59 protein-coding genes (1 of these 59 running past the window's edge) are annotated in these 57,227 nt (G+C 68.6%); 42 read left to right on the top strand and 17 right to left on the bottom strand.

The genetic code is table 11. From position 1 onward, the window contains the following. Window positions 1-277: 277 nt before the first annotated feature. Entirely contained in the window at window positions 278-652 is a 375-nt protein-coding gene (locus tag ACQR3U_RS15100) for a hypothetical protein (protein ID WP_033097089.1), read from the top strand. On the opposite strand, the gene ACQR3U_RS15105 is transcribed toward ACQR3U_RS15100, so the two are convergent. After that, the gene (locus ACQR3U_RS15105; RefSeq protein ID WP_230810831.1) at window positions 630-1,340 is read right to left on the bottom strand and encodes a TIGR03089 family protein; all 711 of its coding nucleotides are present in this window, start codon (window positions 1,338-1,340) and stop codon (window positions 630-632) included. The genes ACQR3U_RS15100 and ACQR3U_RS15105 overlap by 23 nt on opposite strands. A gap of 51 nt (window positions 1,341-1,391) precedes the next feature. Further along, window positions 1,392-2,885, bottom strand: a complete 1,494-nt coding sequence (locus ACQR3U_RS15110; protein ID WP_006550196.1) for an LCP family protein — start codon at window positions 2,883-2,885, stop codon at window positions 1,392-1,394. 296 nt (window positions 2,886-3,181) lie between these two features. Here ACQR3U_RS15110 and rfbD point away from each other — a divergent pair, with 296 nt between their 5' ends. From rfbD to ACQR3U_RS15130, 4 genes are read left to right on the top strand one after another with little or no spacing between them, the layout of a single operon-like run. Then, window positions 3,182-4,051, top strand: a complete 870-nt coding sequence (gene rfbD / locus ACQR3U_RS15115) for a dTDP-4-dehydrorhamnose reductase (protein WP_006550197.1) — start codon at window positions 3,182-3,184, stop codon at window positions 4,049-4,051. Between the two features lie 59 nt (window positions 4,052-4,110). Continuing rightward, window positions 4,111-5,037, top strand: a complete 927-nt coding sequence (locus tag ACQR3U_RS15120; protein WP_051121505.1) for a glycosyltransferase family 2 protein — start codon at window positions 4,111-4,113, stop codon at window positions 5,035-5,037. Beyond that, a complete protein-coding gene (locus tag ACQR3U_RS15125) occupies window positions 5,027-6,112 on the top strand; it encodes a sugar phosphate nucleotidyltransferase (RefSeq protein WP_006550199.1) in 1,086 nt (361 codons plus the stop codon). The genes ACQR3U_RS15120 and ACQR3U_RS15125 overlap by 11 nt, the downstream gene beginning before the upstream one ends. Window positions 6,113-6,126: 14 nt before the next feature. Continuing rightward, window positions 6,127-6,891, top strand: a complete 765-nt coding sequence (locus ACQR3U_RS15130) for an SGNH/GDSL hydrolase family protein (protein WP_230810830.1) — start codon at window positions 6,127-6,129, stop codon at window positions 6,889-6,891. Between the two features lie 87 nt (window positions 6,892-6,978). Here ACQR3U_RS15130 and ACQR3U_RS15135 read toward each other — a convergent pair whose 3' ends face one another. From ACQR3U_RS15135 to cofD, 3 genes are read right to left on the bottom strand one after another with little or no spacing between them, the layout of a single operon-like run. Beyond that, on the bottom strand, window positions 6,979-7,533 hold the full coding sequence (locus ACQR3U_RS15135; RefSeq protein ID WP_039584813.1) for an NUDIX hydrolase: 555 nt from the start codon (window positions 7,531-7,533) through the stop codon (window positions 6,979-6,981). A gap of 2 nt (window positions 7,534-7,535) precedes the next feature. Beyond that, on the bottom strand, window positions 7,536-8,903 hold the full coding sequence (locus ACQR3U_RS15140) for a coenzyme F420-0:L-glutamate ligase (protein ID WP_064060266.1): 1,368 nt from the start codon (window positions 8,901-8,903) through the stop codon (window positions 7,536-7,538). Next, window positions 8,903-9,892, bottom strand: a complete 990-nt coding sequence (gene cofD, locus ACQR3U_RS15145) for a 2-phospho-L-lactate transferase (RefSeq protein ID WP_230810829.1) — start codon at window positions 9,890-9,892, stop codon at window positions 8,903-8,905. The genes ACQR3U_RS15140 and cofD overlap by 1 nt, the downstream gene beginning before the upstream one ends. Before the next feature lie 334 nt (window positions 9,893-10,226). Between cofD and ACQR3U_RS15150 the strand changes: the two genes are divergently transcribed. Then, complete coding sequence (locus ACQR3U_RS15150) at window positions 10,227-10,493, top strand: WhiB family transcriptional regulator (RefSeq protein WP_167414258.1); 267 nt, start codon at window positions 10,227-10,229, stop codon at window positions 10,491-10,493. Between the two features lie 123 nt (window positions 10,494-10,616). Here ACQR3U_RS15150 and ACQR3U_RS15155 read toward each other — a convergent pair whose 3' ends face one another. Continuing rightward, window positions 10,617-11,111, bottom strand: a complete 495-nt coding sequence (locus ACQR3U_RS15155) for a metallopeptidase family protein (protein WP_033097091.1) — start codon at window positions 11,109-11,111, stop codon at window positions 10,617-10,619. An 87-nt stretch (window positions 11,112-11,198) separates the two neighbouring features. Between ACQR3U_RS15155 and ACQR3U_RS15160 the strand changes: the two genes are divergently transcribed. From ACQR3U_RS15160 to secA, 16 genes are all read left to right on the top strand, one after another. Further along, on the top strand, window positions 11,199-11,594 hold the full coding sequence (locus tag ACQR3U_RS15160; protein ID WP_170318468.1) for a DUF3499 domain-containing protein: 396 nt from the start codon (window positions 11,199-11,201) through the stop codon (window positions 11,592-11,594). A 76-nt stretch (window positions 11,595-11,670) separates the two neighbouring features. Further along, a complete protein-coding gene (locus ACQR3U_RS15165; RefSeq protein ID WP_019288507.1) occupies window positions 11,671-13,041 on the top strand; it encodes a phosphomannomutase/phosphoglucomutase in 1,371 nt (456 codons plus the stop codon). Window positions 13,042-13,188: 147 nt separating this feature from the next. After that, window positions 13,189-14,274: a hypothetical protein gene (locus ACQR3U_RS15170; protein ID WP_033097092.1), complete on the top strand. Its 1,086-nt coding sequence runs from the start codon at window positions 13,189-13,191 to the stop codon at window positions 14,272-14,274. Then, window positions 14,274-15,551, top strand: a complete 1,278-nt coding sequence (manA, locus tag ACQR3U_RS15175) for a mannose-6-phosphate isomerase, class I (protein ID WP_217579629.1) — start codon at window positions 14,274-14,276, stop codon at window positions 15,549-15,551. Before ACQR3U_RS15170 ends, manA begins: the two co-directional genes overlap by 1 nt. A 210-nt stretch (window positions 15,552-15,761) precedes the next feature. Next, window positions 15,762-17,006: an alkane 1-monooxygenase gene (locus tag ACQR3U_RS15180; RefSeq protein ID WP_230810828.1), complete on the top strand. Its 1,245-nt coding sequence runs from the start codon at window positions 15,762-15,764 to the stop codon at window positions 17,004-17,006. A gap of 2 nt (window positions 17,007-17,008) precedes the next feature. After that, on the top strand, window positions 17,009-17,176 hold the full coding sequence (locus ACQR3U_RS15185; RefSeq protein ID WP_006550211.1) for a rubredoxin: 168 nt from the start codon (window positions 17,009-17,011) through the stop codon (window positions 17,174-17,176). Continuing rightward, window positions 17,173-17,358 (top strand): rubredoxin, encoded by a 186-nt coding sequence (locus ACQR3U_RS15190; RefSeq protein WP_006550212.1) that lies wholly within the window; start codon window positions 17,173-17,175, stop codon window positions 17,356-17,358. The genes ACQR3U_RS15185 and ACQR3U_RS15190 overlap by 4 nt, the downstream gene beginning before the upstream one ends. Before the next feature lie 69 nt (window positions 17,359-17,427). After that, window positions 17,428-18,033, top strand: a complete 606-nt coding sequence (locus ACQR3U_RS15195; protein WP_039584805.1) for a TetR/AcrR family transcriptional regulator — start codon at window positions 17,428-17,430, stop codon at window positions 18,031-18,033. A 128-nt stretch (window positions 18,034-18,161) separates the two neighbouring features. Next, the gene (gene ahcY, locus ACQR3U_RS15200; protein ID WP_006550214.1) at window positions 18,162-19,631 is read left to right on the top strand and encodes an adenosylhomocysteinase; all 1,470 of its coding nucleotides are present in this window, start codon (window positions 18,162-18,164) and stop codon (window positions 19,629-19,631) included. Window positions 19,632-19,687: 56 nt separating this feature from the next. Then, complete coding sequence (locus ACQR3U_RS15205) at window positions 19,688-20,353, top strand: dTMP kinase (protein WP_230810827.1); 666 nt, start codon at window positions 19,688-19,690, stop codon at window positions 20,351-20,353. Between the two features lie 5 nt (window positions 20,354-20,358). Further along, entirely contained in the window at window positions 20,359-21,039 is a 681-nt protein-coding gene (gene mtrA / locus ACQR3U_RS15210; protein WP_269065772.1) for an MtrAB system response regulator MtrA, read from the top strand. Window positions 21,040-21,107: 68 nt separating this feature from the next. Further along, the gene (mtrB, locus tag ACQR3U_RS15215; RefSeq protein ID WP_019288499.1) at window positions 21,108-22,757 is read left to right on the top strand and encodes an MtrAB system histidine kinase MtrB; all 1,650 of its coding nucleotides are present in this window, start codon (window positions 21,108-21,110) and stop codon (window positions 22,755-22,757) included. Next, on the top strand, window positions 22,754-24,538 hold the full coding sequence (gene lpqB / locus ACQR3U_RS15220; protein ID WP_230810826.1) for an MtrAB system accessory lipoprotein LpqB: 1,785 nt from the start codon (window positions 22,754-22,756) through the stop codon (window positions 24,536-24,538). Before mtrB ends, lpqB begins: the two co-directional genes overlap by 4 nt. Before the next feature lie 52 nt (window positions 24,539-24,590). Next, window positions 24,591-25,235, top strand: coding sequence for a ComF family protein (locus tag ACQR3U_RS15225; protein WP_230810825.1), 645 nt, complete (start codon window positions 24,591-24,593; stop codon window positions 25,233-25,235). Between the two features lie 235 nt (window positions 25,236-25,470). Next, the gene (gene hpf, locus ACQR3U_RS15230) at window positions 25,471-26,139 is read left to right on the top strand and encodes a ribosome hibernation-promoting factor, HPF/YfiA family (protein WP_230810824.1); all 669 of its coding nucleotides are present in this window, start codon (window positions 25,471-25,473) and stop codon (window positions 26,137-26,139) included. Between the two features lie 184 nt (window positions 26,140-26,323). Beyond that, window positions 26,324-29,164, top strand: coding sequence for a preprotein translocase subunit SecA (gene secA, locus ACQR3U_RS15235; protein WP_230810836.1), 2,841 nt, complete (start codon window positions 26,324-26,326; stop codon window positions 29,162-29,164). Window positions 29,165-29,328: 164 nt separating this feature from the next. Here secA and ACQR3U_RS15240 read toward each other — a convergent pair whose 3' ends face one another. After that, complete coding sequence (locus ACQR3U_RS15240) at window positions 29,329-29,880, bottom strand: Rv3235 family protein (protein WP_230810823.1); 552 nt, start codon at window positions 29,878-29,880, stop codon at window positions 29,329-29,331. Window positions 29,881-30,054: 174 nt separating this feature from the next. Here ACQR3U_RS15240 and ACQR3U_RS15245 point away from each other — a divergent pair, with 174 nt between their 5' ends. The 6 genes from ACQR3U_RS15245 (at window position 30,055) to ACQR3U_RS15270 (ending at window position 36,319) form a co-directional block, all read left to right on the top strand. Continuing rightward, entirely contained in the window at window positions 30,055-30,543 is a 489-nt protein-coding gene (locus ACQR3U_RS15245; RefSeq protein ID WP_024101497.1) for an HAD-IA family hydrolase, read from the top strand. After that, window positions 30,540-31,949: a WS/DGAT/MGAT family O-acyltransferase gene (locus ACQR3U_RS15250; RefSeq protein ID WP_026061398.1), complete on the top strand. Its 1,410-nt coding sequence runs from the start codon at window positions 30,540-30,542 to the stop codon at window positions 31,947-31,949. The genes ACQR3U_RS15245 and ACQR3U_RS15250 overlap by 4 nt, the downstream gene beginning before the upstream one ends. Window positions 31,950-31,952: 3 nt before the next feature. Beyond that, the gene (locus tag ACQR3U_RS15255; RefSeq protein ID WP_230810822.1) at window positions 31,953-32,462 is read left to right on the top strand and encodes a DUF6912 family protein; all 510 of its coding nucleotides are present in this window, start codon (window positions 31,953-31,955) and stop codon (window positions 32,460-32,462) included. 110 nt (window positions 32,463-32,572) lie between these two features. Then, window positions 32,573-33,703 carry a ferredoxin reductase gene (locus tag ACQR3U_RS15260; protein WP_019288492.1) on the top strand — a complete coding sequence of 377 codons (1,131 nt, stop codon included), beginning with the start codon at window positions 32,573-32,575 and terminating at the stop codon, window positions 33,701-33,703. Between the two features lie 31 nt (window positions 33,704-33,734). Further along, window positions 33,735-35,048, top strand: coding sequence for a fatty acid desaturase family protein (locus ACQR3U_RS15265; protein WP_230810821.1), 1,314 nt, complete (start codon window positions 33,735-33,737; stop codon window positions 35,046-35,048). Window positions 35,049-35,083: 35 nt separating this feature from the next. Continuing rightward, window positions 35,084-36,319, top strand: a complete 1,236-nt coding sequence (locus ACQR3U_RS15270) for a fatty acid desaturase family protein (RefSeq protein WP_230810820.1) — start codon at window positions 35,084-35,086, stop codon at window positions 36,317-36,319. 74 nt (window positions 36,320-36,393) lie between these two features. Here the strand turns inward: ACQR3U_RS15270 and rsgA are convergent, their stop codons facing one another. Beyond that, a complete protein-coding gene (gene rsgA / locus ACQR3U_RS15275; RefSeq protein ID WP_219129282.1) occupies window positions 36,394-37,413 on the bottom strand; it encodes a ribosome small subunit-dependent GTPase A in 1,020 nt (339 codons plus the stop codon). Then, a complete protein-coding gene (gene aroA, locus ACQR3U_RS15280) occupies window positions 37,380-38,666 on the bottom strand; it encodes a 3-phosphoshikimate 1-carboxyvinyltransferase (RefSeq protein ID WP_033097204.1) in 1,287 nt (428 codons plus the stop codon). The genes rsgA and aroA overlap by 34 nt, the downstream gene beginning before the upstream one ends. Before the next feature lie 80 nt (window positions 38,667-38,746). Between aroA and ACQR3U_RS15285 the strand changes: the two genes are divergently transcribed. Continuing rightward, window positions 38,747-39,505, top strand: a complete 759-nt coding sequence (locus tag ACQR3U_RS15285; protein ID WP_230810819.1) for an SOS response-associated peptidase — start codon at window positions 38,747-38,749, stop codon at window positions 39,503-39,505. A 22-nt stretch (window positions 39,506-39,527) separates the two neighbouring features. Here ACQR3U_RS15285 and ybaK read toward each other — a convergent pair whose 3' ends face one another. Continuing rightward, window positions 39,528-40,025 (bottom strand): Cys-tRNA(Pro) deacylase, encoded by a 498-nt coding sequence (gene ybaK, locus ACQR3U_RS15290; protein ID WP_019288488.1) that lies wholly within the window; start codon window positions 40,023-40,025, stop codon window positions 39,528-39,530. A 206-nt stretch (window positions 40,026-40,231) separates the two neighbouring features. On the opposite strand from ybaK, the gene ACQR3U_RS15295 reads away from it, so the two are divergent. Then, on the top strand, window positions 40,232-40,876 hold the full coding sequence (locus ACQR3U_RS15295; RefSeq protein ID WP_371683125.1) for a sigma-70 family RNA polymerase sigma factor: 645 nt from the start codon (window positions 40,232-40,234) through the stop codon (window positions 40,874-40,876). Next, entirely contained in the window at window positions 40,873-41,154 is a 282-nt protein-coding gene (rsrA, locus tag ACQR3U_RS15300; RefSeq protein WP_006550233.1) for a mycothiol system anti-sigma-R factor, read from the top strand. The genes ACQR3U_RS15295 and rsrA overlap by 4 nt, the downstream gene beginning before the upstream one ends. 113 nt (window positions 41,155-41,267) lie before the next feature. On the opposite strand, the gene ACQR3U_RS15305 is transcribed toward rsrA, so the two are convergent. Continuing rightward, the gene (locus tag ACQR3U_RS15305) at window positions 41,268-41,342 is read right to left on the bottom strand and encodes a 50S ribosomal protein bL37 (RefSeq protein WP_022597109.1); all 75 of its coding nucleotides are present in this window, start codon (window positions 41,340-41,342) and stop codon (window positions 41,268-41,270) included. Window positions 41,343-41,437: 95 nt separating this feature from the next. Between ACQR3U_RS15305 and ACQR3U_RS15310 the strand changes: the two genes are divergently transcribed. Continuing rightward, on the top strand, window positions 41,438-41,653 hold the full coding sequence (locus ACQR3U_RS15310; RefSeq protein ID WP_006550234.1) for a biotin/lipoyl-binding carrier protein: 216 nt from the start codon (window positions 41,438-41,440) through the stop codon (window positions 41,651-41,653). A 34-nt stretch (window positions 41,654-41,687) separates the two neighbouring features. Then, the gene (locus ACQR3U_RS15315) at window positions 41,688-43,163 is read left to right on the top strand and encodes a sensor histidine kinase (RefSeq protein ID WP_006550235.1); all 1,476 of its coding nucleotides are present in this window, start codon (window positions 41,688-41,690) and stop codon (window positions 43,161-43,163) included. Between the two features lie 80 nt (window positions 43,164-43,243). Here ACQR3U_RS15315 and ACQR3U_RS15320 read toward each other — a convergent pair whose 3' ends face one another. Next, window positions 43,244-43,498: a WhiB family transcriptional regulator gene (locus ACQR3U_RS15320; protein ID WP_006550236.1), complete on the bottom strand. Its 255-nt coding sequence runs from the start codon at window positions 43,496-43,498 to the stop codon at window positions 43,244-43,246. A 270-nt stretch (window positions 43,499-43,768) separates the two neighbouring features. Further along, window positions 43,769-44,707 (bottom strand): diacylglycerol/lipid kinase family protein, encoded by a 939-nt coding sequence (locus tag ACQR3U_RS15325; protein ID WP_006550237.1) that lies wholly within the window; start codon window positions 44,705-44,707, stop codon window positions 43,769-43,771. Between the two features lie 47 nt (window positions 44,708-44,754). Here ACQR3U_RS15325 and ACQR3U_RS15330 point away from each other — a divergent pair, with 47 nt between their 5' ends. Further along, the gene (locus ACQR3U_RS15330) at window positions 44,755-45,177 is read left to right on the top strand and encodes a hypothetical protein (protein WP_024101488.1); all 423 of its coding nucleotides are present in this window, start codon (window positions 44,755-44,757) and stop codon (window positions 45,175-45,177) included. A 6-nt stretch (window positions 45,178-45,183) separates the two neighbouring features. On the opposite strand, the gene ACQR3U_RS15335 is transcribed toward ACQR3U_RS15330, so the two are convergent. Further along, a complete protein-coding gene (locus ACQR3U_RS15335; RefSeq protein WP_019288485.1) occupies window positions 45,184-45,669 on the bottom strand; it encodes a GNAT family N-acetyltransferase in 486 nt (161 codons plus the stop codon). 74 nt (window positions 45,670-45,743) lie between these two features. Here ACQR3U_RS15335 and ACQR3U_RS15340 point away from each other — a divergent pair, with 74 nt between their 5' ends. After that, the gene (locus tag ACQR3U_RS15340; protein WP_024101487.1) at window positions 45,744-46,544 is read left to right on the top strand and encodes a ParA family protein; all 801 of its coding nucleotides are present in this window, start codon (window positions 45,744-45,746) and stop codon (window positions 46,542-46,544) included. Window positions 46,545-46,600: 56 nt separating this feature from the next. Here the strand turns inward: ACQR3U_RS15340 and ACQR3U_RS15345 are convergent, their stop codons facing one another. Both ACQR3U_RS15345 and ACQR3U_RS15350 read right to left on the bottom strand, forming a co-directional pair. Continuing rightward, window positions 46,601-47,806, bottom strand: coding sequence for an Rv3212 family protein (locus ACQR3U_RS15345; RefSeq protein ID WP_006550241.1), 1,206 nt, complete (start codon window positions 47,804-47,806; stop codon window positions 46,601-46,603). 4 nt (window positions 47,807-47,810) lie between these two features. After that, window positions 47,811-49,475, bottom strand: a complete 1,665-nt coding sequence (locus ACQR3U_RS15350; RefSeq protein WP_019288483.1) for a DEAD/DEAH box helicase — start codon at window positions 49,473-49,475, stop codon at window positions 47,811-47,813. A 206-nt stretch (window positions 49,476-49,681) separates the two neighbouring features. Between ACQR3U_RS15350 and ACQR3U_RS15355 the strand changes: the two genes are divergently transcribed. Continuing rightward, window positions 49,682-50,386: a ferritin-like fold-containing protein gene (locus ACQR3U_RS15355; protein ID WP_006550243.1), complete on the top strand. Its 705-nt coding sequence runs from the start codon at window positions 49,682-49,684 to the stop codon at window positions 50,384-50,386. Between the two features lie 57 nt (window positions 50,387-50,443). Continuing rightward, entirely contained in the window at window positions 50,444-50,674 is a 231-nt protein-coding gene (locus ACQR3U_RS15360; RefSeq protein WP_230810818.1) for a DUF3107 domain-containing protein, read from the top strand. Window positions 50,675-50,753: 79 nt separating this feature from the next. Here ACQR3U_RS15360 and ACQR3U_RS15365 read toward each other — a convergent pair whose 3' ends face one another. Continuing rightward, window positions 50,754-51,410: a TetR/AcrR family transcriptional regulator gene (locus ACQR3U_RS15365; protein ID WP_006550245.1), complete on the bottom strand. Its 657-nt coding sequence runs from the start codon at window positions 51,408-51,410 to the stop codon at window positions 50,754-50,756. Between the two features lie 194 nt (window positions 51,411-51,604). Between ACQR3U_RS15365 and ACQR3U_RS15370 the strand changes: the two genes are divergently transcribed. From ACQR3U_RS15370 to nirB, 5 genes are all read left to right on the top strand, one after another. Continuing rightward, window positions 51,605-52,663 (top strand): DUF3152 domain-containing protein, encoded by a 1,059-nt coding sequence (locus ACQR3U_RS15370; protein ID WP_372477640.1) that lies wholly within the window; start codon window positions 51,605-51,607, stop codon window positions 52,661-52,663. Between the two features lie 89 nt (window positions 52,664-52,752). Further along, entirely contained in the window at window positions 52,753-53,985 is a 1,233-nt protein-coding gene (gene moeZ / locus ACQR3U_RS15375; protein ID WP_269065767.1) for an adenylyltransferase/sulfurtransferase MoeZ, read from the top strand. Between the two features lie 75 nt (window positions 53,986-54,060). Further along, entirely contained in the window at window positions 54,061-54,915 is an 855-nt protein-coding gene (locus ACQR3U_RS15380) for a TIGR02569 family protein (protein ID WP_006550248.1), read from the top strand. Window positions 54,916-55,037: 122 nt separating this feature from the next. Continuing rightward, the gene (locus ACQR3U_RS15385; RefSeq protein WP_064061971.1) at window positions 55,038-56,492 is read left to right on the top strand and encodes a nitrate/nitrite transporter; all 1,455 of its coding nucleotides are present in this window, start codon (window positions 55,038-55,040) and stop codon (window positions 56,490-56,492) included. A gap of 29 nt (window positions 56,493-56,521) precedes the next feature. Continuing rightward, window positions 56,522-57,227 carry the 5' portion of a nitrite reductase large subunit NirB gene (gene nirB / locus ACQR3U_RS15390; protein ID WP_230810817.1) on the top strand. It continues 1,811 nt past the right edge of the window, so 706 of the gene's 2,517 nt are visible here — the first part of the coding sequence; the start codon lies at window positions 56,522-56,524; its stop codon lies off the right edge, out of view.

Here is a 57,227-nt window from a genome sequence, read left to right on the forward strand (position 1 = left end):
GGCCAGGGCCAATCGGCCACGTGGGGTCAGATAGGCGTTAGCGTGTGTCATGAGGGCCCTCCGGTAGTCGGGGTGTGTGTGGTAACCACACCGATACCGGAGGTCCTCACCTATCTCGTGGCGGCACGCCGTTCACAACCTGCCTGGGAACTACAACTAGGCCGACGAAGTCGGCAGAGAATCAGGCCGACGAAGTCGGCAGAGGATCGGACCGATCGAGTCGGCGTAGGCTCGAGCCGTGTCGGGACGGGGCCGGAAGCGTGCCAGGGCGATACGGGTGTCGCGCGGGGTCCCGTCGGTGCGGTTCGTCACCGCGCTCGCGACGGTGTGGGGCAGGGCCTGGGGCGGCTCGGTGTCCTTCGACGACGAGTTCGGCTTGTTCGTCTGCAGCGGTATGCGCGGTGGCTTCGCGCGCGGCGGCACCACCGTCGGCGGTGTCTTCCTCACCCGTAGGCCACCGACGCGGGCGCTGCTGCGCCACGAATCCGTACACGCGGACCAGTGGGCCCGTTACGGCATCGGCTTCGCGGTGCGTTATCTGTGGGAGGAACTCCGCAACCCGGGGTCCCGCAACAGGTTCGAGATCGAGGCGGGACTCGCCGATGGCGGCTACCGCGCGGAGCGCGGGATCACCCGTCCAGACGAACCGTGACCTTCTCGCTCGCGACGCGGCGTTCGGTGGCCTCCGGGTCGGGATTGCTCACCTGTACAAGCGACGCCCGGGCCGCGAGCACCGCGAGCAGTCCGGCGACGAGAGCGTCGGGCTGCGACCAGGACCGGGACGACAACACGCGGTCGCCGCTGCCGATACCCGCCGCCGACGCCGACTCCGTGGCGGCAGCGAGCACGTCCGACTGCGAACGTCCGGCGAGCACCGCGTCGCCCGCACCGGAGGATCGGAACTGGTCGCCGTGCATCCGCACGTCCGTCGCATAGTCCGTGATCCCTGGCGGCAGGTCGCGCACGGGGGCACCGAAGGCGTCGAGCGACAACGCCGCGACCTCGGCAACCGTGTCGACCTCGTCCAACCGGTCGGGGGTGACGAGAGCGAGATCGGCATCCGGGTCGGCGTCGAGGACGACCTCGGCCCCTGCCCACCACACGCCCAGCAGGACCGCGGCGCTCTGCCAGTGGGCGGGAAGCAGCACCGCCACCCGACCTCCCGGAAGGACTCCGAACTGGTCGCGAATCATATTGGCCGTCTTGGCAGCCCAGTTGGCGAGGGTGAGCGCCGACAGTTCGATCCGCGCGCCGGTCGCGTCGTCGTACCAGGTGATCCGCGGACCCGCCGGATCTTCGGCGAGGATCGGGTCGAGCAGTGCGTCGGTCAGGGTGGTCACGATGTCCTTCTTCTCGGATTCTGTTCGCGCGACTGTCGGTTCACACAGGTGTCAGTTCACGCAGCGCGGGCCGTCGGAGCCCGCATCGATGGGCGGTGCGGCGGGAGCCGGGGTGGCGGTGCCACCGGCCGGGCTCACGCCGATGTCGGAGGCGGATGCGGCGGTGGACGAACCGGAGTACGACGACGAGCCGGGGCCGGTGTAGTCGCCGGCGAGCACGACCCGCACGGTGCCGGCCGGGAGCGAGGGATCGGACTCGGTGGCGAGACCACCGAGCGCCGCGGCCACCGCGCGGGTCTCGTCGGAGTCCTCATCGGCACCGAAGACCGTCGACGTGCCCACACCGGAACCGGTGTAGTTGCCCACCTCGCCCTCGACGTAGCCCTCCTCGGACAGAGCCGTGGAGACCTGGGAGGCCAGGCCGGACACGGATCCGGCGTTCGCGACGTCGACCGTAACGGTCGACGCGTCGATGTCGGGAGCGGGCACCGGGGTCGAGGTGGTCTCGCTGCCGTCCGGTTCGCGGCCGATCAACTCGGCGACGAAGGAGCGCACCTCGTCCGGATCGACCTGCACGACCGACTCGCCGTAGTCGGTCATCGCGTTGATGTCCTGCACCGGGATCGTCGAGAAGGTCACGTCGCCACCGGCGAGGCCCTGCAACTGCGTCGCGAGCGCCATGATGTCCCAATCGGAGTCGAGCACCACCGAGCGCTGCACTGCGGCGGTCAGCTGACTCACCTTCGACGGGTTGGACAACGTCTTGGCGCTGAGCACCTTCTGTGCCAGCGACGCCATGAACACCTGCTGCCGCACGATCCGGTCGAGATCGCCGCGCGGCAGGTCGTGACGCTGGCGGACGAAGCTCAGTGCGTCCGAACCCTGCAGGGTCTGCTCACCGGCATCGAAACGGGCACCCGACAGCGGCTCGTCGACCGGTGCGTTCAGGCACACCTCGACACCGCCGACGGCGTCGGTGAGCAGCACGAAGCCGAGGAGTCCGACCTCGGCGTAGTGGTCCACCGTCACACCCGTCAGGTCGGCGACCGACTCGATGAGCGCCTCCCGGCCTGCCTGGGTCGATTCCTTCTCGAGTTCGGCCTCGGTCGCGTCGGCGTCCGCTTCGACGAGCTCGGCGCGCCGGTTCGCCTTCGTGGCGCCGTAGGCCGCGTTGATCTTCGACATCCCGATCTCGGGCACCTCGACGTAGGTGTCGCGGGGGATCGACATCGCAGTGGCCGACCGGCCGTCGTTCGGCACGCGGATCAGGATGATCGTGTCGGTGTTGTTCGCTACTTCTTCGCCGGCGCGCAACGCGTCGAGCTCGCGCTGGGAGAGAGGATTGCCGTGCGCGTCGGTGCGGCTGTCCGTGCCCACCAGCAGGATGTCGACGGCGCCGTCCTCGCCGTCGCCGAGGGCCAGGCCGCGGACCGAGGCCAGCGACGACTGCAGCGCGTCGACGCTGCGCCACGCCGCACCGGTGACGACCAGCACGAGGCACGCCGCGATCGCGACGGCGATCTGCCACGGCCTTCCGCTGTACACCCGTGCCTCCGCCGGTGCTCCGGGGCTGCGTGAGGGGGGCTCGCGACGCGCGGAACGCCGGGACTGCCGGGGACCGGGATCCGACCCGTACCTGCCGTCGGCAGCTGTCGGATCGCCCGCGCGGGTGCGACGTCCCGTGGGGGCGGGACGTCGGCCGGTGCGGCGACGCGGCTCTGGCGGCACCTGGTACTCCTCCTGTGGGTGGTACGGGGTCTGTGGATGTACCTCTCGGTTGAAGGCTACTGGTGGGGACGCTCGCCCGGCGCGCACCACTCCGGCGTGCCAGACTTCTCCGAGTGCGTAGCGTTCTCGTCACCGGAGCCCGTGGCCAGCTCGGCCGTCATCTCGTGAACCGCGGCACCGCGGCGGGGATACCGATCCGCGGTGTCGGATCGTCCGAGGTGGACATCACCGATCCACAGGCCGTGGCCGCCGCGGTCGAACCGGGATCCGTGGTGATCAACGCCGCCGCGTACACCGCCGTCGACGCGGCCGAGACCGACGAGGACCGGGCCGCTGTGGTGAACGGCACGGGCCCGGGCGTGTTGGCCGCCGTCTGTGCCGACAAAGGTGCCCGTCTCGTCCATGTCTCCACCGACTACGTCTTCGCCGGCGACGCGACCGAGCCCTACTGCGTGGACGCGCCGACCGGCCCGCGCACGGCCTACGGCCGCACCAAACTCGCCGGTGAACGGGCGGTGCTGGAGGTGCTTCCCACCGCGCACGTCGTGCGCACCGCCTGGGTGTACACCGGCGACGGCAACGACTTCGTCGCGACCATGCGGCGGCTCGAAGGCGAGCGGGAGACCCTGCGCGTCGTCGACGACCAACGCGGTTGCCCCACCTACGCGCGCGACCTGGCCGACGGACTGATCGAACTCGCCGAGCACGGTGACCGGATCCCCGGTGGGATTCTGCATGCCACGAACGCCGGAGAAGCGACGTGGTTCGACCTCGCCCGGGCGGTCTTCGAGGAGATCGGCGCCGACCCGGAGCGGGTGCAACCCTGTGGCAGCGACGAGTTCGTCCGCCCCGCGCCGCGGCCGGCCTATTCGGTGCTCGACGACAGTGCCTGGATCGGTGCCGGCCTGACGCGCTTCCGTCCGTGGCGGGAGGCACTGCACGAGGCGATCGCCGGTAGCGGAACCGTGCCGCCCGCGCGATGACGTGGGAGGAAACGGCCCGTGAGGTGTCGCACACCGTCGAGGTCGCTAAGGTGACCGGCGTGGATTCGACGCTGGCCGTGGTGACGGTGACCTATTCGCCCGGTGAGCACCTCGAGAACTTTCTCACCTCGCTCACCTCCGCGACCGTTCTGCCGACGCAGGTGATCCTGGCCGACAACGGTTCGATCGACGGTGCTCCCGAGGCCGCCGAGGCGGCACACGAGAACGTGCGACTGCTCCGGACCGGGGGAAACATCGGATACGGCGGGGCGATCAATCGCGCGGTCGCCGAGATCGACCCGTCCGCGGAGTTCGTGATCGTCGCGAACCCGGACGTCCGGTGGCACCCCGGTTCGATCGACGAACTGCTCGAGGCGGCGCGTCGCTGGCCGCGAGCCGGCTCGCTCGGGCCGCTGATCCACGAACCCGACGGAAGCGTCTACCCCTCGGCACGCACCGTCCCCACCCTCGCCTCCGGTGCCGGTCACGCGCTGCTCGGCACCGTCTGGCCGGCCAATCCGTGGACGCGTCGCTACCGGCAGGAGAACGAGGAGATCAGCGAACGCCCCGTGGGCTGGCTGTCCGGATCGTGCCTGCTGCTACGGCGAGCGGCCTTCGATTCGATCGACGGCTTCGATTCGCGGTACTTCATGTACATGGAGGACGTGGACCTGGGCGACCGGCTCGGACGAGCGGGCTGGCTCAACGTGTACGTGCCGTCCGCGGTGGTCACGCACGCCAAGGGCCACGCGGCCGGACGGCACCCCGAACTGATGCTTCCGGCACATCATGAGAGTGCCTACCGCTTCCAGGCGGACCGTCACCCCCACGGGTGGCAGGCACCGCTGCGGTGGGCTCTGCGGGCCGGGCTCGCGGTGCGATCGCGAGTGGCGGTCGCAGCGGCCGTGCGGGAGCGTCGGAACGGGAGGACCGACCGGAACATTCGGGTCGGCACGACAGTGAACAGGGGAGACGATGACGAGTGAGTCGGCACCGCACACCGATGCGGTGATTCTGGTCGGCGGACAGGGCACGCGGCTACGCCCGTTGACGCTGTCGGCACCCAAGCCGATGCTGCCCACCGCGGGGGTGCCTTTCCTCACCCATCTGCTCGCGCGGATCCGTGAGGCAGGCATCAAACACGTCGTCCTCGGCACCTCGTTCAAGGCCGAGGTCTTCGAGCAGCACTTCGCCGACGGTTCCGACTTCGGGCTCGAGATCGAGTACGTCACCGAGACCGAGCCGCTCGGCACCGGCGGCGGTATCCGCAACGTGCTGCCGAGGCTGCGCGCCGACAACGTGATGGTCTTCAACGGCGACGTGCTCGGTGGCACCGATCTCGGTGCGGTGCTCGACACCCACGTGCGGACCGAGGCGGACGTGACCCTGCACCTGGTGCGGGTGAGCGATCCGCGTGCCTTCGGCTGTGTGCCGACCGACGAGGACGGCCGGGTGACCGCCTTCCTCGAGAAGACTCAGGATCCGCCGACCGATCAGATCAACGCCGGTTGCTACGTCTTCCGCCGCGAGATCATCGAGCAGATCCCCGAAGGCCGTCCGGTGTCGGTGGAGCGCGAGGTGTTCCCGGCGCTGCTGACCGAGGGCAAGAAGGTGTTCGGGCACGTCGACGCGGCCTATTGGCGCGACATGGGAACCCCGGAGGATTTCGTCCGCGGCTCGGCCGATCTGGTCCGCGGTATCGCTCCGTCCCCGGCGCTCCCGCCGCAGCGCGGCGAGTCGCTCGTGCATCCGGGTGCCTCCGTGGCCCCGGGCGCCCTGCTCATCGGGGGCACGGTCGTCGGCCGCGGCGCCGAGATCGGTGCGGGTGCCCGCCTGGACGGCGCGGTGATCTTCGACGGTGCGCGGGTCGAGGCCGGTGCGGTGGTCGAACGGAGCATCATCGGTTTCGGTGTACGGGTCGGTCCGCGGGCCTTGATCCGCGACGGTGTGATCGGTGACGGCGCCGATATCGGTGCGCGATGCGAGCTGCTGCGCGGTGCCCGGGTGTGGCCGGGAGTGAAGATCCCCGACGGCGGTATCCGGTTCAGTACCGACGTGTGAGTCGAGAGGTCGAAGTGGGTTTCGAAAGATACGTGGCCCTCGGTGATTCGTTCACCGAGGGAGTCGGCGACCCGGATCCGGCGCGTGCCAACGGGCTGCGCGGTTGGGCCGATCTCGTCGCCAGTGAGCTGGCGCGGCACTCGGAGAGCTTCGCGTACGCGAACCTCGCCATCCGGGGCCGGTTGCTGCGACCGATCATCGACGAGCAGCTCGAGACCGCCGTGGCGATGCGTCCCGATCTCGTGACGATCTATGCCGGCGGCAACAACCTCATGCGTCCGAAGCTCGACCTCGACGCGCTCGCGGCGGAATACGACGAGGCGATCGGCAAGCTCGCCGCGACCGGCGCCCGCATCCTGATGTGGACGGCCTACGACGGCAGCTGGGCGCCGGTCTTCGGGATGCTGCGCGGCCGCTGGGCCGTGTACAACGAACTCGTCCGGGCGATCGCCGATCGACACGGGGCGACCATCGTCGACTTCTGGCGGTTCGACGAGTACCGCGATCTGCGCATGTGGGACTTCGACCGGCTGCACATGTCCGCGGCCGGCCACCACAACATGGCGATCCGCGTGCTCGATCTGTTGGGCGTCGCACACGGTCTCGGACCGGTGGAGTTCGACGAGGCACCCGTCCTCACACGGGCCCAGGAACGCGCCGCGGACCGCGCGTGGATGCGCGAGTTCCTCGTCCCCTGGGTGGGCCGGCGGCTGCGCGGAGTATCCTCCGGCGACGGCATCACCCCGAAATACCCCGACCTCGGCCCTGTCCGGTTCTGACCTCACGGCCCGGTTCCGACCTCACGCTCGTCCCGGCAACCCACCGGGACGAGCGTGGTCGTCTCAGGCCCGTCGGGCCGCGGCGTCTCAGGCCCGTCGGGCCGCGGCGAGCCGGACCATGTGCGCGATGGTCTCGTGCTCGGCCTCCGACGGAAGCGCGTCGACGGGCCACCACTGCAGGTCGGTGGATTCGTCGCTGCGCACCGGCCGGGCACCGACGGGTGCGGTCACCAGGAACCGCAGGTCGAGGTGACGGGTGGGCACGCCGAGGGAGCACGTGATCGGATGCGTGTGCGCCGACAGCAGTTCCGGATCGATCACCAGATCGGCGATGCCGGATTCCTCGGTGGCCTCGCGCAGGGCCGCGTCGACGACCGTGTCGTCCGACGGCTCGCAGTGACCGCCGAGCTGGATCCACCGCCCCACCCGCGGATGCAGGGTGAGCAACACGTTGCGGTGGTCGGCGTCGAGCACGATCGACGACGCCGTGATGTGGCCGGGCACGTGTTCGCGCAGGCACCCGTCGGGCGCCGAATCGAGGAACGCCAGCATCGTGTGCCGCAGCGATTCGGCGTCTTCCGAGTCGGTGCGCCAGGCGGTGAGCCGGTCGATCGCCGAGGCGTGCAGGGAACGCGCCGACACGACTACAGCTCCACGAGGGCGTCGCCCGGGTCCGCGGGTTCGCGCGGTTCCGGTTCGGTGAGCGGGTAACCGACGGCGACCGCCCCGAGCGGCGACCACTCGGCGGGAAGACCGAGTTCCTCGCGGACCACCTCGGGAGCGAAGATCGTCGAACCGATCCAGCAGCTGCCGAGCCCGCGGGTGGCCAGGGACACGAGCAGGCCCTGCACCGCGGCGCCGGCGGCGACGGTGAACATCGTCGCCTCGGCCGCGGTGCGACGGGCATCCGGATAGTGGTGTGCGCCGTCGGGCACCCAGAAGGGGACGATCACCTCGGGTGCGTCGTAGAGGATCGCGCCGCGGGAGATCCGGCGTTCGACGGCCACCGGGTCGAGTCCGTCGCCGTGGAGATCCTCGGCCCACCTGTCGCGCATGCGGTCGAGGAGCCGGCGGCGCACCTGCTCGGTGCGCACCCACACGAACCGGACCGGACGGGTGTGATGAGGTGCGGGTGCGGTGAGGGCCTCGGCGACCGCCTCGCGCAGATCCTCGGGATCGACGGGCTCGGAGGCGAACTGCCGCACCGACCGGCGCAGCAGCAGCGCCTCGCGCCGACCGCGTTCGAGAGCCTCCTCGGTGCCGAGCCAGAACAGGTCGTCCTCGCCGCTGCGGATCAGGGCGCGGGCGGTGGATCCGTCGTCGGGCAGGCCGAGTCCGCGTACCACGGCGACGGGCACACCGCCGAGCTTGCCCTTGACCAGATCGCCTGCGGCGGCGATCTCGTCGGCGACCGCCACGGACGTCACCTGCAGTTCGTTGCCCTGCGAGTCGTGGGAGCCGGCGTAGCCGTGCAGGACTGGAAGCCCGGACGAGCCGATCGCGGCGTCGGTCTGGCCGTTGCGCCAGGCGCGGCCCATGGTGTCGGTGACCACCACGGCGACCCGGACGCCGAGCAGCGCACCGATCCGTTCGCGGAGCGCCGCTGCGCTCGCATCGGGGTTCTCGGGCAGCAGCGCGAGTTCGGCGCTGTCGACATTGGATCCGTCGATGCCGGAGGCTGCCTGCACGATGCCGAGCTTGTTCTCGGTGATGAGGGTGCGGCCCTTGCGTGCCAGCACGCGCACCGCTTCCTGGTTCACCAGGCGCCGGCGGAGCGCGTCGCGGGCGTCGGGATCGGTGGGCGCGGCCACGATCCGTCCCTCGACCTTCGAGACCACTTTGCTGGTGACGACGAGGACGTCCCCGTCGGCCAGCCACGGTGCGGCCTGCGCGACGGCTGCGGCCAGGTCGTCGCCGGGCCGGAATTCGGGAAGCCCGGCGACGGGCAGGATCTCGATCGGGCCGCCCGGCGCGTGGTCGCGCACTGCAGGGTCGGCGACGGCGTCCGGCATCACAGGGTCACTCCGGCGAGGTCGAGGGCGGCGCGGGCCATCTCGGCCGTCGCGTCGGTGTCGGTCATGAGCAGGGGAACGGATCGGACCTCGACGCCTGGCACCTCGGCGTTGTCGGTCGAGTGCACGAGCCAGCCGTCGAGAATGCCTGTGCCCGAGCGGGCGCCGTAGTACCGGCCGACCGCCTCGGCGGTGGTCTCCACTCCGATGACGTCCAGGCACGCATCGGCCATGCCGCGCAGGGGCTTGCCGTCGATGACGGGGGACAGGCCGACGACCTTCGCCGACGTGGTGCGCAGCGCCCCACGGATACCGGGGATCGCGAGGATCGCTCCGACGCTCACGACGGGGTTCGACGGGGCCAGAACGACGGCGTCGGCGTTCTCGATCGCCTCGAGCACACCGGGAGCGGGCTCTGCCTCTTCTGCGCCGATGTGGGCGAAGCTGTGGGTGGGCACCTGGGCGCGGTGGCGGACCCACCATTCCTCGAAGTGCACGGCCCGCTGTTCACCGTCCTCGGGATCGGTGATGACGACGTGGGTCTCGCTGCGGTCGTCGGAGACCGGCAGCAGGGTCACACCCGGCTTCCACCGCGTGCACAGTGCTTCGGTGATCGCGGAGAGCGGATAGCCGGTCCGCAGCATCTGCGTCCGGATGAGGTGGGTGGCGATGTCGCGGTCGCCGAGACCGAACCAGTCGGGGATCGCCCCGTAGGCGGCGAGTTCCTCCTTGGTGTTCCAGGTCTCACCGGCGCGGCCCCAGCCGCGTTCGGTGTCGATCCCACCGCCGAGGGTGTACATGCAGGTGTCGAGATCCGGACAGATCCTCAGGCCGTGCATCCACACGTCGTCGCCGACGTTGACGATCGCGGTGATGCGGTGTGCCGCGTCCGGATTCGGCTCCACGCCCGGAGAAATATCGAGAAGCCGGCGCAAACCTGAGAGAAAACGCGCCCCACCGACACCTCCGACCAATACAGTCACATTCACGGCCCAAGCCTAAGCGGTGCGTCGCCTACCCGGTCGAGCACCGTCCGAAACGCGTTTCGGCAAAGCGGCCGATGATATGTGAACAACGCCGCTCCGCTTGACCGCGACACACCCGAAGTGTCTAATCACATACATGTCATTCGATAATCGAATTCGAGATCCCTTGCGGTGAACCCGCATTCGAACGAGTATTCGAAGGATGGCAGCGGGTTGATCCCCGGTCATGATTCGGCGCTGCAGGTGAGGAGGGACAATGGCCGGCGAGCGCGACAGCTTCGAGCTCACTCGAAGCGATACTGAAGTCGAGGCCGTCTGTGACTACCCGGACGTCGGGGTGCCCGTCCTGAGTTTGATCTCGGGATTCGGTGACCCAGCGGACGGCGAGGAGCAGTGGCAGGAGCGTGCGCTCTGTGCGCAGACCGATCCGGAGGCATTCTTCCCCGAGAAGGGTGGCTCCACCAGAGAGGCCAAGCGCATCTGCATGGGGTGTGAGGTCCGGGACGAATGTCTCGAATACGCTCTCGCTCACGACGAGCGGTTCGGTATCTGGGGCGGGCTCTCCGAGAGGGAACGCCGTCGCCTCAAGCGCGGAATAGTCTGACGAGGAGTTCGGCCCGGTACGGGGAGTGCGGGACCGTGTGAAACACCGAATCGGATGACGAAGGCCGGGTTGCGGCCGTGGGGGACGAGCAACCCGGCCTTCGTCATGTATCCGGAACGTTTCTCAGTCCTCGTCGTCCTCGTCGAGTGTCGGATCCACCACTTCCGGTTCGACGCCGAGATAGGTGGCCACCTGGTGCACGAGGACGTCGTGCACCAGATCCGTCAGATCGTCCGGATCCTTCGCGCGCACCTCGAGAGGTCGGCGGAACAACACGATCCGCGCCCGGGTGGCAGCGCCTCGTCGATCGATCCCCGCCGGCACGAGCCGGGACAGCGGCACCGGCCCGTCGGCAACCACCTCGTCCGGCCAGTTGACCGAGTCGGGGTCGCGTGCCCGGATCTTCGGGACCTCGTCGACGGCGATGTCGAGCTTGGTGAGGCGGTCGTGCCAGCGCGCGTCGATCGGCGCGAACGCCCCCAATACGAGCAGGTCGAATTTCTCTGCGCGTGTCTTCCACGCCGGCAGGCTCTGCGGGAACAGGGGACCGCGGATTCCCCTGCCGCGGCGTGCCACGGCACGGGACGACACAGGGCGGGAACGTCGTGCGCGGACCATGCCATGGACACTACGACACGAAAATCGCTCCACCCATTCGGTGTGTCCGAATAGTCCTGGCGCGTCCGGCGCGCTACGCTCCCAGTCGTGAGAACACTGCGTCGATGCTGCCGGCCTGGGTGCAAGAACCCTGCTGTTGCGACGCTGACCTACGTGTACTCGGACTCCACTGCCGTTGTCGGTCCCTTGGCGACCGTCGCGGAACCGCACTCGTGGGATCTCTGCGAGATGCACGGTTCGCGCATCACGGCACCCAAGGGCTGGGAACTCGTCCGATACGAGGGAGCGTTCTCGTCGGCCACCCCCGACGAGGACGATCTGACCGCCCTCGCCGAGGCCGTACGCGAGGCCGGTCTGGGGGAGCGTTCCCGTTCCGACGCGAGCGACGACGACGCCGAGCAACCCCAACGGGCCGTCGTGCCTCCCACCGCACGCACCGGCCGACGCGGTCACCTGCGTGTTCTTCCCGATCCCACGTCCTGAGCCGTTCGCACTAGGCTGAGCGAGTGCGATGTCGCGGAGGACGGTATCGCACGAGTCGAGTTCAGGAGCTAATACAGTGGCGAGAGCTGCCGAGTCGGTGTCAGCAGTCATCAAGGCCTACGACGTACGGGGTGTCGTCGGAGAGCAGATCGACGAAGAGTTCGTCCGCGAGGTCGGAGCGTCGTTCGCACGCCTGTTGCGCAGTGAGGGCAGCGCGGACCGTGTGGTGATCGGGCACGACATGCGCGCCTCGTCCCCCTCGCTCTCGCAGGCCTTCGCCGACGGGGTCACCGCCCAGGGACTCGACGTGGTGCTGATCGGCCTCGCATCCACCGACCAGCTCTACTTCGCGTCGGGCCTGCTCGACGCACCCGGCGCGATGTTCACGGCCAGCCACAATCCCGCGAAGTACAACGGCATCAAGCTCTGCCGTGCCGGTGCCAAGCCCGTCGGTCAGGACACCGGTCTGGCGCAGATCTCCGCCGACCTCGTCGAGGGGGTGCCCGCCTACGACGGCGAGCGCGGCAACATCACCGAGCAGGACGTCCTCGAGGACTACGCCTCGTTCGTCCGCGGCCTGGTCGATCTCGCGGAGATGCGTCCGCTGAAGGTGGCGGTCGACGCCGGCAACGGCATGGGAGGCCACACCGTCCCCGCCGTCTTCGGTGCCCTGCCCGTCGATCTCGTGCCGCTGTACTTCGAACTCGACGGCACCTTCCCGAACCACGAGGCCAACCCCCTCGACCCCGCCAACCTCGTCGACCTCCAGCGTCTGGTCGTCGAGTCCGGTGCCGACGTGGGCCTGGCCTTCGACGGCGACGCCGACCGCTGCTTCGTCGTCGACGAGCGCGGCGAGCCGGTCACCCCGTCCGCGGTCACGGCGCTCGTCGCCGCCCGCGAACTCGCCAAGGAACCCGGCTCGACGATCATCCACAACCTCATCACCTCGCGCGTGGTGCCCGAACTCGTCGCCGAGCAGGGCGGCAAGCCGGTGCGCACCCGGGTCGGGCATTCGTTCATCAAGCAGCAGATGGCCGAGACCGGTGCCGTCTTCGGCGGGGAACACTCGGCGCACTACTACTTCCGCGACTTCTGGGGTGCCGACTCCGGCATGCTCGCGGCGCTGCACGTCCTCGCCGCACTCGCCTCGCAGGACGGTCCGCTCTCCGAGTTGATGAGCTCCTACAACCGGTACGCGGCGTCGGGCGAGATCAACTCGACGGTCGCCGATGCTGCCGAGCGCACCGAGGCCGTCGTCGCGGCGTTCGAGGACCGCGCGGTCTCGATCGACCGGCTCGACGGTGTCACCGTCGACCTGCCCGACAACGCATGGTTCAACCTGCGTGCGTCCAACACCGAGCCGTTGCTGCGGCTCAACGTGGAGGCCCGCACGGACGGTGAGGTCGAGGCATTGGTGAAGGAGATCCTTTCCGTCGTTCGTGCGTAGGCGGAGGGACAACGGGAATAATCGAAGTGCCGGGACAGGTCGTGCCGGTGTCGGTTCGGCGGAGCACCGATCTCGGGTCGGTGGCCCCACCGGGCCCTGTCAGCCGGCTCGCCGAGGTCGCGGCGGCGGAAGGAAGGTGATGCGGTCGTGACGGCACCCTCACCGCTGTTCGACTTCGACGATGCGGGCGGTGTTCTCGCCGCCGATGTCGACGGCATCCTCAGGAGCGCGGCCCTCGGCGGCGCCCAGATCCGCGCGGTCGCCGCGGCGGTCGACGAAGGTCTGCTCGGCCGGCTCACCGACATGCACCCCCGCAGTGTGGTCTTCGTCGGCACCGACGCCCGCGCCCGCTCGGCCGCGGAACTGGTCGTCGCGATGTTCGGTGGGCAGGCCGGTGTACCGCTGATCTCCGCGCCGACCACACCGCCGTGGGTCGGCGCGCTCGATGTCGTGGTGGTCTCGGGAAACGACGCCGGCGATCCAGAGTTGGCGCGCAGCATCGACGCCGGACTGCGTCGCAGCGCTGAGGTCGTCGTCGACGCCCCCGACGAAGGTCCGGTGCGGGCGGTCTCGGCCGGTCGCGCGATGTTGTTGCCGCCGCGCGTCCGGGTCCAGACCCGGTACGTGCTCGCCCGGCACGTCGCGGTGTTCTGTGCGGTGCTCGGCGTGTTGCAGCGCGCCGTCCGGATCACCGGTGTCCCGCCGCTCGCCGAGGTCGCCGACACGGCCGACGAGGAAGCGGCGCGCAATCATCCGGCGAACGAGGTCTTCCACAATCCCGCAAAGTCGCTCGCGGTGCGCATGCAGTCGCGTCGCGTGGCGTTCGCGGGAGACTCCGCCGCGACGACGGTGCTCGCACGGCACGCGTCGGAGGCCCTGCTCCAGGAGGCGGGTGTGGTCGCCGGCGCTGCGGCACTGAGCGACGTGCTGGTCGCGCGCGACCGGCTCACGAATGTGGTCACCGCGAGCGGTGAGAACTACGACCCGTTCTTCCACGACGAGGAGCTGGACGGACCGGCGCCGATCGCACCGGCACGGGTGTTCGTGCTCAGCACCGACCCCGACCGCTCGGCGGCGCAGCGCAGGACGGCGGCACTTCCGGATGTGGAATTGATGTCCGTGATCGGAGAATTCGAATCGAGCACGGTTCCGACCGTGCTGGAACAGGTGGCAGTGTTGACCGTCCGCACAGAGATGGCGGCCGCATATCTCGGATTGGCAGGGGGGAGATAGTGCACCGACTCGAAGGTGCGGTGCGCTCGTACGCCTGGGGATCGCGGACCGCGATCGCCACCCTGCGTGGCCGCAATGTGCCGTCCCATCATCCCGAGGCCGAGTTGTGGCTCGGTGCGCACCCGGCCGATCCCGCCAGGCTGGTGGATCCGGACGGCGACGAGCACTCGCTGCTCGACGTGTTGTCGGCCGATCCGCAGCGACACCTCGGTGATCGCACGGTGGGGGCGTTCGGTCCCCGCCTGCCCTTCCTGCTCAAGCTACTGGCGGCGGAGGAGCCGCTGTCGCTGCAGGCGCATCCCAGCGCCGGCCAGGCGGCCGAGGGCTTCGCTCGTGAGGAAGCACTCGGCATCCCGATCGACTCGCCCGTCCGCAACTACAAGGACGCCAGCCACAAGCCCGAACTCGTGGTGGCGCTGACCCGGTTCGAGGCCCTGGCCGGCTTCCGTGACCCGAAACGGACCGTGGAGCTGTTCGAGGCGCTGGCCGTGCCGGAACTCGACCCCTATGTGGGACTGCTCGCGGGCCAACCCGATTCGAGCGGTCTGCGGGCGCTGTTCACCACCTGGATCACGTTGCCCCCGCCCGCTCTCGCAGCGTTGCTGCCGCGTGTGCTCGACGGTTGCGTCACCTATCTCGCGGCCGGACGGGACGGCGAACGCGATTTCGTTCCGGAGGTACGCACGGCCCTGCAGCTGGCGGACTTCTATCCCGGCGACGCCGGAGTGCTCGCCTCGCTGCTGCTCAACCGCATCACCCTGCAGCCGGGCGAGGGCCTGTACCTCGACGCGGGAAATCTGCACGCCTACCTGCACGGCATGGGTGTCGAGGTCATGGCGAACTCCGACAACGTGCTGCGCGGTGGTCTCACCCCGAAGCACGTGGACGTGCCCGAACTGCTGCGGGTGCTCGACTTCGGTGCGGCCTCGGTGCCGATTCTCGAAGCCGTGCCGGAGGCCTCGGCGGAGACCGGGTCGGGGCAGAGTCCGATCGAACGCCGCTACCGCACCCCGGCACCGGAGTTCGCGTTGTCCCGCATCGATCTCGGCGCGGGCGACGCCCTCGGGGTCGGTGCCGACGGACCACAGATCCTGCTGTGCACCGCAGGCGATGCCCGCGTCGAGTGCGACGGCGAGTCGGTGACGCTGAGGCCCGGCGACTCGGCGTGGTTGTCGGCGTGCGACCGGAATCCGACCGTCCACGGTTGTGCCGCGGACACCCAGGTCTTCCGGGCCCGGCTCGGGGAGATGCCGGGATCGGCGACCGACGAGTCCTGAAGCAGAGTCCCGGTAGGGACGGAATCGAACCGAAGGCGAGCCCGCACGGGCTCGCCTTCGTCGTTTCCGGATGCACCTTCGTGAGATTTACAAAATCGGCTATATGTCTAGACCTAGGACGAACAGTGGCCTAGAGTCAAGATATGAGTGGTGTGCGTCACTGTGCGGTGGCGTGCCCGGCGCCATCAACGGTGATGAAGGAGACCCGACATGAGTACGGCATCCGCGGATTCGGTGGATCGACCCGACCTTCAGTGGCGCGACCGGAAACGCCATCTGTGGCTTCTGGGGCTGGTGCCCCCGACGGCGCTGTTCGTCGCCGCCGCCCTGGTGTGGGGCGGTAACGAACTCGGGCTGCAGAGCGTCACCCCGGTCCTGTGGTGGATAGGCCCCCTGCTGATCTACGTCCTCGTCCCGCTGCTCGACCTGTTCGTCGGCCCCGACGGCGAGAACCCACCCGACGAGTTGTTCGAGCAACTCGAGAACGACCGCTTCTACCGCTACTGCACCTACCTCTACTTGCCCTTCCAGTTCGCGTCGCTGGTCTTCGCCTGCTACCTCTGGTCGGCCGACGACCTGTCCTGGCTCGGCATCGACGGCGGGCTCGGCGTGATGTCGAAGATCGGACTCGCGATCTCGGTCGGCGTGGTCGCGGGCATCGGTATCAACACGGCACACGAACTCGGCCACAAGAAGATCGAATTCGAACGGCGACTGTCGAAGTGGGCGCTCGCCCCGTCGTTCTACGGGCACTTCTACATCGAGCACAATCGCGGCCACCACGTGCGGGTCGCCACCCCGGAGGATCCGGCCTCTGCCCGGTTCGGGGAGAGCTTCTGGCGATTCCTGCCCCGCAGCGTCGTCGGCAGCCTGCGGTCGGCGTGGCGCCTCGAACGGGCCCGCCTCGAACGGCTCGACAAGCCGGTGTGGAGCGTGCACAACGACGTCCTCAACGCGTGGGCGATCTCCGTCGCGCTGTACGCGGTGCTCCTCGGTGTCTTCGGTCTGTCGATCGCGCCGTATCTCGTGATCCAGGCGGTGTTCGGGTTCTCGTTGCTCGAGGCCGTGAACTATCTCGAGCACTACGGTCTGCTGCGGCAGAAGACCGCGAAGGGGCGCTACGAGCGCTGCTCGCCCACGCACAGCTGGAACAGTGACCACCTGGTGACGAACATCTTCCTGTACCACCTGCAGCGGCACAGCGACCATCACGCCAACCCCACGCGGCGCTACCAGACCCTGCGCAGCATGGAGATCTCACCGCAACTGCCCGCGGGTTACGCGACGATGATCACCCTCGCCTACATCCCGCCGCTGTGGCGCAAGGTCATGGACCACCGCGTGCTCGACCACTACGACGGCGACATCACCCGCGTCAACATCGAACCGCGTCGACGCGAGAAGATCCTGGCCCGCTACGGAGCATCGGATCCCACTACTGCGGAAGGGGAGTGATCGTGGCGTCCTACCGCTGTCCCGTCTGTGAGTTCGTGTACGACGAGACCGCCGGCGTTCCCCGTGAGGGCTTTCCGGCCGGCACCCCTTGGTCCGACGTGCCCGACGACTGGCCGTGTCCCGACTGCGGAGTCCGGGAGAAGACCGATTTCGAGGAGTACACCCAGTGAGTGCCGACTACCGTCTGTTCCGTTGTCTCGTCTGCGGATTCGAATACGACGAGGCCGAAGGGTGGCCCGACGAGGGTATCGGACCCGGCACCCGGTGGGAGGACATCCCCGACGACTGGTCGTGCCCGGACTGCGGCGCCGCCAAGGCCGACTTCGAGATGGTCGAGATCGTCCGCCGGTGAACCGCTGCACGGGGGATCACTACCCGTCTTGCTTTGACGAGCACATCCGTGCGTGAGAGCGTTCCCACCATGCCGAACGCGCGGGTTCCCTTCCACGAGGCAAGTCGGGTGCTGCTGCGCTCGACGATCCTCGACGCCATGCGCGAGCTGCTACACGAACGCGACTGGTCGGCCGTCACCATGAGCGACGTCGCCCGAGCCGCCGGTATCAGCCGGCAGACCCTGTACAAGGAGTTCTCCTCCCGGCAGGGGCTCGCCCAGGGATATGCGCTGCGTCTGGTCGACGAGTTCGTCGATGCGGTGGCCGATTCGGTGTACGCCCACGTCGGCGACGCGCGGGCCGCGCTCGTGGACGGATTCACCTTCTTCTTCGAGGCGTCCGCCGCCGACCCCCTGGTGCAGTCGCTGCTGAGCGGGGAGGCCAAACCCGACCTGCTGCGGTTGATCACCACCGACGCCGCCCCCATCCTCGAGCGGGGCGCCGGTCGCCTCACGGAGACCTTCCACCACAGCTGGATCGCGGCGTCCGAATCCGACGCGGGGATCCTCGCGCGCGCTGTCGTGCGGGTCGCGCTGAGCTTCGTCTCGATGCCCCCGGCCTCGGGGCGTGATGTCGCCGCCGACCTCGCCGATCTGCTCGTGCCGTTCGTCGAACGGGCCGCCATACGCGGTTGACGTCCGGGCGTCGTACCGGAAGGTGCGGCGGACGGATCCCGTCGGGGGACGATCTGCCGGGCCTCTTCTTGCGCAGGTTGTATAGCCTGGAACCAACATCGTCTGCCGACAGGAAGAGGCATCTGCACGTGTCTGACACCACGCTCGTAGCCGACCGGGTCAACGGTCTCGATTTCAAGGTCGCCGATCTGTCCCTCGCCGAGTTCGGGCGCAAGGAGATCCGGCTCGCCGAACACGAGATGCCGGGCCTGATGGCGCTGCGTCGCGAGTACGCGGAGGTGCAGCCGCTGAAGGGCGCACGGATCTCCGGCTCGCTGCACATGACGGTCCAGACCGCTGTGCTCATCGAAACGCTCGTCTCCCTCGGCGCGCAGGTGCGCTGGGCGTCATGCAACATCTTCTCCACCCAGGACCACGCCGCCGCGGCCGTCGTCGTCGGCCCGCACGGCACCCCCGAGGAGCCCAAGGGCGTCCCGGTGTTCGCCTGGAAGGGCGAGACCCTCGAAGAGTACTGGTGGGCGGCCGAGCAGATGCTCACCTGGCCCGGCGAACCCGCCAACATGATCCTCGACGACGGCGGCGACGCCACGATGCTCGTGCTCAAGGGCGCCCAGTTCGAGAAGGCCGGCGTCGTCCCGCCGAGCGACGAAGAGCAGGACTCCGCAGAGTACAAGGTCTTCCTCGAGCTGCTGCGCCGCTCGCTCGCGGCCGACTCGAAGAAGTGGACCACCGTCGCCGAGTCCGTCAAGGGCGTCACGGAGGAGACCACCACGGGCGTCCTGCGCCTGTACCAGCTCTCCGCGGCCGGCGAGCTCGCGTTCCCCGCGATCAACGTCAACGACTCGGTCACCAAGAGCAAGTTCGACAACAAGTACGGCACCCGGCACTCGCTGCTCGACGGCATCAACCGCGGTACCGACGTCCTCATCGGCGGCAAGGCCGCGCTCGTGTGCGGTTACGGCGACGTCGGCAAGGGCTGCGCCGAGGCCCTGCGCGGCCAGGGCGCACGCGTCTCGGTCACCGAGGTCGACCCGATCAACGCCCTGCAGGCCATGATGGACGGCTACGACGTCGTGACGGTCGAGGACTTCATCGGCCAGGCCGACATCGTCATCACCGCCACGGGCAACAAGGACATCATCACCTTCGAGCACATGAAGGCGATGAAGCACCAGGCCATCCTCGGCAACATCGGCCACTTCGACAACGAGATCGACATGGCCGGCCTCGAGCGGGCCGCCGACGTCACGCGGATCAACATCAAGCCGCAGGTCGACGAGTTCACCTTCGCCGACGGCCATTCGATCATCGTCCTGTCGGAGGGCCGCCTGCTCAACCTGGGCAACGCCACGGGCCACCCCTCCTTCGTGATGAGCAACTCGTTCGCCAACCAGGTGATCGCCCAGATCGAGCTGTGGACCAAGCCCGACCAGTACGACAACGAGGTCTACCGCCTGCCCAAGCACCTCGACGAGAAGGTCGCGAAGATCCACGTCGAGGCACTCGGCGGACAGATCACGAAGCTGACCAAGGAGCAGGCCGAGTACATCGGCGTCGACGTCGAGGGCCCGTACAAGCCCGAGCACTACCGCTACTGATCCCGGCAACTCGACGGGAACGCAGAGCGCATGAGTGATCGGAAATCACAGGGCACATGGGTGATCTGATCGTCGTCGAGGGTCTCGATGGGGCCGGCAAGCGGACCTTGTCCGCCGGTCTCGTCGAGACCTGGCGCGAGGCTGGACGGAAGGTCGCGACGCTGGCCTTCCCGCGGTACGGGCAGTCGATCCACGCCGATCTGGGCGCGGAGGCGTTGCGCGGGCAGCACGGCGACACCGCCTCGAGCGTCGAGGCGATGGCGTTGCTGTGGGCGCTCGACCGTCGCGATGCTGCCGACGAGCTGCGGAAGCTGCTCGCCGACAACGATATCGTGCTGCTCGACCGGTACGTCGCGTCCAACGCCGCGTACACCGCGGCGCGCCGGAACCAGGATGCGCCCGGCCCGGCGGTGGAGTGGATCCGCCGTCTCGAGTTCGAACGGTTCGGGCTTCCGGTGCCCGATCTGCAGGTGCTGCTCCGTGTTCCGGTCGCCCTCGCCGCCGAGCGTGCCCGTAACCGCGCCGCGACCGAGGTCGACCGCGATCGCGACGCCTACGAGCGCGATGCCGGTCTGCAGGAGCGCACCGGCGCGGTCTACGACGGGCTCGCGCAGCAGCAGTGGATGTCTCCGTGGGAGGTCGCAGGCCCGCAGACCTCCCCGCGACAACTCGCCGTTGACATCTCAAATCTGCTTCACGACGTTCGAGGGGTGACACGATAGAGGCTATGAAGCCGAGGATTCTGGTAGTCGACGACGACACCGCGCTGGCCGAGATGCTCACGATCGTGCTGCGCGGCGAGGGATTCGAACCGTTCGTGGTGGGGGACGGCACTCAGGCGCTGGGTGCCGTGCGCGAGATCCGGCCAGACCTCGTCCTGCTCGATCTCATGCTCCCCGGCATGAACGGCATCGACGTGTGCCGTGTGCTCCGCGCGGATTCCGGTGTGCCGATCGTGATGCTCACCGCCAAGTCCGACACCGTCGACGTCGTGCTCGGCCTCGAATCGGGCGCCGACGACTACTACATCGTCAAGCCGTTCAAGCCGAAGGAGCTCGTCGCACGCGTGCGGGCCCGGCTGCGTCGCACCGAGCAGGAACCGGCGGAGGTCCTGAACATCGGGGACATCACCATCGACGTCCCCGCCCACAAGGTCACCCGCGGCGACGAGGCGATCTCGCTCACGCCCCTCGAGTTCGACCTGCTCGTGGCGCTCGCACGCAAGCCGCGCCAGGTGTTCACCCGTGAGGTCCTGCTCGAGCAGGTCTGGGGCTACCGGCACGCCGCCGACACCCGGCTCGTGAACGTCCACGTCCAGCGTCTGCGCGCGAAGGTCGAGAAGGATCCCGAGAATCCCGAGGCGGTGCTCACGGTGCGGGGGGTCGGCTACAAGGCCGGACCGCCGTGATTCGAACCTACCGGCTTCGGCGGCGTATCACGCGTAGGACGCTGCCGCTGGTGAGGTGGTCGCGGTCGATGAGCAGCCGACTCGCGCACACCTGGCGACGATCCCTGCAGCTCCGGGTCGTGACCTCGACCCTCACGCTGTCGCTGATCGTCATGTTCGTGCTCGGAGTGGTACTCACGAGCCAGATCACCGACCGACTGCTCGAAGTGAAGATCGACGCGGCGACCGAGGAGATGGATCGCTCGCGCGCACTCGTCGAGGGACAACTCGCGGGCGCCGACGACTCCGGTTCGCTCGCGGTCCGCCTCGACGGTGCCGCGGCGATCCTCACCAGCCGTGGCAGCGACGGGGGACAGGACACCGGCGTCGCCGGAACCTTCGACCCCGTCCTGATCGTTCCCGGCGACGGTCCGCGGGCCCCCACCTCGAGCGGGCCCGCCGACCAGATCCCGCAGAACCTGCGTGCCTTCGTCCAGAACGGGCAGATCGCGTACCAGTTCGCGACGGTCGCCGATCCCGACGGCTACACCGGGCCGGCCCTGATCATGGGCAGCCCCACCGACTCCGACATCTCGACACTCGAGCTGTATCTCGTCTTCCCGCTCGGCGGTGAGGAACGCACCCTCGCCCTCGTCCGCGGCACCCTGCTCGTCGGTGCCGTGGTCCTGCTCGTGCTGCTGGCCGCGATCTCGATGATCGTCGCGCGGCAGGTCGTGCTGCCCATCCGGTCGGCCTCCCGGATCGCCGTGCGCTTCGCCGACGGACGGCTCAAGGAACGCATGCCGGTCCGCGGTGAGGACGACATGGCGCGCCTGGCGATGTCGTTCAACGAGATGGCCGAGAGCCTGTCGCGGCAGATCACCCAGCTCGAGGAGTACGGCAACCTGCAGAAACGGTTCACCTCCGATGTGAGCCACGAACTGCGCACCCCGCTCACGACCGTCCGTATGGCCGCCGACCTCATCCACGACGGCAGCGACGAGCTCGACCCCGTCCTCAAGCGGTCCTCCGAACTGCTCGTCGCCGAACTCGACCGCTTCGAGAGCCTCCTCAACGATCTGCTCGAGATCAGCCGGCACGACGCGGGTGTCGCCGAACTCGCCTCCGAACGACTCGATCTGCGGATGTGCGCGCGTGCGGCCGTCTCGACCGTGCGGCACCTCGCCCGCGAGACCGCCACCGAGCTCATCGTCGACCTTCCGGACGAGTCCGTCGAGGCCGACGTCGATCCGCGCCGCGTCGAACGCATCCTGCGCAACCTGCTCGCCAACGCGATCGATCACGGCGAGGGCAAACCCATCCTGCTGCGGTTGCGCGCCGACGACGCGGCCGCGGCCTTCGTCGTGCGCGATCAGGGCGTGGGCCTGCGACCGGGGGAGGAGAAACTCGTCTTCAACCGGTTCTGGCGCTCCGATCCGTCGCGGGTCCGGCGCTCCGGCGGCACCGGCCTCGGTCTCGCGATCAGCGTCGAGGACGCCAACCTGCACAACGGCAAGCTCGAAGCGTGGGGCGAACCGGGACGAGGTGCCAGCTTCCGGCTCACCCTCCCGCGCGAACGCGGACGTAAGGTGGGTCGCAGCCCCCTGCCTCTCGTGCCCAGCGCCGCGAAGGCCGTACAGGGCAAGCCCCCGCCGGGTGACGACACCCCGGAGCGGCCTTCGACGGGAGAGATCCCGACCGACCCTGCGAGCACATCGTCCGAAGGAGCCAATACATGAGCCGCTCGACTCCGCGTGCAGCGGGCGTGCTCGTCGTACTCCTGACCGTGGCCGGACTCGTGCTGTCGGGATGCGCCACGCTGCCGGATTCGTCGTCACCGCAGGCCATCGGAACCCTTGAACGCGGCCCCGCGACCACCGAGGTCGCCGCTCCCGTGCCCGGTCGCGAACCCGACCTGCTCCTGCGCGACTTCCTGCAGGCGAGCACGGATCCGACCAACCGCCACCGCGCGGCCCGGCAGTTCCTCACCCCCACGATGTCCGAGTCCTGGGACGACGCTGCGAGCGCGACGATCGTCGACAAGGTCGACGTCCTCGTCGAGGAACGCGACGGCGACAGCGCCACCTACGTGGTGCGGGCCAGCACCGTCGGCTACCTCGAGGAGGGAGGCATCTACCGTCCCGCCGACGGGGAGTTCGAGGCGCGGTTCTCCCTGGTCCGCACGGACGGGGAGTGGCGCATCGACCGGTTGCCGGCCGGCGTCATCATGGACCGCCCGCGCTTCCTCAACACCTATCAGCGCCGCTCTCTGTACTTCCTCGACCCGACCGGCACCGCCGTCGTCCCCGACCCCCGCTGGATCACGGGTACCCCCGAACAGACGGCGTCGCAGTTGATCGGGTTGCTCGTCGAAGGGCCGAAAGAGGTCCTCGCACCTGCGGTCAAGAATCTCCTCGAGGACGTCACCGTCATCGGCTCGGTGACGAAGGCGGACGGCCGCACGACCGACGTCGGCGTCGGACTCGGCGGTATCCGCATCGACTTCCAGGGGGTCGGCTCGATGGGCCGGCAGGATCGCGAACTGCTCGCCGCGCAGGTGATCTGGACCCTCGCCAACGCAGACATCAGCGGCCCGTACCAGCTCCTCGCCGACGGCCAGCCCCTCGACGAACGGTTCCCGAACGGGTGGACCACCGCCGACGTGGCATCGATGAACCCCCTTGCCGCATCGAGCGTGACGGTGGGCCTGCACGCGCTGCTCGACGGGACGCTGGTAAGCGTCGCCGAGACCGGCGTGACACCGGTCCGCAGCTTCTTCGGCATGTCCGACGATCTGCAGTCCGTCGCCTTGTCGCTGGACGGGGAACTCGTCGCCGCCGTCGAGAACACCGGGAAACCGGCACCGGAGCCGGCCGTGCAGCTGATGGTCGGTGCCTACAGCGAAGGCGCTGCCGAACCCGCGGTCGACGGGGAGTCGATCACCCGGCCGTCCTGGTCACCGAACAACAACTCGGTGTGGGCCGTCGTCAACGGCACGGCGGTAGTGCGTGCGGTGCGCGAGCCCGGCACGGGGCGGGTCACCGTGGTCGGCGTCGAAGCGGGTGCGATCCGTGCCCTCGGGGGCCGCATCACCGAGCTGCGCCTGTCGCGCGACGGTGTCCGCGCCGCCCTGATCATCGACGGACGGGTCTTCGTCGCGACGGTCGTACCGACCACGACCGGCGAGTACTCGCTCGCCAACCCGCGCGAGATCGGCTTCGGCCTCGGCGGTCCCGCGCTCGCCTTGGACTGGAGCACGGCCGACACGATGGTCGTCTCCCGAGCGTCGACCGACGTGCCTGTCGTGCAGGTCGCGGTGGACGGCTCACGCATCGACGCACTCCCGAGCCGCAATCTCACCCCTCCGGTGGTGGCCGTGGAGGCGTCGACGGCCAGCGAGTTCGTCGCCGATTCCCGGACGGTCTTCCAGCTCAACAACCGCGATCCCGCGGGCGACCGGTACTGGCGCGAGGTACCCGGACTGGCCGGGATGGCGGCGATCCCGGTCCTTCCCGGCTAGAGCGTGCCGACGGTGACGCCCAGGCGTCGGTGACTTCGGGCACACTCCCGGTGTGCTCACCGCCTTTCTCGATCTCGTCCTGCCCGCCCGGTGCGGTGGGTGCGCCGTTCCCGGAGCGAGCTGGTGCCGGGCGTGCGCACGCGAGCTCTCCGATCACCCCGTGGCCGTCGCGCCGCGCGTCGACCCTGGGACCCCGGTGTGGAGCCTGGGCCCGTACACCGGCCCCAGGCGCCGCGCGGTGATCGTCGCGAAGGAGCGTGCCCGCCGGGATCTCGCCGAGCCGCTCGGGCTCGCGTGGGCCGTCGCGATCGCGCGGCTGCGCCGATGGAGCGAGCTGCCCGAGGGTCCCTTGATCGTGACGCCCGCCCCCACCCGGACGCGTGCGGCGCGGGCACGCGGAGGCGATCCCGTCACGCGTGCCGCCCGGGCCGCCGCGACCCACGACCGTCGCCTCCACGTGCATCCGATCCTGAGTGTGGCGGCCGGGGTGCGTGATTCGGTGGGGCTCTCGGCAGCCGACAGGCAGCGCAACCTCGCCGGCCGTGTCGGGGTGCGCGCCGACGGTCTGCCGCGCACGATCCCGGTCCTCGTCGTCGACGACGTGCTCACCACCGGAACCACCGCGCGCGAGTCGGTGCGGGCACTCCGACGCGCCGGATTCGACCCTCTCGGAGTGCTCGTGATCGCGCACGCGTGAGCCCGCGGACGGGCCCGGAAAGTACCTCACCGAGTGACCGGAAGGCGACGCGATGGGAAATCGCGCGGGAACGGTGGCACACCTCCGCGTTACGTACTACCGTCGCCATCAGACCCGGAAACAACAAGGTAGACGGGTGGAAACGCCTGTTCTTCCGATTCCGGGTGAGCGCGCTCTCGCGCTCATACATCATGCCGGCGCGCGGGCTGCGCCGGCCGTAACTCGGGAGGTACGCGTGACGACCCCTTCGAAGTCCAGAGGTTCCGTTGCAGAGGCCGATGCAGCCACGGAAGGCCCACGTGCCGACGTTGTCGTGAAAGGACGCAACGTCGAGGTCCCCGATCACTTCCGGATCTACGTCTCCGAGAAACTCGCTCGGCTCGAACGTTTCGATCCGACGATCTTCATCTTCGACGTCGAGTTGCAACACGAACGCAACAGGCGTCAGAGGAAGAGTTGTCAGCGGGTCGAGATCACTGCCCGCGGAAAGGGACCTGTCGTACGCGCCGAGGCCAGTGCAGACAGCTTCTACGCTGCCTTCGAGTCTGTGATCAGCAGGCTCGAATCGCGCCTGCGACGGACGAAGGAGCGCCGCAAGGTCTCCTACGGTGAGAAGACGCCCGTGTCCGTGGCGGAAGCCACCGCGGCCCTCGCCCAGGATGACGAGCTCGCGATCTCGCCCGACCTGTCGCTCGGCGACAGCGAGAAGGAGCCTCAGGACGGTCCCGGTCGCATCGTCCGGACGAAGGAACACAACGCTGCGCCGATGACCGTCGACGACGCCCTCTACGAGATGGAACTCGTCGGTCACGACTTCTACCTGTTCCACGACAAGGAGACGGACAAGCCGTCCGTGGTCTACCGGCGACACGCCTTCGACTACGGTCTGATCAGGCTCGTGTGACACTGCAGGGAGTGACCGAAGGCACCTCGCCATCGCGGTCACTCCCGCGCAGCGCCTACCATGGAATCCGGCCGGGGTCCGACAAGGCCTCGGCCGGATTTCTTGTCCGTGCAGGTACCCGAGATTGAGGACGAACACACCAGTGCTGTCGCTGACGAAGCTGCTCCGGATCGGTGAAGGTCGCATGGTCAAGCGGCTCAAGCACATCGCCGAGCATGTCGATTCCCTCTCCCCGGACTTCGAGGCCCTGACCGACGCCGAGCTCCGGGCCAAGACGGACGAGTTCCGGAGCCGCTACCAGGACGGCGAGACGCTCGACGATCTGCTTCCGGAAGCCTTCGCGACCGCCCGGGAGGCGTCCTTCCGTGTGCTCGGCCAGAAGCACTATCTCGTCCAGATCATGGGTGGCGCGGCGCTGCACTTCGGCAACATCTCCGAGATGAAGACCGGTGAGGGCAAGACCCTCACCTGCGTGCTGCCGGCCTACCTCAACGCGATCTCCGGCGACGGCGTCCACGTCGTCACCGTGAACGACTACCTCGCCAAGCGCGACGCCGAGTGGATGGGCCGCGTGCACCGTTCCCTCGGACTCGAGACCGACGTGATCCTGTCCGGCATGACCCCGGCCCAGCGCCGCGCGGCCTACTCCGCGGACATCACCTACGGCACCAACAACGAGTTCGGTTTCGACTACCTGCGCGACAACATGACGCACTCGCTCGACGATCTCGTCCAGCGTGGCCACAACTTCGCGATCGTCGACGAGGTCGATTCGATCCTCATCGACGAGGCCCGGACCCCGCTGATCATCTCGGGTCCCGCCGACGCGTCGAGCAAGTGGTACTCCGAGTTCGCGCGCATCGCCAAGCTGCTCAAGCCCGAGGTGCACTACGAGATCGACATCCGCAAGCGGACCGTCGGTGTGCACGAGGCCGGCGTCGAGTTCGTCGAGGACCAGCTCGGCATCGACAACCTGTACGAGGCGGCCAACTCGCCGCTGGTGAGCTACCTCAACAACGCCATCAAGGCCAAGGAGCTCTACGCCAAGGACAAGGACTACATCGTCCGCAACGGCGAGGTCGTCATCGTCGACGAGTTCACCGGCCGCGTCCTGTCGGGCCGCCGCTACAACGAGGGCATGCACCAGGCGATCGAGGCAAAGGAAGGCGTCGAGATCAAGGCCGAGAACCAGACGCTCGCCACGATCACGCTGCAGAACTACTTCCGCCTGTACGACAAGCTGTCGGGCATGACCGGTACGGCCGAGACCGAGGCCGCCGAGCTCCACCAGATCTACAGCCTGGGTGTCATCCCGATCCCGACCAACCGCCCGATGGTGCGCGTCGACCAGGGCGATCTGATCTACAAGACCGAGGAAGCGAAGTTCGCGGCCGTCGTCGACGACGTCGTCGAGCGTCACGAGAAGGGCCAGCCGGTCCTCATCGGTACGACGAGCGTCGAGCGGTCGGAATACCTGTCGCGACAGTTCACCAAGCGCGGTGTGCCGCACAGCGTGCTCAACGCGAAGTTCCACGAGCAGGAAGCGCAGATCATCGCGCAGGCCGGCCGGTCCGGCGCGGTGACGGTCGCGACGAACATGGCCGGTCGCGGTACCGACGTCGTGCTCGGCGGCAACCCCGATATCCTCGCCGACATCGAGCTGCGCAAGCGCGGCCTCGACCCGGTCAACACGCCGGACGAGTACGAGGCGGCTTGGGACGAGACCCTCGAGCGGATCAAGGCCGAGTCGAAGGCCGACGCCGAGAAGGTGCGAGCGGCCGGTGGCCTGTATGTGCTCGGCACCGAACGGCACGAGTCGCGTCGTATCGACAACCAGCTCCGTGGCCGTTCCGGTCGTCAGGGCGATCCGGGCGAGTCGCGGTTCTACCTCTCGCTCGGCGACGAGTTGATGCGACGCTTCAACGGCGCCGCGCTCGAGTCGATCATGACGCGACTGAACCTGCCCGACGACGTGCCGATCGAGGCGAAGATGGTCTCCAAGGCCATCAAGAGCGCGCAGACGCAGGTCGAGCAGCAGAACTTCGAGATCCGCAAGAATGTCCTCAAGTACGACGAGGTGATGAACCAGCAGCGCACCGTCATCTACGAGGAGCGTCGCCGGATCCTGCGCGGCGAGGACCTCGAGGGTCAGGTGCAGCACATGCTCACCGACGTGATCACCGCCTACGTCGACGGTGCGACCGCCGAGGGCTACGTCGAGGACTGGGATCTCGAGCAGCTGTGGACGGCGCTCAAGACCCTCTACCCGGTGGGTGTCGACCACAAGACGCTCGTCGCCGAGAACGAGGACCTCGACCGCAACGGTCTGCTCGAGGTCCTTCTCGAGGACGCCCGCGCCGCCTACGCACGTCGCGAGGCCGAACTCGAGGCCATTGCCGGTGAGAACGCGATGCGCGAACTCGAGCGTCGCGTGCTGTTGTCGGTTCTCGACCGCAAGTGGCGCGAGCACCTCTACGAGATGGACTACCTCAAGGAGGGCATCGGCCTGCGCGCGATGGCGCAGCGTGATCCGCTCGTCGAGTACCAGCGCGAGGGCTTCGACATGTTCACCGCGATGCTCGAGGGTCTGAAGGAGGAATCGGTCGGATTCCTGTTCAACCTCCAGGTCGAGGCCGCGCAACAGCAGCAGGCCGCGGGTGTGGCGGTCACGCCGGCCTCTGCGGCGGCCGCCGCGCAGGCGTCCCCGAGCCTCGCCAAGGCTGCTCCCGCGCGACCCGCACAGCCGGCCCCGACGGCACAACAGGCACAGCCGGCCCCGGCGGCACAACAGGCACAGCCGGCTCCGGCGGCGCAGGCGGAGCCCGCACCGGCCGCGCTGCGGGCCAAGGGTCTCGACGAGACCGAGCGGCGTCTGACCTACACCGGTCCCGACGAGGACGGCCGCGCCCACGTCGCGCGTACGACCGCCGGTTCCGACGCGCGCTCCGCGCCCAGGCAGGCGGGCACCCGCAAGGAGCGTCGTGCCGCGGCCCGGCGCGATGCGAAGACCAACCGGCGACGCTGAACGCGCTGAGTCGAAGACTCACGTAGGCGCTGAGTCGAAGACTCACGTAGGCGCTGAGTCGAAGACTCACGTAGGCGCTGAGTCGAAGACTCACGTAGGCGCTGAGTCGAAGGCTCACGTAGGCGCTGAGTCGAGGACTCACGATCACCCCACGACCCTGTGGCTCACCCGAGCCACAGGGTCGTGATCGTCCAGCGGTGCGGAGCACGAGGACGGGGACGCTTGCGCACCATCCGGCCGGCGAAGGCGAACACCCGGTCCCCGCGACCGTAGCTGCCGAACAGTTCCACGGTGTCGGCGTCGACGGGACGCACCCGCGTCCGCAGCAGTATCGCGGTGCTGCGTCCGGCACGCGGAGGCCGGCCCGCGGTGATCGTCGCGACGAGACGCGGATCGAGGACCGTGGTGGACTGCACCGCGGGACGGCGGCCGTCGACGACCTCGAGGACCAGGCGCACCGCCGTCTCCGCGGCCCGCACGACACCCGGATCGAGCACGATCGCGGGTCGGTCGCTCGGCCCTGTGGCCGGGCCTTCGATGCTCGGGCCCTCGGCCGGACGTCCGGTTCCGTCGCGGCGGAGCGTGGCGCGTCCCGAGCGTCCGTCGTGCGGCGTGGGCCGACGGGCGACGTGGCTGCGGGGACGGTGGCAGCTCTCCTCGACCGGAGGTTCGAGGCGGGTGAGGCGGCGCACGTAGCGCCCGGTGTGATGCGACATGGGCTCTCCCGAAGGGCATGAGAACGGATCGTCACGGTGACACCGTGACGGCGGATCGGTTCGGGAGAGGACGAACCGCGCACATGATGCCACATCTCCGGGCGACGGTCCCGGTTCGACGCGCGCGGGATGCGCTGCGCGAGCAGGATATCCAGGACCTACGGTGGTGTCGTGATGCGAGGACTCGTACTCGACGTCGGTGGCGTCCTGGTCGGGCCGGGAAGCGACCCCGACACCTTCGGCGCGGCCGTGACGGTCCTGCGCGCGCGTGGGGTGCGGACCGCCCTGCTGAGCAACGATCCCGGTGGGCCCGGAGCGCAGTGGCTGCGCGATCTCGAGGGTCCGTTCGTCGACCGCGTGGTGCTCTCGGGTGACGCACGTGTCGCCAAACCCGACCCCGAGAGCTACCTGCTGGTCGCCCGGCTGCTGGACCTCGAACCCGGCGAGTGCGTCTTCGTCGACGATTCGGTCGGCAATGTGCGAGGCGCCGCCGCTGCGGGGATGGTCGGCGTACACCATGATGGTTCACACGACGCGCCGGGCGAACTGGCCGTACTCTTCGATCTCGATCCCGAGGAGATCGGGAGCGGAGCCACGGACGGCGCCGAGTCGTGGTGGCGATGTTCGGGAGGTTCGGGTCAGGAGGGGGAACGGGGTCGATGACGAGCCGGATGACGGCGCAGGACGCGTCGTACTACTACCTGGAGACGAGCAACACGCCGATGCACGTCGGGTCGCTCGCGATCCTCGAACCCCCCGAGGGCGGTCTCGACTACGAGAGCGTGCTGCGGTTGGTCGAGCAGCGACTGCCCGAGGTGCCCCGTTACCGGAAGAAGGTGCGGGAGGTCGCATTCGGGCTCTCGCGACCCGTGTGGGTCGACGACCGCGATTTCGACATCACCTACCACGTGCGGCGCTCCGCGCTGCCGAAACCCGGCTCCGACGAACAGCTGCACGACCTCGTCGCGCGTCTGGTCTCGCGACCGCTCGACCGCACGCGACCGCTCTGGGAGATGTATCTCGTCGAGGGGCTCGCGAACGATCGGGTGGCGCTGTTCACGAAGTCGCATTCGGCGCTCGTCGACGGCGAGGAGGCCCTCGACATCGTCCAGGTGCTCTTCGACAAGGAGCCGGTGCCGCGTGAGGTCCCCGAGGAATTGTGGATGCCCGAACGCGAACCGTCGGAGTCCGCTCTGCTCGTCGGAGCGCTCGCCGAACTCGTCGCGCGCCCGGGGGAGGGGATCGCCGCCGTGCGATCGGCCGTGGGCGATCTCACGGCGACCCTCACCGAGACCGTCGACGCCGTCGGCCGGATCGCCCGCACGGCAGCGCAGTCGGCGCCCGAGACTCCGCTGAACACGCAGATCTCGAGGAGCCGTCGGTTCTCCGTGGTGCGCTCCGATCTGGAGCCCTACCGCAAGATCCACTCCCGCTACGGCTGCACGATCAACGACGTGGTGCTCGCGGTCCTCGCCGGCGCGTTGCGGTACTGGCTGCTCTCCCGCGGGGAGCCGGTCACCGAGGCGACGGTGGTGCGGGCGATGGTCCCGATGTCGGTGTACACCCAGGATCCGGACGACTGCGGCGACAACGACACGATCCAGGTGCACCCGCAGGGCGAGGTGTCGTCCTTCCTGCTGGATCTGCCGGTGGGGGAGCCGAACGCGGTGGTCCGGTTGTCGCACATCGCGCATGCGGGCGAGGCCTACTCGCGGCAGCGGCGGCGGGTGGCGGCGCAGACGATGGTCCGCTTGTCGGGCTTCGCCCCGGCGACGATGCACGCGGTGGGAGCCCGGGTCGCGATGGGTTTCTCGCAGCGAATGTTCAACCTCATGATCACCAATGCGCCCGGTCCGCAGCACCCGCTCTACCTCACCGGAGCCCGGCTGCTCGAGATCTTCCCGGTCTCGCCGCTGCTGAAGAATCAGGCCCTGAGCATCGCGTTGACGTCCTACGACGGCAAGATCTACTACGGTTTGAATGCGGATCGTGATGCGATGCCCGATGTGGACGTGGCAGCGACGCTGATCCAGGAATCTCTCGAGGAGTTGACGGATGCCGGCAGGTGAGAAGTGACGCGTGTCTATGTACCGGCAACGCTCGCGATGTTGCAGGGCCTCGTCGCCGACGGTGAGGTCGACGCGGTGGGCCGGACGGCCTTCGCGGTGACCCCCGCTCTGCGCGAGGCCTACACGGCGGGCGACGACGAGGAGCTCGCCGAGGTCGCTATGGCCGAGGCGGCACGCGCGTCGCTGCGGTTGCTCGGGTCGGAGGAGCCGAACGATCGTCCGTCCTTCGCGTCGCGTCGGGTGGTGATCGCGGCCGACGTCGACGAGGTGAAGCCGCGACCGGATCTCGACGATGCGGTCGTCAAGCTCGCCGGGCCGATCACGATGCGTGCGGTTGCGTCGGTGCACATCGACCTGCAGGAGGCGGAGGCCGACGTCGCGCGGGCACGCGAGATCGTCGATGCCGCCGAACTGGGCGACGAGGAGGCCGAGTTCGTCCTCGGCGACGCGGAGGACCACGAACTGGCGTGGTACGCGGCCCAGGAACTGCCCTTCCTCCTCGAACTGCTCTGACCTCGCATATCGCCACGTCATAGGTGTGACGACCGTCTCTTGCTCAACCTACGCTTCCGTAACCTCTGATAACCTACGGAGCCGTAACCGGAGTGAGGAGAAACGGTCGGATGGGCCTGAAGGAATGGATCGAGAAGCCTGCGGCACACGTCGCGCCAGGGGAGAAGTCGCTCTCCAACGTCCTGCGTGGCGCGGTGGCCCGGCTGACCACCCCTCTGCTCCCCGACGACTACCTGCATCTGGTCAACCCGCTGTGGTCCGCCCGTGAACTGCGCGGGCGCATCGTCTCGGTGCGCCAGGAGACCCCCGATTCCGCGACGATCGTCATCCGTCCCGGCTGGGGCTTCGACTTCGGATACGCGCCCGGCCAGTACATCGGCATCGGTCTGCATGTCGACGGTCGCTGGCACTGGCGCTCCTACTCGCTGACCTCCTCGCCCACCTGGGACGACAAGGTCATCTCCATCGCCGTGAAGGCGATGCCCGAGGGTTTTCTGTCCAGCCACCTCGTCGGTGGGGTTCCCGAGGGCACCGTCGTGCGCCTCGCCGCCCCGAAGGGCGATTTCGTCCTGCCCGACCCGCCGCCGGCGAAGATCCTCTTCCTCACGGCCGGCAGTGGCATCACGCCGATCATGTCGATGCTGCGGACGCTCGACCGGCGTGCGGTCGAGCGCGAACTCGACCTGCCCGACGTTGTGCACCTCCACTCCGCGCCGACGGCCGAGAACGTGATGTTCCGGTCCGAACTCGAGCGTTTCGACGCCACCCACGATCGCTTCCGCGTGCACGTGCGTCACACCCGTGAGAAGGGCAAGTTCGCGCTCTCGGAGCTCGACGAGGTGTGCCCCGACTGGCGCGAGCGTCAGACCTGGGCGTGCGGTCCCCAGCAGATGCTCGACGACATCACCGCGCACTGGGCCGCGGAGGGCATCGAGGATCAGGTCCACCTCGAGCGCTTCGCCGTCAGCCGCGCCGACACCTCTGGCTCGGGCGGAACGATCACGTTCGCGAAGTCCGGCAAGACCGTCACTGTGGACGGCGCCACGACGATTCTCGAGGCCGGTGAGAGCGTCGGTGCGCTGATGCCTTTCGGTTGCCGCATGGGAATCTGTCAGACTTGTGTCGTGCCGCTCGAGAAGGGGCACGTCGTCGATCTGCGATCCGGCAAGGAGCACGCAGAAGGCGAACGCGTCCAGACCTGCATCTCCGCCGCTGCCGGCGACTGCACACTGGACGTGTAGACACCGACAGCAAACCTCCGAAGGATCCCGCTTGGCCATCACCGACATCCGCGCGTTCTCTCATCTGACCGAAGACGACATCGTTGCTCTTGCAAACGAATTCGACGCGATTCGACGGGATGTGGAGAATTCGCGCGGCCCGCGGGACGCCCGCTACATCCATTCCGTCATCCGTGCGCAGCGTGTGCTGGAGGTGGTCGGACGCTGCGCGCTGTTCGGTTCGCGTCGACGGTCGCGCTGGATCGTCGGTACCGCTGCGCTGTCGCTCGCGAAGATCATCGAGAACATGGAACTCGGGCACAACGTGATGCACGGGCAGTGGGACTGGATGAACGACCCCGAGATCCACTCGACATCGTGGGAATGGGATCAGACCGGTCCGTCCGAGCACTGGAAGCGCGCCCACAACTACGCGCACCACACCTACACGAACATCGTGGGCATGGACGAGGACGTGGGATTCGGCATCCTGCGGATGACGCGCGACGAGAAGTGGCGTCCGCGCAATCTCGCGCAGCCGATCGCGAACATCGTCCTCGCGCTGACCTTCGAGTGGGGGATCGCGCTGCACGACCTCTCGGCGAAGAAGGAACTCGAGGGCGTCCCGCCCGTGCAGTGGAATTCGGGGCCCAACAAGGAATTCGCAGCGAAGGCCGGCCGGCAGGTCGTCAAGGACCTGGTGTTCTTCCCGGCGCTCACCGGGCCGGCCTGGCGCAGCACGTTGTCGGCGAACCTCACCGCGAACGTGATCCGCAACATCTGGGCGTATCTCGTGATCTTCTGCGGCCACTTCCCCGACGGCGCAGAGAAGTTCACGACCGAGCACTACGAGAACGAGACGCGCGGAGAGTGGTATCTGCGCCAGTTGCTCGGTAGCGCAAACATTTCCGGTGGGCGTGCGATGGATTTCCTCACCGGGAATCTCAGTTATCAGATCGAGCATCACCTGTTCCCGGACTTGCCGAGCAACCGCTACCCGGAGATCGCCGCCCGTGTACGGGCGCTGTGCGGCAAGTACGACCTGCCGTACACGACCGGTTCGCTCGCCCGGCAGTACTGGCTCGCCCTGCGCACGATCCACAAGCTCGCGTTGCCCGACCGATTCCTCAAGGCGACGGCCGACGACGCCCCCGAGACCTCCTCCGAGCGCAAGTTCGACAGGTGGCGCCCGGAGGCGCCCGCGGTGGTCACCGAGGCGTCCACCGGACGTCGCCGGGGTCTGCTCACGGCGCTGCGGGTCCATGCCGAGCATGCGGTAGCAGAACGTCGTCGTCGCCTGGTGAATCGGGTCACCGGCGACCTTCCGTCACTCTGTGATTCGCGCCACAGCTCCGAATCCGGCTAACCTACGGGACCGTAACCTACGGTAGGGTAGCCCGCATGGCGATATCGGATGTCAAGGAGTACGCGCACCTGACGGAGGCGGACGTCGAGGCCATCGGCCGCGAACTCGACGCCATCCGGCACGATATCGAGGAGTCCCGCGGTGAGCGCGACGCTCGGTACGTCCGCAACACGATCCGGCTGCAGCGCGGCCTCGAGATCGGCGGGCGCATCGTGCTGCTCGGCTCGAACAAGCGTCCGCTGTGGCTGCTGGGCACGGGCATGCTCTCCCTGTCGAAGATCATCGAGAACATGGAACTCGGGCACAATGTGATGCACGGGCAGTGGGACTGGATGAACGACCCCGAGGTGCACTCGGCCAACTGGGAGTGGGACAACGTCGACCCGTCGGCGCACTGGAAGATCACCCACAACTACCTGCATCACAAGTACACCAACATCCTCGGCATGGACGACGATGTGGGATACGGCCTGCTGCGCGTCACCCGCGACCAGCGATGGAAGCCGTTCTACCTCGGCAACGTCGCGTACAACGCCATCCTCGCAGCGCTGTTCCAGTACGGCATCGCCATCCAGCTGCTCGAGCTCGGCAAGGTCGTCCAGGGGCGCGACGACCGCGAGCTCACCAAGGCACGCGGCAAGGAGGTGCTCGCCAAGCTCGGCAAACAGCACCTCAAGGACTACGTGATCTATCCGGCGCTCACCGGCAAGTCCTGGAAGTCCACGATGAGGGCCAACGCCACGGCCAACTTCGTGCGCAACATCTGGACCAACGCGGTGATCTTCTGCGGTCACTTCCCGGACGGTGCGGAGAAGTTCACGAAGCAGGACATCGAGACCGAGACGCGTGCCGAGTGGTACCTGCGTCAGATGCTCGGCTCCGCGAACATCTCCGGCGGTAAGGTCATGGACTTCATGACCGGCAACCTGAGCTACCAGATCGAGCACCACATCTACCCCGACCTGCCGTCCAACCGGTACGCGGAGATCGCGGTGCGCGTGCGTGAGCTGTGCGAGAAGTACGACCTGCCGTACACCACCGGCCCGCTCGCGGTGCAGTACTGGAAGTCCTGGCGCACCATCGCCAAGCTGTCGCTGCCCGACAAGTACCTCAAGGACGACCGCGACGCCGCCCCGGAGACCGCTTCCGAGCGGGGCTTCGGCGGAGCGCCGGAGATCGATCCGGCCACCGGCCGCCGCGTGGGTCTGGCCACCACCATCGAGAAGACACGCAAGCGCGGATTCGTCCGCCGCGCGCTCGGCATGCGCTGACGGTCACGAGAACGAGCACGAACCCCGGCACCTACAGGTGCCGGGGTTCGTGCGTTCGGCCGGGGTTCGTCGGTTCACCAGGGGTCGTTGGACGCGAGCGCCGTGAGCAGTTCGCGCACGGCCATCGCCCGGTTGTGCGACTTGCCCTCCAACGAGTCGAAGGCACATTCGGGATCGGCGGGCGGGCCGAGATGCGTGCACCCGCGCGGGCAGTCCTCGACCGCTTCGGCCAGGTCCCCGAACGCCGCGACGACGTCGTCGGGCCCGATGTGCGCGAGCCCGAACGACCGGATGCCCGGGGTGTCGACCACCCACCCGCCCTCGGGCAGATGCAGGGCCACCGACTGGGTGGAGGTGTGGCGTCCCTTGCCCACCCCGGAGACCTCGCCGGTGGCGCGGTCGGCGTCGGGGACGAGCCTGTTCACCAGTGTCGACTTGCCGACCCCCGAGTGCCCGATCAGGGCGGTCACGCGACCGTCGATCCGCTCGTGCAGGGCGGTGAGATCGTCGTCCCGTCCGACGAGCAGCACCGGGATGTCGAGATCCGCGAAGTGCGCGGCGAACTCGTCGGGATCGGCGAGGTCGCTCTTGGTCAGTCCCAGCAGGGGAGCGAGACCGCCGGCATAGGCCGCGACGAGTGCGCGTTCGACGAGTCCGGTCCGTGGTGGGGGATCGGCGAGCGCGACCACGATGAGCAGCTGTTCGGCATTGGCGACGACGATGCGCTCGAACGGATCGGTGTCGTCGGCCGTGCGCCGCAGGACGGTGCTGCGGTCCTCGACCCGCACGATGCGCGCGAGCGTGTCGGGGCGACCGGAGAGATCGCCGACGACACCCACCTGATCGCCCACCACGATCGGGGTCCGGCCGAGCTCGCGTGCCCGCATCGTCGTCACGATCCGGTCGGGATCACCGCCGAGCGCGACACCCCACCGCCCGCGGTCGACGGAGACGACCATGCCCTCCTCGGCATTGCGGTGGGCCGGGCGGTCCTTCGTGCGCGGCCGCGAGCCGCGCCCGGGGCGGACCCGGACGTCGGACTCGTCGTACTCCCGCCGCCTCAGGAGTCGCTCCCCGTCAGCAGCGACTCCCACAGGCCTTCGAAATCGGGGAGCGTCTTGGCAGTGGTGCCGATGTCCTCGACCTCGATCCCGTCGACGACGAGCCCGAGGATCGCACCGGCCGTGGCCATCCGGTGGTCGGCGTAGGAGTGCCAGATACCACCGTGCAGCGGCGTCGGCTCGATGTGCAGGCCGTCCTCGGTCTCGGTGATCGAACCCCCGAGACGACCGATCTCGGTGGCGAGCGCCGCCAGCCGGTCGGTCTCGTGACCGCGCAGGTGCGCGATACCGCGCAGGTCGGAGGGCGAGGCGGCGACCGCGGCGAGGGCCGCGACGGTCGGCGCCAGCTCGCCGACGTCGTGCAGGTCCACGTCGATGCCTCGCAATTCGCCCGGGCCGCGCACGGTCAGCGTCCCGTCGGCCCACGTCACCTCGGCGCCCATCTGCTCGAGGATGCCGCGGATCGCGTCGCCGGCCTGGGTGGTCGACTCGGGCCACAGGGGCACCGAGACGACACCACCGGTGACCGCCGCGGCCGCGAGGAAGGGCGTGGCGTTCGACAGGTCGGGCTCGACGGTGACGTCGACGGCCTTGATCGTCGTCGGGGGCACCCGCCAGGTGTCGGTCTCGGAGGTGTCGACGGGGACCCCGGCCGTTCGGAGCATCTCGACCGTCATCTCGATGTGCGGCATCGACGGCACCGGTTCACCGGCGTGGCGGACCACCACGCCCTCGTCGAAGGCGGCCCCGGACAGCAGCAGACCCGAGACGAACTGCGAGGACGCGGAAGCGTCGATGGTCACGGAACCGCCGCGCACCGCACCGCGGCCGTGCACGGTGAAGGGCAGCCGGTCGCCGTCGATGTCGGCGCCGAGGGCGCGCAGGGCGTCGAGCACGGTGCTCATCGGGCGGACGCGGGCCTGTTCGTCGCCGTCGAACCGCACGTCGCCGTCGGCCAGTGCGGCCAGCGGCGGTACGAACCGCATGACGGTGCCGGCCAGTCCGCAGGCGACCTCGCCTCCGCGCAGGGGGCCGGGGGTCACGTCGAGGGTGGTGCCGCCGTCGCGCTCGGTGACGGTCGTGCCGAGCGTGCGCAGGGCCCCGATCATCAGGTCGGTGTCGCGGCTGCGCAGCGCGCCGGTCAGGGTGGACGGCCCGTCGGCGAGTGCGGCCAGGATCAGGGCACGGTTGGTGATCGACTTCGATCCCGGCAGCGTCACCGACGCTCGAACCGGGGACACGGCGCGGGGTGCTCTCCACAGACTCACCCGACCATCTTCGCCCATCCGGACCGGTGCGGGCACCCTCGCCCACCCGGTGCGCGCCGGTGTCGGTTCCGTCACCCGGCGATGCCACACTCGACGGCATGTGCGGAAGGTATGTCTCCACCGCCGACCCGGCGACGCTCGCCGTCGAACTCGACGCACTCGACGAGACCGGCGACGACAGCAGCCGGGACGGGCGGGGGCCCGACTACAACGTCGCGCCGACGACCGAGGTGCTCACCGTTGTCGCCCGGCACGACGGGGAAGATCCCGACGGCCCCGTCCGCCGCCGTATCCGCCGCATGCGATGGGGACTCGTGCCGCACTTCGCCGAAGAGGTGGGTGGAAGCGCACCACTGATCAACGCGAGATCCGAATCGGTCGCCACCAAGCCGAGCTTCGCGCGGTCGCTGCGCTACAAGCGGTGCCTCGTCCCGATGGACGGCTGGTACGAATGGCAGGTCGAACCCGCGCCGGACGGCAAGCCTCGCAAGGTGCCGTACTTCATGGCGCCGGCCGACGGCTCGCGGATCTGCATGGCCGGGGTGTGGGCGGAGTGGCGCGACCCGCGGAACCCGAAGGCACCGCCGCTGTCGAGCACGGCGATCCTCACCGCTCAGTCGGTCGAGCAACTCGGCAACGTGCACGAACGGATGCCGCTGATCCTCCCGCCGGAGCGGTGGGATGCGTGGCTCGACCCCGACAGTCTCGGCCATCCGGATCTGATCGTGCCGAGCGTCGAGGCGATCTCGGCGATCGAGATCCGCCGCGTGTCCGCGACGGTCAACAGCATCCGCAACAACGGCCCCGAACTGCTGCAACCCGACGACGGCGCCGGCGATCAGATGGTGCTGTTGTAGGCGCTGCCGGAGCGGACGGGCCCTACGGACCGGCCGTGATCGGTGCCACGACGGCGCCGGTCAGCCGGATCAGATCGTGCGGATCCAGTTCGATCTCGAGCCCTCGCCGACCCGCGCTGCACAGCACCCGGTCCCACTGCTCGGCGGAGACGTCGATCACGGTGCGCAGACGCTTGCGCTGCCCGAGCGGGGAGATGCCGCCGACGACGTACCCGGTCGCGCGTTCGGCGGCGGTGTGATCGGCCATCACGGCCTTGCCGCCGCCCAGCGCCCCGGCTGCGGCCTTGAGCGACAGCGTCGCCGGGACCGGGATCACCGCGACGGCGAGCTTGCCGTCGGACAGCGACACCACCAGCGTCTTGAAGATCTGTTCGGCGGAAACCCCGAGGTGTGTGCCGAGTTCCTCGACGGCTTCGGCGCCGAAGGACGACGACCTCGGGTCATGTGCGTATTCGTGGACCCGGTGCGCGACCTTCTCGCGCTTCAACAACACCGTCGCGGGAGTGGATGTCGAGGCCATCCGATCACTCTAGAGAACCGGAGGTGGGGAACAAGCGCGGTGGGCACGGCGTTGCACACCGACGGGTGGATCCACCGGCCACCCGAGACCCGACGATCGGAGAATTCGTGGCAGTGCTGTGCCCGCCTCGACCGGACGCCATCGGACGTCCCCCCGATCCGGACGCCGTCGGACCGGTAGCCTTCTCGACAGGCGTCGATGAAGGGATCGGTGTGATCGAGGAGTCTGTGGAAGAACTGACCGAGCGGTTCGAGCGGGACGCGCTTCCCCTGCTCGATCAGCTCTACGGCGCTGCGCTGCGGATGACCCGCAATCCCTCCGACGCCGAGGACCTCGTACAGGAGACCTACATCAAGGCGTTCTCCGCCTTCCGGTCGTTCCGCGAGGGCACCAACCTCAAGGCCTGGCTGTACCGGATCCTCACCAACACCTACATCAACTCGTACCGGAAGCGTCAGCGGCAACCCGCGCAGTACCCGACCGACGAGATCACCGACTGGCAGCTCGCCGCCACGGCCGAGCATTCGTCGACCGGTCTGCGGTCCGCGGAAGTCGAGGCACTCGACGCGCTTCCCGACGACGACATCAAGGCGGCGTTGCAGGAGCTTCCCGAGGAGTTCCGCATGGCCGTCTACTACGCCGACGTCGAAGGGTTCCCCTACAAGGAGATCGCCGAGATCATGGGGACGCCGATCGGCACCGTGATGTCGAGACTGCACCGGGGTCGCAAGCAGCTGCGGGGCCTGTTGGCCGACGTGGCGCGCGATCGCGGTTTCATGCGGGAGAAGGCCGTGGACGCCACAACCGGAACATCGGATCAGCCCGAGAGCGGAAAGGGAGCACCGCAGTGAGCGAACCCGACTTCGATCGACTCGACTGCTCGGCGGTCATCGCGGACGTCTACCTGCTTCTCGACTCCGAATGCGACGCCGGTTCCCGCGAGAAGCTGCAGCGGCACCTCGACGAGTGCGGCACCTGCCTCGAGGCCTACGGGATCGAGGAGAAGATCAAATCGCTGCTCAGCCGCAAGTGCGGCGGGGAACACGCACCCGAGGGCCTGCGGGAGCGGCTCATGCTGCAGATCCGCCGCACCGTGGTGATCACCGAGACGGACAGCGCCGAGTCGTAGGCGGGTTCACTCGTACCGAGTCGTAGGCGAGTTCACTCGTACCGAGTCCTGGGTGAGACCCCCGAACGTGACAGGGGCCGGAAAGCTGCTGCTTTCCGGCCCCTGTCCGCGTCTCAGGCGTTGGGACGCTTGCCGTGGTTGGCGGCGTTACCCTTGCGGCTGCGCTTCTTGCGACCTCGCTTACCCATGGTGGGATCTCCTTTCTCGTTCATTACAGTGTTTCACGTGCGGTCGAGTGGTCCTGTCGGCAGGTCCGCCGCCGGAGCGTGAAACGAGGTGTTCGATGGCGGAAGACGTACGCGCGGAGATGGTATCGACCGTGTTCGAGGTCGTCGTGCGAGAGGGTGACGTGGTGGCCGAGGGCGACACGCTGGTGATCCTCGAGTCGATGAAGATGGAGATTCCCGTGCTCGCCGAGTCGGCGGGCACCGTGACCTCCGTCGGAGTCTCGGTCGGGGATGTCATCCAGCAGGGCGACCTCATCGCCGTGATCTCCTGACGGCGGGTATCTCCTGAGTACGAAAGCGGTTCCCGTGTCCACACTCAGTTCGTTGCTCGCGAGGTACACGGATCTTCCGGGCGCGGCCGTCGATCACCTCCAACGTGTCGTGGGCGAGTGGCAGTTGCTCGCCGACCTGTCGTTCGCCGACGTCCTCCTGTGGGTCGACGCGGCGCCGTCCGGAATCGTGTGCGTCGCACAGTGCCGACCCACCACCGCCTCGACGGTGATCCCCGAGGACGCCGTCGGCACGCTCGTCTCCGACAACGAACATCCTTACGTCCGTAAGGCTTTCGAAACTGGAGAGATCGTCGACGTCAAGTCGTCCCCGGGCGCCGGGATCAACATCCGTCAGGCCGTGCCGGTGCGCTGGGACGGTCGGGTCGTCGCGGTGCTCAGCCGCGACGCCGCCCGCGTGTCGCGGCGGTCGGCCAGCGCGCTCGAGACGGCCTATCTCGAATGCGCCGACGACCTCTACCGGATGATCAGCGAGGGCACTTTCCCGACGCCCGAGGCGCGCTCGGACACCAAGTCGAGTCCGCGTGCGGGCGACGGATTCATCCGGCTCGACCGGAAGGGCAAGGTCGTCTACGCGAGCCCCAACGCGCTGTCGGCCTATCACCGGATGGGTCTGAACTCCGACCTGATCGGTCAGGATCTCGTCGAGACGACCCGCGCACTGGTCACCGACCCCTTCGAGAGTCGCGACGTCACCGACTACCTCCGCGGGGCCGTGGAGGGCCGTCTGGGGCAGCGCATGGAGATCGAGGCACTCGGGGCCACCGTTCTGATCCGTGCGTTGGTCCTGAACCCGGGAGGGAAGATCCGGGGCGCCGCGGTGATCGTCCGCGACGTCACCGAGGTCAAGCGACGCGACCGGGCACTGCTGAGCAAGGACGCGACCATCCGCGAGATCCACCACCGTGTCAAGAACAACCTGCAGACGGTCGCCGCGCTGCTGCGACTGCAGGCGCGCCGAACCGGGAACGCGGAAGCCCAGCAGGCCCTGGGGGAGGCGGTCCGTCGCGTGACATCCATCGCCCTGGTCCATGAGGCGCTGTCGATGTCAGTGGACGAGGAGGTCGATCTCGACGGTGTGTTCGACCAGTTGATCCCCATCGTCGTCGACGTGTCGACGGTCGGCAGCCAGATCCGGGTGGTGCGGGAGGGGAATCTCGGCGTGTTCCCCGCGGATCGCGCCACGCCTCTGGTCATGGTGCTGACCGAACTCGTCCAGAACGCCGTCGAGCACGCCTTCGATCCGGGCGTGAACGGCACGGTCACCGTCAATGCCCAGCGTTCGGCCCGCATGCTCGACGTCGTGGTCCGCGACGAGGGGAAGGGTCTTCCCGAGGGGTTCAGCCTCGAGGCGTCGAACCGGCTCGGTCTGCAGATCGTCCGGACCCTCGTGGCTGCCGAGCTCGGCGGATCGTTGGAGTTGACGTCCAACGAGGTCGGCGGGACCGATGCACGCCTGCAACTACCGCTGGGCAAGGTGCCGGTCGCCTGATCGTCCTTACGACCGTGCACGTAAGAAGGCCCGGCCTCCCCCATAGGGGAGCCGGGCCTTCGAACGTCTATCGGAGTTGCTCAGACCGCCGTACGAGCGCGGGTGCGGGCGTTGCGACGCTTGAGGGCGCGGCGCTCGTCCTCGCTCATACCGCCCCAGACGCCGGCATCCTGGCCGGATTCGAGCGCCCAGGAGAGGCATTCGGCGGTGACGGGGCAACGGTTGCACACGAGCTTGGCATCCGCGATCTGCGCGAGAGCCGGGCCGCTGTTTCCCACGGGGAAGAACAGTTCCGGATCCTCGTCGCGGCAGATGGCCTTGTGGCGCCAGTCCATGCTTCTACTCTCCTTCGATGGTGCGTGTGCACCGGCTGATTGGTCAATGCGTGTTCACGCCTGTGGCACGGAGTGTTTCCGCGCGGTTACTTGTGAATGCTTTCACGAACGAGCGTGGAGTCAATAGAATCGACCACGATCGTGGGGAAGCTCACGCTGGTGTGGGCTACGAGTTCGCCAATCCCTCTTTCTACTCCCCTCGAGCCGAGAAGGTAGTGGCAATCACAGAATTCGTGCTTCTCTTTCTGTCGCTGTCCCGCTGGGGGATCGTCAGCGGGGCGCGACGACATCGAGGATCGACGCCACGGACACGAACTCGACCTCGGTCCGGAGTCCGAGATAGTCGCCGTCGACCTGAAGTCCGATCGGGCGCGAGGCCCGGGCGCGCACGCGCGCGACATCGTCCGCACGCACCAGATGCGGCGACGCCGGCTCGCCGCGGGCGGCCAGAAGTTGTCTCACCACCCGCAGGCTCGGAAGTACCCGGGTCGTCGTCATAGCAAACACACCCAAACCGGTGTCGAACGAGGTGCCGGGATTCGTGTGCACCGGCCGGGACTCGAGATAGGTCCACGGACTCGAGTTCGACACGAACGCATAGTGCACCCCCGAAACAGGTTCGGATCCGGGCATCTCGAGCGTGAGCGCCGGTTCGGCCCGCTTCGACGCGAAGAACCGGGCCACCGCGTGCCGCACGTAGCGCGCCGTCGTCACCTTCTTGCCCTCGGCGCGGCTCAGGTCTATGGCCTCGCACACCTGGGCGTCGAGACCGAGGCCCGCGTTGAAGGTGAACCACCGCCCGTCGCAGTGGCCGAGGCCGATCCGGCTGGTCCTGCCCTCCTGCAACGACTCGAGTACCTGCTCGGTGGCCTCGAGTGGATCGGCGGACAGTCCCAGGGATCGCGCGAACACGTTCGCCGAGCCGCCGGGCACCACCGCGAGTCGCGGCAGCGTCGGATCGGCGCCTCGGTCGGGGGAGGGGCCGAGGAGGCCGTTGACGATCTCGTTGACGGTGCCGTCGCCACCGTGCGCGACGACGACGTCCATCCCGTCGGCGTGCGCCGAACGCGCCAGTTCTGCGGCGTGCCCGCGGTGGGTCGTGTGCGCGACGGTCAGCGCGAGCCGGCCTCTCAGGGCGTGAGCGAGGCGGTCGCGACCGGCCGGGGTGGTCGTCGTCGCATTCGGGTTCACGATCAGCAGGGCGCGCACGGAACATCAGCCTAAGTGGTGCCCGGCGGGTCCACTACGCTGGACGGGTGCCTCTCGAAACACCTCGCAGCAGCGTTCCGTCGACCGTGCGTGCCGCCGGTTGGCTCGTCGTCCTCGAGGGCGTCGTCGCGATGGGATTCGCGGTGTACTCGATCATCCGCGCCGCCTCGGGCGAACACGATCAGTCGGTCACCAATGGCTACGGCTTCGCGCTGTGGCTGTTCATCCTGTTCGGCGGGGTCCTGGCCGGCGGGATTGCGCTCGTGCGCGGTGTGCGCTGGGGACGTGCCGTGGCGATACTCGCGCAGCTGTTGTTGCTGCCCGTGGTGTGGTCGCTGCTGACGGACTCCCACCAGCCGGTCATCGGCACTGTGCTGGCGCTCGTCGTGGTCCCCACGCTCGTGCTGCTGTTCAGCCCGCCCACGTCGCGGTGGCTCGCGCACGAGTACGCGCCCGACGTCGACGAGTGATCCGGCTCAGCTGCCGAGCGCTTGCAGGGCGGGGCCGCTGAGCCTGAAGGTCGTCCACTCGTCCTGCGCGACGGCACCGAGGGATCGGTAGAAACCGATGGACGGCTCGTTCCAGTCCAGCACCGACCAACTCAGGCGGGTGTAACCGCGCTCCACGCATTCGTGGGCGAGCGCCGCGAGCAGTGCCCGTCCGTGTCCCTTGCCGCGGTGTTCGGGACGGACGAACAGATCTTCGAGGTAGATCCCGTGCACGCCGTCCCACGTGGAGAAGTTCCGGAACCACAACGCCACCCCGACGACCCGGCCTTCGGTGCCGTCCTCTCCGGATTCCTCTGCGACGTGCGCGTACACCGAGGGCTGCGGCCCGAAAAGAGCCTCGTGGATCTGCTCGGGCACCACGGTGCACTCGTGCCGGGCCTTCTCGTATTCGGCGAGGTCGTAGATCAGCCCGGTGATCGTGGGGACGTCCTCGGGTGTGGCTCTGCGGATCACGGCGGGCTGCCTCCTGCGGTCTCGTGGGCGGATTCACCTCGCGCTGCGCCGCCGAGTGCGCGAGGATCGGGGTCGTGGCAACGGTACTTGCAGTGGCAAATCAGAAGGGTGGCGTCGCCAAGACGACCACCGTCGCGTCGTTGGGGGCCGCGCTGTCGGCGCTGGGCCGGCGGGTGCTCGTCGTCGATCTCGATCCCCAGGGGTGCCTGACCTTCTCTCTCGGGCACAACCCCGACAAGCTCGAACAATCCGTGCACGAGGTGCTCGTGGGCGGTGTCGAGACGAAGGACGTTCTGCTCGGGACAGCGGAGGGGATGTCGCTGCTGCCGGCGACCATCGACCTCGCGGGTGCGGAGGCGATGCTGCTCATGAAGCCGGGGCGTGAATACACCCTGAAGCGGGCGCTGGCGTCGGTGGAGGACGACTACGACGTCGTCGTCATCGACTGCCCGCCCTCTCTGGGCGTCCTCACCCTCAACGGGCTGACCGCGGCGCGGTCCGTGCTCGTTCCGCTGCAGTGCGAGACGCTCGCGCACAGGGGAGTCGGGCAGCTCCTGCGCACGGTGAACGAGGTGAAACAGATCACCAATCCGGATCTCGAGCTGCTCGGCGCGCTGCCGACCCTGTACGACTCGCGGACCACGCACAGTCGCGACGTGCTCGCCGATGTCTCCGACCGGTACGACCTGCCGGTGCTGGCCCCGCCCGTACCTCGCACGGTCCGCTTCGCGGAGGCTTCCGCCTCGGGCGCGACGGTGCTGGCGGGACGCAAGAACAAGGGCGCCGAGGCGTACCGGGCGCTCTCCGAGAACCTGCTGCGCTACTGGTCGGGGGAGGCGGAACTCGAGACTTTCGAGACCGCCGTCGCGGACTGAGACGTCAGCACCGACCGGGACGGCTCGCTTTCAGCACCGACCGGGACGGCTCGCCATCAGCGCAGTGCCACGAGCTCATCGCCGCGTTGCTCGACCACGACATTCCCCGCGACGGCGACGTTCACCGTGGAGACCGTCCCGCGCTCGACGTCGATGCGCGGGCCGGGTTCACCGGTCCGTGAGTCGACTCCCACGAGGGCGTCCTCGACGGGAAGGAGCAGCGAACCGGCCATGATGTCGCCGTTGCCGAGAGTGTCCTCGACGGTCCACTGCGGGGCGAAATCGGTGGTGGACAATGCGACGGTGTCGCGGCCCGTCCACCACACGAGCACGCCGCCGCGCTCGAGGGCGGGGTCGTCCGATTCGCCGGCAGGACGCGACAGGGCGTGCGTGTCGAGGAGGACGCCCTCGCTGTCGAAGACCTCGATGCGCGGCCCGTCGTTGTCGTCCGGGGCCAGGTAGACCGCCGTGCGGTCGCCGACCACCGCGACGATGCGGGAGTCCCCGCCCGCTTCCGGCAGCACCGACGACGCGAACTCCTCGGGCTTGGTGCTGTCGTCGGGGGTGGGATCGAGAAGGGTGAGCCGATTGGTCGGCTCGTTCGCGCACTGCTCGAGCACGGCCAGCACTTCGGCACCCGAATCCGCCGAGCGCAGTTCGCAACCCGATCGTGGCTGCGCGTTCGGGTTCACCGGTGCGTCGACGCGCCCGTACTCGACCGTGCGCACCAGATCGGAGCGCCACATCTCGAGACGTGACTCGCCGAAGGCGATCAGGTGCGAACCGGCGCCGACGACCCGGATCGGATCGTCGGCGTCGCTCGACCGTTGCGCGCCCCGAGAGCCACTGCCCGAGTCGAGCGCGGTGACCTGACCGCATCCCCGCGGGCCGCGATAGACCGAGACCACGTCGCCCCAGGCCTCGGTGACCGCGCACAACGCCCGGTCGCGGTCGTACCGCCAGCGTTCCTCGCCGGATTGCGGGTCGCGGCCGACGACCGCACCACCGTCTGCCGTGGCGACCGTGCCGCCGGACACCACCGGTGCGGTCGTCGCCGTACTCGGAGCACGCCACAGTTCGGCGAGCGTGCGCGGAAGAGATTGCGCGGCAGCGAGAGTGGGGACAGGGCCGTCCCAGGTGGTCGACGTGGTGCCCCGCGCATCCGAGTTCAGCCAGACGACACTCGCCGCCACCAGAGCGGTGACGACGAGTGCGGCTGCGACGAGAAGGTCGGTGCGGGTGCGGCGCTCGGGCGCGAGCACGTGGTTATCGGGCAGACGACGTCGAGACCGCTTCCACGTTCGACGTGTCCTGCTGCTCTGCGCGACCGGCCGGGCCCTCGCCCGAGCGGGTGCGACGGCGACGACGGCGACGACGTGCCGGAGCGGCCGCCCCGGTGTCCTCACCCGTCTCCGCTGCGGCAGGCTCGTTCTCGGCCTTCACCGAGTCGTCCGAACCGGTTGCGGCCACATCCGTTGCGGAGCCGTCGGCAGACTTTCCGCGGACGGTACGACGGCGGACCCGGTTGCGCTTCGGGCGGGATCCGCCCTCGCGCTCGACGCGCTCGCGCTTCTCACCGTTCTCCGAGGCGGCGGGAGCGGCCTTGCGGACGCGTCCGGTGGCGTCGGACGGGATGTTCAGCTCCTCGAACAGGTGCGGGGAGCTCGAGTAGGTTTCGATCGGATCCGGGATACCGAGATCGAGAGCCTTGTCGATGAGCTGCCAGCGCGGCACGTCGTCCCAGTCGACGAGGGTGATCGCGATACCGGTGCGTCCGGCGCGACCGGTACGGCCGATGCGGTGGACGTAGGTCTTCTCGTCCTCGGGGCACTGATAGTTGATGACGTGGGTGACGTCGTCGATGTCGATGCCGCGGGCGGCGACGTCCGTGGCGACGAGCACGTCGATCTTGCCGCTGCGGAACTTGTCGAGTGCCTTCTCACGCGCGATCTGACCGAGGTCGCCGTGCACCGCGCCGCACGCGAAACCGCGCTCGACGAGGTCGTCGGCCACCTTCTGCGCCGTGCGCTTGGTGCGGGTGAAGACCATGGTGGCGCCGCGACCCTCGGCCTGCAGTACGCGGGCGACGAGTTCGGCCTTGTCGAGTGCATGCGCCCGGTAGATGAACTGCTGGGTGCGCTCGTGCACGGCCGACGATTCGGCCTCCTCGGCCCGGATGTGCGTCGGGCGGTTCAGGAACGTGCGGGCGAGGGTGATGATCGGGCCGGGCATGGTGGCCGAGAACAGCATCGTCTGACGACGGTCGGGGACCATCGTGAGGATGCGCTCGATGTCGGGCAGGAAGCCGAGGTCGAGCATCTCGTCGGCTTCGTCCATGACGAGCACGCCGATCTTGCCCAGGATCAGATGGCCCTGGTTGGCGAGATCGAGCAGACGGCCGGGAGTACCGACGACGACGTCGACACCCTTCTTCAGTTCGTCGATCTGCTGCTCGTAGGGGCGCCCACCGTAGATCGACAGGACCTCGAGGCCCGACTTGCGGCTGCCGGGCAGGTACTTGGAAGCGTTCACGAGGTCGTTGGTGACCTGGATGCACAGCTCGCGGGTCGGGACGATCACGAGTGCACGGGGAGTGCCGTCGAGGGTGGTCGTGCCGGAGCCCTCGGTGGCGATGCGATGCAGGAGCGGAACGCCGAAGCCGAAGGTCTTGCCCATACCCGTACGGGCCTGCCCGATGAGGTCGTCGCCGGCGAGGGCCAGCGGCAGGGTGAGTTCCTGGATCGCGAAGGTGCGTTCGATGCCGACCTCGGCGAGGGCGCGGACGATCTCGTCGCGGACACCGAGTTCGCCGAAGGTGGGGGGTACGTGGGTGGAGTCGAGTTGTGCGGAGACGGTCGTTTCGCTCGCGTCGTCTTCGTGGTCGATGGTGATCTTGCTCAGGGGTCCGGCCTTCCTGGTCTCGGCACGCACGCACGAGGGGGAAAGGCGACCGGCCTGCACCTCAGCGCGAGCGGTTTCCACCAGGCTCGGCGAAGCGCGGCAGCGATCCGCAGTTCGGGTGCGCGCACATTATCTGGGAAGCTCGCGGGCCACGGTCGGCGGCTCGAAGCGCGGGCTTCCCGATCCATTGTACCGGTTCCGGCGCATTCCACGAGGTAGTACTACGCTTCGTCGTCATGGGAGCCGATACGCCGCAGTCCACCTCCGAGTCCGGCACGACGCCGGGCGGACCCGCAGTCCCCGCCGATCACCCCGGTGTCGCAGAGCTCTTCGCGTTGCTCGCGTACGGCGAGATCTCGGCGTTCTACCGGCTCGCCGAGGACGCACGGTTCTCCCCGTCCCTGCGCGGGCGGGTCGCCCTCGCAAGCATGGCAGCTGCGGAGATGAGCCATTTCGAGACGCTCCACACCGCGCTCACCGATCGTGGTGTGGAGATCTACGCGGCGATGGAGCCCTACCGCAAAGCCCTCGACGCCTACCACGCCTCGACCACTCCGTCGACGTGGCTCGAGGTTCTCGTGAAGGCATACGTCGGTGACAGGATCGCCGCAGATTTCTACTGTGAGATCGCCGACATGCTTGCTCCCGAGGTGTCCACGGTGGTCCGGGAGGTCCTCGCCGAGACCGGCCACTCGGAGTTCGTGGTGCATGAGGTCCGTGAGGTCGTCGAGCGCAGCCCGCTGCAGAAGGACCGCCTGATGCTGTGGGGACGCCGGCTGCTCGGCGAGGCCATCACCCAGGCGCAGTACGTCCTCGCGCAGAACGAGGAACTCGCCGAGCTGGTGATTCTCGCGTCCGGTGACCTGGCGAACATCGCCGCGCTGTTCGATCGCATGCAGGTCGAGCACGCCGAGCGGATGTCGGTGCTCGGACTGCATTAGCCTGGGGCTGATAGCAGTACCAGCTCGGTTTCAATGCATGAGAATCGGAGGTCCACCGTGGAGGTCAAGATCGGCGTCGCGGACAGCCCGCGCGAAGTTGTCGTCGTCAGCGACCAGACGCCCGGCGAGGTGGAGAAGCTCGTCCGGGCCGCGTTGAGCGGCGCCGACGACGGGGTGCTCGCCCTTGTCGACGAGAAGGGCCGCAAGGTTCTCGTGCAGGCCGCCAAGATCAGCTACGTGGACATCGGTCCTGCCACGCTGGGCAAGGTCGGCTTCGCCGCCAACTGAGAGCGACCGACGAGAACGGGCCGGGGCATGTCGCCCCGGCCCGTTCGTCGTTCTCGGTATGTGTCGTCAGCATGTGTCGTCAGCGACGACGGAGTTCCGGCTGCAGCGGCACGTGCTTCAGACCGCCCCAGGCCAGCGCGACCGTGGTGTCCACGGCGTCCTCCTTGGGGATCGGGCGTGCGGCGTCGAGCCAGTAGCGTGCGGTGAACTGGCTCGTTCCCACCAGGCCGACCGCGAGGATGCGGGCCCGGTACGGATCGAGACCGGAGTCGTGGCTGACGAGGTCGAAGACGGCGTCGACGCACGCCTCGGTGGCCTGCTCCACTCGCCGCGACACCTGCGGTTCGCCCATCAGATCGGATTCGAAGACGAGCCGGAATCCCTGGCTGTCGTTGTCGACGAAATCGAAGAAGGCCTGCACTGCGGCGCGCACGCGCTGACGGTTGTCGGTGGTGGACCGCAGGGCCTGGCGTACGCCGTTGATGAGGGTGTCCACGTAGTTCTGGAGCACGGCGCAATACAGTTCGAGCTTGCCGGGGAAGTGCTGGTACAGGACGGGCTTGCTCACCCCGGCACACTCGGCGATCTCGTCCATGCCGGCCGAGTGGTAACCGCGTGTGACGAATACTTCGCTGGCAGCCTCGAGCAACTGGGCACGACGCTCGTCACGCGGCATCCGGGCGCCCCGTTTGCCGTTGGAACCCCGGCCGGATGCTCGTTCGGTGACGTCGGTCATGCTTACTCCCAATCTGCACTACTTCCGAACGTGGCCTGTACCACCTCGGCGCTCCTCGTCTCTGCACGTTACAGGTGAAGTCGCGTGTCGAAAGGATCGGCCTACCGCCCAGTATCCGTTCCCGGTGCACGAATGGGGGCGCAGGTTCGGCGCTTCGGATATCGAAATGGTCTCGATATGACATCCTGACATCCGTGATCGAGCGTGGAGGAGTGCGCGAGAGCAGGGGCCCGCAGGGCTCCTCGCCGACAGATCCTTCCCCGACGCTGCCCGGTTCGTCCCGGTCGCGAGGAACGGAACGACCCGAGACGGGTCGCCGGTCGCACCAGCCCCTGCGTGCCGTGTGGGACCCGGTGGGACGGCCGGACCGGCCGCCGCGCCGACCGCGACCCGAACGGGACGTCCGCAAGCAGACCCGCGTGGGCAGGTTCGTCGCCACCTACGGCTGGCGCGCCTACGCCGTTCCGATCCTCGCCGTCGTGACCCTGATCGTGCTGTGGGACGCCGCGCGTGGCGCCGGAGCGGAGGAGCCCGCCGACCAGACCGACGCGAGCGAGGTCACCGAGATCATCGTCGAGGCCCCGCAACCCGAGGGAACCTTCCCCGAGTCGCTCGAGTCCGGTGCGCTGCCGGAGGGCGGCCCGTTCACGGAGGTCGGTGCGCGGGAGTGGCGGGTCGTGCCCGGCACCACGGGTCAGGTCGGCGCGGGGCAGACCCGTGTGTTCACCTACACGGTGGAACTCGAGGAGGGCATCGACACCACCGGCTACGGCGGCGACGCGGCCTTCGCGTCGATGGTCGACCGGACCCTCGCCGACCCGCGCAGCTGGATCGGCGACGAGGCGGTCGCCTTCCGCCGAATCGACACCGGCGAGCCGGACTTCCGGATCTCCCTCACCTCGCAGATGACCATTCGCGAAGGATGCGGCTACGACATCCCGCTCGAGGGATCGTGCTTCAACCCCTCGATGGAGCGGGTGTTCCTCAACGAAGCGCGGTGGGTGCGCGGGGCCGTCGCCTTCCAGGGCGACATCGGGTCGTACCGCCAGTACGTCGTCAACCACGAGGTCGGCCACGCCATCGGCCTGGCGCAACACGATGCCTGCACCACCGACGGCGGCCTCGCGCCGATCATGATGCAGCAGACCTTCGGCACCGCCAACGACGACATCGCGCGCCTGGACCCGGGCGGCACGGTCCCCGCCGACGGGGCGCGGTGCCGGTTCAACCCGTGGCCGTACCCGCGGGCGTAGGCGCCGGTCGGGGTCGACGGGCCGAGCGGAGTCGACGGGCGAGGTGGGGGTCGACGGGCGGAATGGGGGTCGCAGCAGGGAATGGCACCATGGACGGTGACGCAGGACGCATCGCGACAGGAGAACCCGTGACCGCAACGACACCGTCGACGCGCCGATCCCTTCCGCCGTTGGTGGAACCCGGCCCGGAGCTCGGTCGCGAGGAGGTCGCGCGGTACAGCCGTCACCTGATCATCCCGAATGTCGGGGTCACCGGCCAGCGTCGCCTGAAGAACGCGCGGGTGCTGTGTATCGGCGCCGGCGGCCTGGGTTCGCCCGCCCTGCTGTATCTCGCGGCGGCGGGGGTCGCCACGATCGGCATCGTCGAGTTCGACGACGTGGAGACGTCCAACCTGCAGCGCCAGGTGATCCACGGCCGCTCCGACGTCGGACGGCCCAAGGCGGACAGTGCCCGCGACAGCATCCTGGCGATCAACGACGGTGTGACTGTGCGCCTGCACGAGACGCGCCTGGAGTCGAGCAATGCCGTGCAGCTGTTCGAGCAGTACGACCTCATCCTCGACGGCACCGACAACTTCGCGACCCGCTATCTCGTCAACGACGCCGCGGTCCTCGCGGGCAAGCCCTACGTGTGGGGATCGATCTTCCGTTTCGAGGGCCAGGTATCGGTGTTCTGGGAGGACGCCCCGGACGGACGCGGCCTGAACTACCGCGACCTCTACCCCGAGGCACCGCCACCGGGGATGGTTCCCTCCTGCGCGGAGGGCGGGGTACTCGGTGTCCTGCCCGGCACGATCGGCACCGTCATGGCGACCGAGGCGATCAAACTCGTCACCGGGATCGGCGAGCCGCTGCTCGGTCGCCTCCTGATCTACGACGCGCTCGCGATGTCGTTCCGGACGGTGACCCTGCGCCGGGATCCGGGACGGGTGCCCGTCACCGAACTCGTCGACTACGAGGCCTTCTGTGGGATCGTTCCCGATGCCGCCGCGTCGGCTCGCTCGGCCGTCACCCCCAGCGAGTTGCGCCGGATGCTCGACGAGGGCCGCGACATCGCGCTGATCGACGTGCGCGAACCCGTCGAGTGGGAGATCGTCCGCATCGACGGTGCCCGGCTCGTGCCGAAGGACCGCATCCTCTCCGGTGAGGTCCTCGCCGACCTGCCGCAGAACACGCCGATCGTGCTGTACTGCAAGACGGGAATCCGATCGGCCGAGGCGCTCGAAGTGCTTGTGCGAGCCGGATTCTCGGACGCGACACATCTGCACGGCGGGGTGATCGCGTGGGCGCAGCAGGTGGATCCCTCGCTACCGGTGTACTGACGGTGACCTCGTTGTGACCTGAAACAGCGGAGTGCCTTCCCGATCCGAGCGGTGTGCGGCGGTAGGTTGAGCTGCGTGAGCTCACTCGAACCGCCTCAGCACGTGTGCTCCACATTCGGTCTCCGCGACGTCGAACCGGTCCCGCTCGGGCCCGACTGGGACGGCGGTTTCCGGTGTGGAGACGTGGTGCTGTCCCGAGTCGCCGATCATGCTCGCGCGGCCTGGTCCGCCAAAGTGCGGGAGACCCTGACCGTCGACGGTGTGCGGCTGGCCCGTCCGGTGCGGTCCACCGACGGTCGCTACGTGGTCTCCGGATGGCGCGCCGACACCTACATCGTCGGTACGTCCGAGCCCAGGCACGACGAAGTGGTCTCGCTGTCGCTGCGGCTGCACACCGCCACCGCGCAGCTCGAACGTCCCCGTTTCCTCATGCAGCCTCCGGTCGCGCCCTGGGAGGACGTCGACGTCTTCGTCGCGGCCGACCGCGCGGCCTGGGAAACCGTGCCCCTGCGCAGCGCCCGCGCGGCGGGTGCGCCCGAGACGGTGACCCCCGACGGCCGTAAGAGTCTCGACCTGATCAACCAGCTCGCGACCTTCCGCAAGCCCGTGCACCTGCCTGATCAGCTCGTCCACGGCGACCTGTTCGGCACCGTCTTGTTCGCCGGGCGCGCGGCACCCGGGCTGACCGACATCACCCCCTACTGGCGTCCGGCCTCGTGGGCGGCCGCCGTCGCCGTCGTCGACGCACTGTCGTGGGGCGGTGCCGACGAAGGGCTCATCGGTCGCTGGGAGGATCTGCCGGAATGGCCGCAGATGCTGCTGCGCGCGGTCATCTTCCGGCTGGCCGTGCACGCGCTGCACCCGCGCTCGACCGAGGACGCCTTCCCGGGCCTGGCGCACACCGCCGACCTCGTGCGGTTCCTCCTGTAACACCTCACAGGGCGGCCGGGGCCGGGGTGAGCAACTCTTGACGCGACGGTCACCGCGGGCAGCACCGTAGCAACACCCGTTTCCTACCTTGGGGATCAACACGGACCCGAGGAGGAACGGCGATGACGACCTTCATCGAAAAGGAAAGTCTCAGAGACAAATTCGCGCGCAAGCACAACATCGAGCGGTGGGACGCCGAGGATGTGGAGGCGTGGGAGGCCGGCGGCAAGCAGGTCGCCAAGCGCAACCTGATCTGGTCGGTGATCGCCGAGCACGTCGGCTTCTCCGTCTGGTCGATCTGGTCGGTGATGGTGCTGTTCATGCCCACCGAGGTGTACGGCATCGACGCCGCCGGCAAGTTCTTCCTGGTCGCCGTCCCCACGCTCGTCGGCGCGATCCTCCGCATACCCTACACCGTCGCCACCGCCCGCTTCGGTGGCCGCAACTGGACCATCTTCAGTGCCCTCGTACTGCTGATCCCCACCATCGGGGCGCTGTACCTGATGCTGAACCCGGGTCACTCCTACACGACGTTCATGCTGGTCGCGGCACTTGCCGGTGTCGGCGGCGGCAACTTCGCCTCGTCGATGACCAACATCAACGCCTTCTACCCCCAGCGACTGAAGGGCTGGGCCCTCGGACTCAACGCCGGCGGCGGGAACATCGGTGTCCCGGCGGTCCAGCTGATCGGCCTGCTCGTCATCGCCACCGTCGGCAACACCGAGCCCTGGATCGTGTGCGCGGTCTACCTGGTCCTGTGCGCCGTCGCCGCGCTCGGCGCCGCCCTGTTCATGGACAACCTCCGTGATCAGAAGGCCGACCTGCGGGCCATGGGCGCCGCGCTGAAGTTCCGCGACTCGTGGATCATCTCCTTCCTCTACATCGGCACCTTCGGTTCGTTCATCGGCTTCAGCTTCGCCTTCGGTCAGGTCCTGCAGATCAACTTCCTCGCCGGCGGCGACACCCCCGCCCAGGCCGCACTGCACGCCGCGCAGATCGCCTTCATCGGCCCGCTCCTCGGATCCATCTCGCGCCCGCTCGGCGGAAAGCTCGCCGACCGCATCGGCGGCGGGAAGATCACCCTCTACACCTTCGTCGCGATGGCCCTGGCCGCCGCGGTGCTCATCGTCGCCGGCACCCTCGACGACCGCACCACCGGCGCCGCGACCGGCGGTGTGCTGACCGCCATGGTGCTCGGCTTCATCGCCCTGTTCCTGCTCTCCGGGCTCGGCAACGGCTCGGTCTACAAGATGATCCCGTCCATCTTCGAGGCCCGTGCGCAGGATCTCGACGAACTGGATCGCGACGAGAAGGCCGCCTGGTCGCGCAGCATGTCCGGTGCCCTCATCGGCTTCGCCGGTGCCATCGGCGGACTCGGCGGCGTGGGCATCAACCTCGTCTTCCGCGCCTCCTACGGCGGCGAGGCGCAGTCCGCGACGATGGCCTTCTGGGTCTTCGCGATCTTCTACCTCGTGTGCATCGCGGTGACCTGGTTCGTCTTCCTCCGCCGCCCTCACACCACCCCCACGAGCGAGCCGTCCAGCGAGGCTCCCGCCCCGGCCCGCGTCGCAGTCTGACCGATCCCGGCACGAAGAAAGAGAACATCATGAGCCGCAAGAACGTCGTCGTCGTCGGACACGGAATGGTCGCCCACCGCTTCGTCGAAGCCCTTCGCGCCCGCGACGAGCAGAACAGCTGGTCGGTGACCGTGCTCGGCGAGGAGGCCGACGCCGCCTACGACCGCGTGGGACTGTCGTCCTACGTCGGAGCCTGGGACCGCAAGGAACTCGCCCTCGCCGGAAACGACTACGCAGCAGACGACCTCGTCGACCTGCGTGTCGGCACCCGCGCCGTGGGAATCGACCGCGCGGCCCGCACCGTCACCACCGCCGGCGGCGACGTTCTGCCCTACGACAGCCTCGTCCTCGCGACCGGCTCGTACCCCTTCGTGCCCCCCGTGCCCGGCCACGACCTGCCCGGCTGCTTCGTCTACCGCACGCTCGACGATCTCGACGGCATCCGCGCCGCCGCCGAACGCGCCAAGGCCGCCGGCCTCGCCGGCATCGTCATCGGTGGTGGCCTGCTCGGACTCGAGGCCGCCAACGCGCTGCGCCTGCTGGGCGTGACCCCGCACGTCGTCGAGTACAACAACCGGCTCATGCCCGCCCAGGTCGACGAGGGCGGCGGCCGTGTCCTCGACCGTCTCGTCACCGACCTCGGCCTCGTCACCCACACCGGTGTGGGCACCGAGAAGATCGAGGCCGGACCTGAGGCGCTCCAGGTGACCCTGTCCGACGGCTCCGTCCTCGAGG

This window comes from Rhodococcus sp. IEGM1339 (assembly GCF_050321925.1).
Taxonomy (GTDB): domain Bacteria; phylum Actinomycetota; class Actinomycetes; order Mycobacteriales; family Mycobacteriaceae; genus Rhodococcus; species Rhodococcus pyridinivorans.

Excerpts from the sequence above, each read along its gene's own strand:
- ACQR3U_RS15125 (WP_006550199.1), top strand. The coding sequence starts at position 5,027 with ATGACGAGTGAGTCGGCACCGCACACCGATGCGGTGATTCTGGTCGGC.
- ACQR3U_RS15140 (WP_064060266.1), bottom strand. The coding sequence starts at position 8,903 with ATGCCGGACGCCGTCGCCGACCCTGCAGTGCGCGACCACGCGCCGGGC.
- ACQR3U_RS15155 (WP_033097091.1), bottom strand. The coding sequence starts at position 11,111 with ATGGTCCGCGCACGACGTTCCCGCCCTGTGTCGTCCCGTGCCGTGGCA.
- ACQR3U_RS15180 (WP_230810828.1), top strand. The coding sequence starts at position 15,762 with ATGAGTACGGCATCCGCGGATTCGGTGGATCGACCCGACCTTCAGTGG.
- ACQR3U_RS15195 (WP_039584805.1), top strand. The coding sequence starts at position 17,428 with ATGCCGAACGCGCGGGTTCCCTTCCACGAGGCAAGTCGGGTGCTGCTG.
- ACQR3U_RS15205 (WP_230810827.1), top strand. The coding sequence starts at position 19,688 with ATGGGTGATCTGATCGTCGTCGAGGGTCTCGATGGGGCCGGCAAGCGG.
- mtrA (WP_269065772.1), top strand. The coding sequence starts at position 20,359 with ATGAAGCCGAGGATTCTGGTAGTCGACGACGACACCGCGCTGGCCGAG.
- mtrB (WP_019288499.1), top strand. The coding sequence starts at position 21,108 with ATGAGCAGCCGACTCGCGCACACCTGGCGACGATCCCTGCAGCTCCGG.
- lpqB (WP_230810826.1), top strand. The coding sequence starts at position 22,754 with ATGAGCCGCTCGACTCCGCGTGCAGCGGGCGTGCTCGTCGTACTCCTG.
- secA (WP_230810836.1), top strand. The coding sequence starts at position 26,324 with ATGGTCAAGCGGCTCAAGCACATCGCCGAGCATGTCGATTCCCTCTCC.
- ACQR3U_RS15240 (WP_230810823.1), bottom strand. The coding sequence starts at position 29,880 with ATGTCGCATCACACCGGGCGCTACGTGCGCCGCCTCACCCGCCTCGAA.
- ACQR3U_RS15245 (WP_024101497.1), top strand. The coding sequence starts at position 30,055 with ATGCGAGGACTCGTACTCGACGTCGGTGGCGTCCTGGTCGGGCCGGGA.
- ACQR3U_RS15250 (WP_026061398.1), top strand. The coding sequence starts at position 30,540 with ATGACGAGCCGGATGACGGCGCAGGACGCGTCGTACTACTACCTGGAG.
- ACQR3U_RS15260 (WP_019288492.1), top strand. The coding sequence starts at position 32,573 with ATGGGCCTGAAGGAATGGATCGAGAAGCCTGCGGCACACGTCGCGCCA.
- ACQR3U_RS15270 (WP_230810820.1), top strand. The coding sequence starts at position 35,084 with ATGGCGATATCGGATGTCAAGGAGTACGCGCACCTGACGGAGGCGGAC.
- aroA (WP_033097204.1), bottom strand. The coding sequence starts at position 38,666 with ATGGGCGAAGATGGTCGGGTGAGTCTGTGGAGAGCACCCCGCGCCGTG.
- ACQR3U_RS15285 (WP_230810819.1), top strand. The coding sequence starts at position 38,747 with ATGTGCGGAAGGTATGTCTCCACCGCCGACCCGGCGACGCTCGCCGTC.
- ybaK (WP_019288488.1), bottom strand. The coding sequence starts at position 40,025 with ATGGCCTCGACATCCACTCCCGCGACGGTGTTGTTGAAGCGCGAGAAG.
- ACQR3U_RS15310 (WP_006550234.1), top strand. The coding sequence starts at position 41,438 with ATGGCGGAAGACGTACGCGCGGAGATGGTATCGACCGTGTTCGAGGTC.
- ACQR3U_RS15320 (WP_006550236.1), bottom strand. The coding sequence starts at position 43,498 with ATGGACTGGCGCCACAAGGCCATCTGCCGCGACGAGGATCCGGAACTG.
- ACQR3U_RS15355 (WP_006550243.1), top strand. The coding sequence starts at position 49,682 with ATGGGAGCCGATACGCCGCAGTCCACCTCCGAGTCCGGCACGACGCCG.
- ACQR3U_RS15365 (WP_006550245.1), bottom strand. The coding sequence starts at position 51,410 with ATGACCGACGTCACCGAACGAGCATCCGGCCGGGGTTCCAACGGCAAA.
- moeZ (WP_269065767.1), top strand. The coding sequence starts at position 52,753 with ATGGACGGTGACGCAGGACGCATCGCGACAGGAGAACCCGTGACCGCA.
- ACQR3U_RS15385 (WP_064061971.1), top strand. The coding sequence starts at position 55,038 with ATGACGACCTTCATCGAAAAGGAAAGTCTCAGAGACAAATTCGCGCGC.